Below are 51,499 nucleotides of genomic sequence, written 5' to 3'. Positions count from 1 at the left end.
CTCATAGATGATGGTGGCGACGTTGCCTTCATTGAGAAGGTTGGCCGCGGAATTCGCATCCCCGAGCGTGAAGTCGATCGGCCGCGCGATACCAACGATACCGTTGATGTTCTGATTAGACGGCGACCACCAGAAGCCCCGGTCGTTGTCAATCTTGGCGATGAGGCCGGCCACGGCGGGAGACGCCGGCTCAACCACAACGTTGGCGCCCCGAGCAACCTTGACGGCGGGGTCAACCACATAAACGCGGCGAGAACCGAAGTCTTCGGCGTACTGCAGCGCGGCTTCGTTCGTGGTATTCGGACCATCGGCGATGATGACGGCGCGAAGGCGTTCCGCGATGCCGATGAGTTCGGCCACAACGGCGTTGGAAGTGACGCCAAGGGTAACCGATGCAGCGGCGCCGGCGAGCCCGGCGGAGGCGGCGAAAGAGAACGTTGGGGCCACCGAATAGCGGCCGCCCTTCGTGATGGTGATAGCGGTGAGCGCGCCGCCGGCAACCGTAAAGGTGCCCTCGGCGCCGGAGCCGGTGCCGCCGGTGAATGCGAGCGGGAAAGTTCCGTTTGCGCCGCTGTTGCCGCCCGTGATGGCGCCATGCCCGACCACGCCCTGCGGACGTTCGGAAGTGAAGCCAGGAGCGATGAGGATTCGCGGCTGTTGCCCAACAACGGACTTCGCGCCGGTGAAGACGTGGACGCCGAGGGGCTGGCCGTTTTCGTAGCCACCGAGGATGTTGGCGAGCGTTTCCGCGTCATCCTCGCCTTCCTCGACACGTACCACGATGATGGCGGCGCCGATTTGGTCAAGGATAAGGTCAACGGCGTTGGGCAAAGTGCCCTCGCCCGTCTGTCCTGCCGAGGTATCGAGCGAAGACGCCTTGCCGCGGGAACCGGCGATCAGAACCGGAGTGTTGAGCGGAAAAACGGTGGCATCAGCGTTCGGCGCGGTGCCGATGATGCCGATGACAGAAGAGCGAACGACGCGAACCGGGCGCGGCCCATCGTCAATTTCGATGACTTCCACACCATGAAGGAATTGCGCCGCCGCCATATTCTGACTCTCCAAAACGAAGTAATTGCCATTTTATAAACGCGTGTTTGCAATTCGCAAATCACGGATAAGGGAATCGGCTTCGTCTTGGTTGGGGTCACGCTGGAAGCGTAAGGGGCGGCAATTCTACAATGAATTCTTCGATGGTGGGTTGCTGCCGATCGCCGGCCATCACCTTGGCAAGCTCACCGGCCGCAAAGGTCCAGACCGCGGAGCGCCAGGCGAAGAAGGCGTCGGCCTCCGCTGCGAAAACGGGGTTTGGATCCCCTCGATATGAAATCGCGGTGAAGATGGAATCATATCGCCGCACCCGCGCCACCGCGTCCAGCACGCCTTGAATCGCTGCGGTATAATCGGCCTCGGTGAGTTGCGGCTCATCGGTGGCTTCATCGGTTGGGGAAGACGCCCGGACGAACTGCCATTTCTCATTTCGGAAAACGCGGAGATATCCGGCGCGGTCCGCCGGCGGCGCCTTCTTCGTGGAGAACGCTGGCAACAAGAAAACGCCCGGCTCCCGCGGGCTTTCATCGGCCTCGCCCTCACCCGCGAATACAAGCGTAGTGGGATCATAGTTATAAATTTTCATGTTGATCCCTCAATACTTGATGAGCGCGAGCAAGGCATAGTTTCGCGGCCTCGCCTCGGAGCCGCCAGAGGCGGCGATTGCGTGGGTGTGGTTGGCGCTCGACCCGGTGTAGATCGTCACCCCGCCGCCGTCGCCAGATGCAACGCCTAGAATGAAATCGCCAGGATGAACGGTAAGGCTGCTTTGGTTTGTGGTTCTGCCAGTGACATAAATGGCGGAAGCGCCAGCGGCGCCGGTCGCGCCGTTGTGGTCATGCGCAAGGTTTTGGCCACTTTGAGCGGAGCCCAACGCACGCGCGGGGTCGATCCCGCGCCCATCATCCCACCCACGAAGGAATTCGCCCCGGAGGTCAGGGAGAACGATATAGGAGCCAGATACCGATCGGGTGCCCGTTGGGTTCGCGGGGTTCGTGCACCTGTAGCCATCCAAGGCGGTGGCGTTGGCGGAGTCCCCCACGTAAATCGCGGCGTCAAGCTCGGGATATGAGGCGCGGGAGACCGCGGCGCCGTTCGCTTTCAGCCATCCCGCCGGAGCCGTGGTGCGGCGGCTGAATTTAACATCACCTGGCTGAGTGCCCTTCTCCGCGAAAGTCGCGATAACAGGGGCGACAATCGCGTCAACTTGTTCCTTCGTATAGTAATCCGTGGCATCAAGCGCCTTGTATCCCCATACGAAATATTGATCCCCTTCGATTGGGGCCAAAAGCGTCACAGTCGGCGAAGCCGCGGTGTAGTCATCATCCTCGCGCAACAGCGCCCCGTTGACGAACACCATGGCGGAGGAGAAGCCGCCATCCACGGTAATGACCCCATCAGGGGCCGCGCCAAGCGTGCCGGATTCGAATCGGAGCCCGCCGAGGGTCGAGGAGATAACCGGGGCCCAAGAGGTGCCATCCCATACGCGCGTGACTTCGCTTGCGGTGTCATACCATAGCTTGCCCTTAAGCGTGGCAGGCGGAGCCGCACCGGCGGGGCCGATAACGGTTCTGACTTCATCGCGGAGCGTTAGCGTGTCAGCCTTCGCGGTTTGCGCGTCTGTCTTCGCGACGATCGCGTCACCCCGAGCGGTTTGCGCGTCCATCTTCGCGGTAACGGCTTCATCCCGCGCCGTGGTGGTGAGGCCGAGGATTTGAGCTTGCGCCAGTGCTTGACCGGCCACCGCCGAAATCGTCCAGTCATCATGGGTGTCGCCATCGCCCTCGATATAGACGATGTTGATATCCATAGAGCCGGTGGCCCGCTCCCAATAGGTGACGACGCCGATTGCGTAATCCAGCGGTTCCGAAAGCCGGGTGACCGCCACAAATGGAGTGGGCACGAAGAGGTCGCGGGAATCGCCGGGGTCAACGACGAAATTGTTGATGCCAGGCGCCAAGATCCGATCGGTGGAGGAGGAGACCGAAAGGAAGCCGAGCGAAGCGATGTTTTGGATACGCTCCGCAGCGGGGCCAAGCACCTCATTGATGCGGTCTATGGCTACTCCTAGCCCTTCCTGCACCACGGTATCCCATGAGATTTTGATACCTTCGAGCGAGGTAAAACGGGCCGTCAACTCGTTTAGGAACTTGTTCCAAAACGCGTCGTTGAATTCCGTTGTCCGCCCCACATAGAAGAGTTCGGCAAGCGTCTTTTGCGCCATCGGCGGATTCCCCTTACGACGCTACTTTCGTAGCCTCGATAATGTCCACCTGATTTTCGGTGACCACCTTGCCCTTAAGCTGGACGCCGTGCGCCGGAATCACCGTGGTCCGACCGACCTTGATCGGCCTCGCCAGGATGACGTCGTAAAGCGCTTCATCTTCGAACTGTTTCAACGGTGCCTTCGCCATGTCTTGCCCCTTACGAGAATGCGAGGTCGTAGCGTTCCGCCACGTGATAGGTCACCAACACGTTATCGGTGGTGCCTTCGATCTGAATTTTATATGTGCTGATGGGCGCCGGGACGTTGAACGTGTAGCGGCGAATGACGGCGCCCGGATCCGGGGTGGCCTCGGTGATGATGGAGTCCGCGGTCTCCACTGTGGCGAAGGTGCCGCCGGTGAGAAGCTTGCACACGTTGGTGTGGTGGGCGGCATCCCAATATTCGAGGCGTAGCGTCACCTCAATGGTATCGCACGGCGCCGGCAAAACTCGAGGCGTGGAGATGTGCTTGAAATCGGCACGCGGGCGCGAGGTCAGCGTTTGCGAGCGGATACCTACACCGAAGCCGGGCATAACGTCCGTTGTGCCGAGGAGAACGGCGCGGAACGGAAGAAGCGGAGGCAAGCCGATGAAGAGATCCGGGTTGTCACCCGAAAGCGCTTTCCAGACGCCGCCGACCTGGACTTCGAAGGTGATGGTGGTTCCGTCCGGAACCAAGCTATCAAAGTTGATGTCGACCGCCGCGATACCGCCGCCAAGCTGCAACGCCTGCAACACCACTTCGGAGCGAGGCGAGTCGAACTTGGCGAAATACAGCGAGTAAGCGATATCCTTGGTAAGATCGCCCTGCGCCCACGCTCCATCCGTGGAATAGAAAAGCGTGCCTTGCGTGTTCTTGTTGCCATTGACGGCGGCAAGGAAGTGGTTGCCGGCGGAGGCCGGAACGATGGCGTAACGCTTGCCCTTTTCGAGATAGGTCGGGGGAAGCGGAACCTTGGTGACTTCCGGATAAATCTTGATGTTCGCCGCCGGGAAGGCGACACGGGCAATAGCCTTCGAGAAGTCCGGCTTGCCGCTCACATCGGTTTCGCAAATCATCACGGTGAGGTCGCCGGTCGCCGCCTTGCGCGTGAAGTAGAGGCCAACGGCGGTAACATAGCCGGGCTCCGAATTCAGGAAGGTTTCGCCGAGGAAGGACGCGGAGATCGCTTGCGGCGTCACCACCACATCCCAATAGGTTTCTTGGTAGCTGTCCACGAAGTATTGAGTGAGACGAAGGTTCTTGTGCTTCTTCGTCACCGAGGCGCGATCGGCCGGGTCAACGGACCACGATTCCGAACCGCGATGGAAGATGCCGGTAACGGGATCATAGGAGCCGGATTTCCACCACGAAGAGTTCGTGCAAACCGTCATCGTGGTGCCGTAGCGGACGCGGGTCCGGGAAATCTCTTTCTGGACGGACGTAACCGTCTGATACTGGTATTGCGCAATCGAGATTTCGGAGTCCGCCCCGACGATCTTGTCGCGCTGCACCTCGGTGTAGACCGGAAGAATGACATTGTTTTGCCGCTTCACCAGCGGATCAATCGGGTTCAACAGTTCAACGATTGACTGATTCTGTGACGCCGGCGAGAACTTCACGCCCTCTTCCACCGCGGCGAGATAGTTGACGTTCGCGGTGTCCGACTTCGCCGTGCTGAGATAGCGGTCGGCGTCATAAGAGGTGTAGGTTTCCGGAAGCTCCGCCAATTCCTTGAGGCGGGCGACGTCGCGGGTCACCTCGAAAACGAGATCGGTCGGCGCGAGGCCGTTAAGCGTCTGCTGGATACCGGCCACCGTGGAAGAGATGACATCAATGGATGCGCCGGCGCGAACCCGCCAGCTTTCAAGATCCTTGGTGCGGTTGGAGACGCCGCGAACGGACTCGAGGCGGTTGTCTTCGGCGGCGGTGATGGAGACGATGCCAGCCGTATTCAAGCGGACATAGGCAACGGCGAGCACGTTGGAGTCCAGCGCGGGCGCCACCGGGTCCGCGGACTCGATGCCGTTTACGGCGTTCACGTTGGCGAAGCGGCGGGACTCCGTGGCAACGGCGCGGGCTTCGGTCTGCTCGGTGTCAACGTCCACAAGGAAGGTGCGCGGCTCGGTGTCCGTGTTGATGGTTTGGCCCCAAACCGCAATGGTGACAATCTTTTCAGTCACCGCCGGCAGGCTGGAAAGCAGGTCCACAACGACGCCGCCTTCGTCATCGCGGAAATAGACCTGGCCGCCCTGATACATGCGGCCGGCGCCAACGGTGACTTGAGCGGGACCCGAGGACACCACGGCGAAGCCGGTGAACTTGCGGCCGGATTCGATACCGTCATTGACGACGTGGTCGAGCGAGGCTTGAGCGAACCCACCGATGTTTGTCAGATCTTCTTCGGTAAGCTGCTGGTCCTGCGAAATGATAACAAGGCGCTCGCCCATGTAATTCCTCTTTAGCGCAACCTATTGCGCACCTTTGAGCCAAATTTGATGCCGTCACCGAACTTGAAGCCATCGCCGAAAGTGACGGTGCGCGTGGTTTGTGTATCCACCTTCACCCGGTCACGAAGCGCTTTACTTCTCCGGACCGCAGCATATGCCAGTTTGGTCCGGCTTAGATTCTCGTTTGTTGCAAAAGCCCGGCCGCAATAGGCGAGCCCGGCGAATCCGGCGCGTGGCCGCGTCTTCGATTTCGCATCGACCAGAAGCTCCGCGTGAAACCTCGCGATGCCGAGCCGGGCATGGTTCACGAAGGAATGCGCCTTTGTCCACGGTGCATCCACGGTTGGGTCGTGGAGAAAAACGCGGTCATAGATGTGGTTTGCCGCATCATCCGTTAGGACGTAGTGGCGGCGAAGGAAGTCGCCAACGAAGAGGCCGGGACCGCGAGGAAGCTGGTCCGCGTACCGTTCATATTTGACGTCGATCGGATCCAAGCCGGGGGCCACGGTATCAAGGTGGAGTTCGGAGGCGCTGGAATCATAGGTGCGATTCAGCGTGTACGTGATGATGCTGGCTTGCTTGTTCCGCTTCGTGACGAAGGCCCCGCCGAGGAAGCCGCCAGCGAAAAGCGCACTAGCGGCTTCACCGGGGATGTGGAGCCGGTCAACGTCAACGGATTGACGAGTCTCCACCACAGTCTCCACCGTGGAGCGGCGCAACGAAATTTCCTTGCCGTCCGGGTAGCGAACTACGGCGCGGCGCCCATAGATCGCGGCGGCGGCATCGAAGCGCGCGAAGCCATGCCCCACGAACGCGCCGAGGCCACGCGCGAACGCATCGGGTCCAGCGGTGCCCGTGGTAGCGGCGAAGTAGACTCGAATTTCCGGCATCCTGGCGAGCCAGGCGTTACGCTGCTCTTTGCTGATGCCGGCGGTGGCAAAAACACGTTGGGGGAAAGACACGGAGTCCAGCAAGGTGGCATCCACCACCCCGAGCATCCGGGAAATCCCTTCCTTCGTGCCTTTCAGGCGGTGCAAATCGAACTGTTGCGCAACGACTTCGCGCTTCTTTCCTTCGCTCCAATTGTCATCCCAAATGTCCGCGGCGAACCGATAAGCCAGCCACGGAAGCAAGCGAGCATCAATCTTGCGCGCGTCCACCAGAGACGCCAAGGCATCAATGGGGAGATCCGGGAAGGCGGTGGCCTTCTCGATATCCCTTTCAAGCGGGGTGGAGTTCGAAGGAAGGATGGTTTCAAACGTCGACACGGTCCACCACCACATTCACCGCGGTGCAAACCGGGAGGTCATAATAGGAGGCCACCACATCGGCCATAGGCGCCAGCATGATGACGTTTTGCACGCCGGGAACCTTGAGCGCCGCGATGATGCCGGACACCGTGGCATCATAGGAAACCTTGCGGATGGACTGCAGGTAGGCCGCCAGGGACGCCAGCGCGTTCGCCTTGACTGTGTTCGCATCCGGCCCCGGATAAATCACCAGCTTCGCGCCGATCGAATACAGAAGAACGTTCGGCGGGCGCACCGTCACGGAATCCGTCATCGGCCTAACGGCGTCATCGGTAAGCCGGAGCCGAACCGCCTTCAACGGATCCGAGGAGGAGCCCGCGAGAACGCGCGCTTTCGCGGGGTCCGCGGGTTGGACGAACAACGCCTTTCCGACAAGGATGTCTTCGGCGCTGGCATCGGCGGCGATAACGTCCACATAGGCGAGCACGGTAACCGCGACCTCGCCGGCCGCCGGGGAATGAACGCTGACATTCACCACGGAAGGGTCAGCGGAAAGCGCGTGGAATTCGTAGGACTGCCGGGGGCCGCCAACCGCTGAAATATAAATCGCCATCTGGACGCGGCGGCGGTATCGCTCATCCGTTTCCCCGTCCAACTTGGTGGTGTTGAAGAAGGCGCCGATGACGCCGAGGTCATTGCCTTCCGATCGGGTGATGGTGTTCGCTAAAGCGACGTCATTGATGCGCTGGCGAAGGATCATTTCACGGAATGAAAACGCCTCGATAATCTTGATCGCGGGGTCGCTTTCGAGGAGCGCGGTGTAATCGGTATCCAACGAAACGAGATAATCAATCGCGCTTTTGCGGATCGCTTCGTAATCCAGCGTTTCCACGAAATCGGGAACCGGGATGCCGGTAAGATCAACCAAACGGAAGTATTCGGCGGGCGCTTCGCTCATCTCACAACAATTCCGTCTAGCGTTATCGTTTTCCCGTCCGGCAGGTAATCGCCGGTCAATGCGAATTCTATAACGCCGTCGCCCTGGACCGTCATTGAAGCTTCCCGCAACTTCAAACGGGGCTCCCATTTGTCCAGCGCCTCGGCGAGCGCGACATAGAGGTCAACGGCGAATTCGTCATTGATCGGGTTATCGATGAGGTTCGGAAGCTCGGAGCCGTAGTCGCGGCGCATCACGCGGGTGCCTATGCGCGTATTCAGAATGTCCGTGATGGACTGGCGGAGGTGAGCTTTGCCGTCCAGTTCTTTACCGGTGGTCTTATCGGTGCCGCGCATCTCGCCCCCTTACGCCGGCGGCCCGGTATTATCGGACCCCGCAATAACGTCTGTGTGTTCGTGGGAGTCGCCCACGTTCTTCGCGTTGTGGAATAGTTCGTCGGATTCGATCGTGACCCGGCCCGGTGCTTTCAGCGTGAGCCCGTCCCCGGAAGCCACGATGGAGGCGCCGCCGCCAAGGTTCAATTCGTATGATCCGCCCTCCGCCACCGTCATCCGGTAGCGCTTCGCTTCGTGGTCATACTCGATAACGGTTCCGTCTTCGTAGACCTTGCGATCAATGTTGAATTTGTCAGAAGCTTGCGTGTCTTGCTTCGGGATCGCGGCGAGAACAACGGCTTGCGAGAGGTCCCCGGACGGGCTCGCGAGAACGACTTGTTCGTCAACCTCAAGATAGGAATATTCCTTTGTCTTCCCGGCTCGGCGGACGCCGGCGGGGATCCAATCGGTTTCGAGGTCGCCAACCTTAACCCGGTAGCGGCCTTTTTCGTCACGTTGGGAGACGGTGCCGATAAGGACGCCATTGGAAACGCGTCTTTTCAGGTCGGTGATTTCGGCGTCATAGCGGTTAGACATCGACGCCCCCGATGATGGTGGAATAATCGGGCTCACTGCCTGGACCGATTTCCGGAGCGAAGCCGAGGAGAACCGTAGTAGGCCGCCCGGTTTCATCCGGCTGGACATGGGTCCAATAGACCACTTCCCATTTCATCATCGCGGCGAAGAGCGCGAACGAGTCCCGCTCCGCGATGTAAAGATCAACGTCAGTAAGGATGAGCGATTCCACCGTGTTGCCGAGAGTGGGGTTTTCCCTCATCGCGTCTTCAACCTGCATCGCGAGGTCATCGGCGGCGTCTTTACTGGCGGTGCTGTAGCACTCCACGCTTACTTGCATCACCCGGCGGCGTGGGCCGCCCTGATGCTGCGTTGTCGCGTCTATCGTCTCGCGCGCGAACACCACATTGATTTCGGCGAGGCCGTCAGCGTCCGGAGGCGTGGAATCGGAATCGAGTGCGCGGCCCTTCGCATCGGTGCGGAAGGTGAGCGGATCCGTGGTGACGGGTGTTCTCAGATATTCCGCAATGGCGGCGGTGATGAGTTTGCGCGGGTTCGCCATGGGATCAGCCTTTGCGCAATAGAAGCTTTGTCATTCCCGATGAGGACGGCATCAGCGCGAGCACGGTAAAGCTTCCTTTACCATCCACATCAACGCGGTCTTTCGTGGCAGGCTCGAACCCAAGGTCGGCGATACGGACATCAATGATGATTTGCCGATTGTTGACGGCAAGCGTTCCGCCATTGTCGCGGGTGTCCGTGGCGCTGATATCGTAAATCGCGGTAAGCGGCGCGCCGCTCGGCGTGGTGCTGTGAGTGGTGCCCGTTTCGAGGCGGTGATAGGTGATCCCCTTCGGGAACGTCTCCGCAACAATGGCGGTCATATCGTCCAGAAGGGAATCCCAATCCATAGGCGGACCCGCCGGGCTTACGCCCCGGCGGACTCCTTGGCACGAAGAAGCATTTCCGGCCGCGTGCAGATGAAGAGCGGATAGGAATAGATTTCCGGGCGAACCCAGGCGTTGCGGTCACGGTCGCGGATCAGCATCTGGTAGAGCGGGCGACCGATGGTGTTGACGAAGTCGAACGTTTCCGCCGGCGCATACGCCACCTGAAAGACGCCGGGGGCGTTGACGGGGAAGAACTTGCAGCGCTTGGACTGGACGCCCATGCCATTCTTGCCCGCCGCCTTGATGGTGGCCTCATCAGCCGTGAAATTGAAACCATCGGCTTCTTGGTAACGGATGAAGAGGATGCCGCCGTGATCGAACGTGGCGATGGTGCCGGAACGGAAACCGGAGCCGTTCGCCAAGCCCATGGCACGGTTGAGCATCTGCGCTTGCGCCGTGCTGAGATAGGTTTCGCGAATCGTCTTGTGCATCGTAAGCTTGTTGAAAAAGCTCTTCCCGCAAAGGCCGATGATGTACGTGCTGTTGTTCCACGCGCCCTTGGAATTGCGCTTCATCACTTCGATGACTTCGCGGCATTTCTCTTCGATGTTGGTATCAACTGTATCCAGAGCGAAGTCGATTTCATCCGGAACCGGGATACCCCATTCGGCGAACCAATCCACGATGGTGGAGCCGTCCGCGTCCAACACCTTGCCGGTGATGGCGCCGAGCATCATGTTTTCCCAGGTCAGTTCGACGTCGCCCACCAGTTTGGCAGAATATCGGCCAACGTAGCCAATCATGGTTTCGAGGTCAGACTCCGTATTGAAGGCCCGGATGCCCTGGATCGCCGAAGCCTGCAGGGTGTGGCCCTTTGCGATACGCGGAGCCCGGTAGCCGCGGATGGTGCGACCGTCCGTCTGGCCTTCCGGAAGCGGCGCGCCGCGTTCCGTGGTCTGGATGATGGAAAGCGTATTGCCGCGCCGCTCGATAGTCACCATATCGGTGGCCGTGGGCACGTCTTCGAAGAGGTTGAGCGAGCCGATATAGTTCGGCTTGAACTCGAAATCCTCCAAAGCCGTGGTCATCGTGACCACAGAGAAGGCGTCGTCGTTGAAAATGTCCATATGCATGTTGGTGGTGTCCCCGTTCAACAACGCCGCCGTTTAGGTGCGGACGATGATTCCCTTTGTCTTGAGTGCTGCGATTGCTGCCGCCTTGTTCGGCGCCGAGATACCGGCAGGCCAGATCAGCTTGGCGTCGTGGGCTTCCATTTCACGGACATGAAAGACGGCGCGCTTGTCAGCGGCAGAAGCGTCCACATTCGAAAAGAGGATGCCGGCCGCGGTCTGCGAGCCATCGGCGGCCGCCGTATTGAGCGGAGTATACTTGCCGGAGGCGGTCACCAGACCGACAACCATGCCGGACTTGCCAACCGTGCCCGCGAGCAAAATGCCTTGGTCGCGCGAGCGCATGCCGCCGGTGGCGCCAGCGGAACCGCTCATTTCATAATCGCCCTCGCGGCGGCCGTCGTCAGTAAAAACGGGCATTGTCAGTGACTCCTAGTTGCCGTTAGCGGCGCTTGATTGCCTTACCCCACGCGGACTTTTTCGCGTCCGCGCTCATTGTCTTTTGCCCGCCAGCACCCGCGGCGGCCACGTTCTTCGGCACCGCGATTGCGGAAGTCTCCGGCGCGTCACCATCGGCGGCGGCGGCGAGAACCTTGGCGCGGGCAACGTCAACGCTCATGCCCTTGTTGATGGCTTCAACGGCGTTGAAGGTGACGCCCAAACGGGAAGCCTGCTGAGCCACGGCGTGGAGGCCAGAGCAACGCGCGGTTTCTGCCTTGAGTCGGCGGTCAACGATGGCGGCGACCTTCGCGTCATCGACTTCTTGTTCCGCCGGTTCCGGCTCGGTGACATCGTCGGCGCCCGCATCCACGGCTTCGGTTACGTCGGTCTCCGGAGCTTCCGTAATGCCTTCGCTTCCAGCGTCCGCGCTTGCGACCGTCTTGCCGGTTTTCCGTACCATCAATCCAACCCTCAATTGTGATTTGCTCAACGCGGCTCCGCCAGAAGTTTGCAAATCGTCAACGTGCGCCGCAAAGGCTTCGAGTGCTTCGTCCAGTGTGCCAACTTCGTCAGCTAGACCGGCTTCAACTGCAAGGCTTCCGCGGTATATGTCAGCTTTTGTAGCGCGTAATTCTTCCACCGTCATTCCACGATTCTGCGAAGAAAGTTCAAGGAACATCTCGTAGAGGTGGTCGACATCGGCCTGCATTCGGGCACGGGCGCCATCGTCAAGCGGCTCATGCGGATTCCCGTCCGTCTTGTTCTCGCCGGCATAGATGTATGTCCATTTCACGCCGGCGGCTTTGTCCGCCCCGGACACATCGACGTGCGCCCCGAGGACGCCAATGGAGCCAACTTCCGCCGTCCTGGCGACCCAAATCTGGTCGGCGCTGCACCCAAGGCCGTAGGCGGCGGAACACATGATTTCGTTGGCGTGAGCCCATACCGGCTTTCCCGTCGCCGCCGATGCGGTGCGGATGAAATCGGAGCAATCGAAACACCCGTTAGCTTCTCCGCCGCCGGAGTCGAATTCAAGCATGAGGCCACGGACCGAAGCGTCCATGAGAATTTCGGCGGTGGCATCACGGACAAGCCCATAGCTCATCATGCCGCATTCCGCGTCAAGCCAGGTGCCACGCCGCACCAGCGAGCCCACGATAGGAAGAACGGCGATTCCGTCCCGTTCCATATAGGCGCCTCCGGCGAGACGGCGCGAGGATCCGCTACGCGCTTCACGCGGCGCGCGCTGTATCTCCGCCGCGATATCGGCGCGGGCCATCGATTCCCCGGTGAGGATGCGCGGGCCGATCGCGTCAATGAGTTGACGGCCGATATCGGCGCGCACCAGAAGCGGGCGATTGAAGATCAATGACGCCAGGTGTGGAAGGTCACGCATTTTCCGGAACGTCCGTTTCTTCGTCTTGTTGATCTTGATCTTCTTCGGCGCCCGATGCCGAGCCGCCGAACCCTGCCGCCGGAGCCGTTGCCGGTGTCCGGGTATCGAACTCGAGTCCGAGTCGATCCTCTTCGGCTCGCTCTTCCGCGATTTCTTCGTCAAGCTCTTCGCGGTCATAACCGCGCTCCGCCACCGCTTGCGTCCGGCTCTTAAGTCCTGCCTTGATCGCGTCCTTCTCCGCGGCAACGTCCTTCGCGGGGTCAATCCATTCGTGGCGAGGAGGAAGATGTTCCGCGGCCCAATACCGGGTCGGGTTCTCATCGTAGCCGGGGAGATCGACCAGACCGGCCATATAGGCGCGCTCTACAAACTCTTTCCAGACGACGCGGCACATCTGGAAAATCAGCGTGTTGTTTGTCCATTGACCAACGCGACGGCGGAAGCGGACGATATCCGTTCTCACATTCGAGAAATTGCCCTTGGTCATGTCCCCGGACACGTAGGAATAAGGGACGCCGAGACCAGAAGAGATTTTGAGAATGTTGCGGTACTGGAAAGGATCGTAGGAACCCCCAACATCGGCCGGCGTCGAAAACCTGATATCCTTGTCATCGCCGAGGTCAACAAGCGCGCCGGGCTCCATCGGAGCAATCGGAGCTTCATCGTCGTCGTCATCGTTAAGGTCGTCTAGTGGAACTTCGCCGCGCCCTACGATGAAGCCCGCGAAGAGCGCGGCGGTTCCTTTACGCTCAAGTTCGGCGTCATCATAGGCTTCCATTTTGAAGATCTTGACAAGCACGCGGGCCACCCGAGGGACGCCGCGGATTTGACCGGCCTGGCGGCCTTCAATGACATGGATAACTTCGGAGGCCGGAACCGGGACCCGTTCGCGGGTTCCAGACTTGCCAAGCGGCACATCATCATACGGATGCCACCGCCAGAAGTGATAAGCGACTCGGCGGCCGATGGCGTCAAACTCGATACCGGCGCGGATGATGTTTCCGGTCGGCGTCACCTCATTGAAATTGAGGTCGAGCATTTCGGATGGCAACAACTGCAACTGAAACGGCACCGTCCACATATCGCCGGGGCGACGTGCGCGGATACGGAAAAAGACTTCGCCAGCAAGGAAGACTTCGCGAGCCGCCTTTTCCTGCAAGCCGTAGTAATCCGACATGCCATCGGCGTCCGCCTCTTCGGTCCAATCCCAAAAGAGATCGAGGAGCGCCGCCTTTTGTGCCTTGGGAACCGACTTCTTCGGACGCGGCTTCACACCATCGCCCACCGCGGTGGATGCCCATTCATCAACAGCGTTGCCGGCGTATCCATCGTTTTCATATAGCCAGCGCGCGCGGGCCACGAGCGTGGCCCCGGCCGCCTGGATCGCGGAATTGATGTGGCGCTTGGGAGGATTGAAGTTCCGGAGGCGGCGGCCACGGCCGGCGGCCTCGAAAGAGGGATTGACCGAGCCCGGCACCTTGAACGCGGAATCCACCGACGCGACTTTGGGAAGATGCGGAACGGAACCGGCTTTGACTTTGTAACGCGGCTTTTCCATTAGTAGCCTCGCCTCGCATCAACATACATGACGCGCTTCCGGCGCTTCCCGGTCTCCGCTTCGCCAAGCTCATCATTGATGCCGTCCAGCGCGGTTTGCATCTCCTCCATCGATCGATAGGAGACGCGCTTGCCGTCATGCTGGACGTCGCGGGCACCGGAGCGCATGGCCTTCAATAGCCGTGCCTTCGTAGCCTTAAGCGCGGCGATTTCTTCCGGTGTCAGTGCGGCCATTTCTCAACCCATGAACGGGCTAGCGATGACGCGCCCGCGCTTCCGTTTCCTTCTCGTTATCGCACTCCGCTCTTCGGTGGTCATTCCACGATTCTGCGAAGCGTCTACCTCGGCGGCCCCTTTGGTCTCCTCCGGTGCCACTGCCACCGGCTCCACCGCCTCCGGTTCCTCCGGCATGGAATCTCGCCTCTTCTCCGCGAGTTCTTCCGCCATCGCTTTGGCGCGCTTGTTGAGATTGATGCCGCCGACGACCAAACCCTGCAACGCGGCGTAGGCGTAGACGCGGCAGTCAAACGCCTCGTTTCGATCGTGGTCATTCTTGTGCCACTCGATAACCTTGAAGCCCTTGACGTAGCGGGTAACTTTCCGCTCCACCGTCAATTGCTCAAAATATTCTTTGTCCCGGTCCATGTTGAAATGGCAGGCGCCGGCGCCGGAGACTTGCGGCCCCATCTTGGTGAGTCGGGCGGTCACCACTTCCTTCGCGGCATCAACGCCTATGGCGTAGAGGTTGATCTTACCCTTGTTGTTTCGGTTCGGGCGCTTCGGCCATACCGGGCGCTTGCCGGCGTAACCTTTGATACCCCAGATGCGCCGGCCTTCTCGGGGACGAATGAAGCGGTAGGCGTCTTGTGTGTTCGCGCCACCGGTGTCTATGCAGGTCGCCGAGATCCGGAGGCCGTCCGGCTTCGCGGGATGCGCGAACCGCCCGCTTAGGAAATCATCAAGCTGATCCCACACCTCAAGCTCGGAGGGGTCGCCCGCGAAGGTGTGGTAGGCGATAGACCAAGACTCCTCATCGCGGCCCCATCCCACGACCTCAAGTTCCAATCGGTCCGGCTGGACGTCGACGCCGCATGTCAGCAACGCCACCTTTTCCGGAAGCGGGTCGGCCTCGAAGGTTTCGCGCTTCGCCAGGAGCGAATCCGGGTCCAGTTTCTCACCGCCGAGCGCTTCCCACTCCTCGCCGAGGACGTTGTTAATAAAAGGCTGCAGCTTCGCGGGATCGTCCTTCACCTCTAAGAACCGCTCCGCGCAACTCGCCCACGAATACCAAGGCGAATAGAGCGCGGAGAGGTGATAGCTTCGCGTCTTCGGATTGACCGGAACCGCCGTGGGTATCCAGCAAGCCCCGTTCTCTTCGGAGAGGAGGTGCGCTTTGCGGTGTTCGGGGTGCCGGTGCTCGCAAAGCTCGCCAGTTTCCGCATCGAACGCCGAGCACACAAAGACGGCGGTCTCCGGCTTCCCCGATTCCCACTTGATCCGGTCCCATGTGATAGGCTGCAACGTGCCGCACTTATCGCACTTCACGTTATAATATCGCTGGTCACCCTCGCGGAACGCGGGGCCAATGCGGGAGGATTCCTTTAGCAGGGGGGTGGAGAGCTTGAAGATTTTCCGGCGCGCCGAATGCGCGTTGGTGCGGTCCATCGCCAGGGTGACGGGGTCGCCGTCATCATCAGCAACGGCCGGGTAACCGTCCACTTCGTCAAGCACCAGATAGCGAACCGGGATGCCTCGAAGGGATGCGCCAGAGTTCGCACCAGACATCACCAACACGCCGTTGGTGAAATCCTTCTGTTCGATCGTGTTGCCGGAGTCCCTGCTCTTGCCGGTGGTCCCCACTTTGTCCCGAAGCGACGGCGAAGCCTCAATCATCGGATCAATACGGATCTTGGAAAACTTCTTCATCATCGTGATGGTGGGCATCACGTACATCATCGGCCCCGGCGCGTGGTCGATGACATATCCAACGAAGTTGAACCCGCCTTCGGACATGCCGATTTGCACGCCCTTCATCACCGCCACGGTTTGAACGGGCGAGTAGACGGATAAGCAATCCATAATCTCGCGGAGGTACGGGGTGCGCGAGGTCCGCCATTGCCCAGGTTCCGGGCTCGATTTAGAGGAAAGCTTACGGTGCCGGTCCGCCCATTCGCTCACCGTGTACGGTGGCGCGGGCCGAAGGGACTCCATTGCATCTTTGAAAAGCTCATCAACCCAATCGATAGCGGGCACACCGATATGCGCATTCATCCGTCTGCCCCAAATGTTGGCAACGGTTGATCCGACGCCTCATTGAGGGCGCGCCTAATATGGGCCTCAAGGATACCGATGAACGTGCCGGGGTCCGCTCCGATTTCGGCCGCGATTTCGGCGCCGTGTCTCGCTGAGAAGTTCAAGAACATATCGCGCGTGGTGTGAGTAACGGCGCGCAACGCGCTCTTCGCCTCCTCGACCGGAACGTACTCCCGGCGCATCTCCGCCAACTTGATTAGGGCGATCTGCAAATCGACTTCGGCGCGGTCCTGCTTAATCTTGTATTCGCCGCGCTTCTCCTCGGCGTCATCGCCATGCTGCGCCGCGTTCTTCCGCGGCGGCTTCGGCCGATCGCCAGGCTTCGCTTGGATGCGGTTCGGGTTCGTGTTCGCGAACCAATCGACCCGTGCGACCTCTTCGTCAAAGCTTCCGTCTTCGTGAATAGCTTCGGGCGAGAACTTCCCCGCCTTTACCCGCTTCATCACCGCTTCATAGGTGACGCCAACCGAATCCGCGAAATCGGTTGTCGATATCCCGATTAGTTTGCGTTTCGTCATCCTTTGATCTTTTCTCTATACATGATGCATAGTTTCCATTATACCGATGTTTGTAAATCGCAAACGCAACAAACCGCAACGGAGGCGGTGAGGACATGAAATCACATACAGTTAAGAGCAACGCGAAGCGTTTCGCCCGCAGTGTGGTCGCGAAGTTTCCGGAGCTTTGCGAGGTGGCGGAGCCTGTCGAGGTAGTTGACGGAGAGGGAGGCCGGGAGTGGTATGCAGCGGTTTCGCTGCTCGCCGGTGACGACGCACATGCCGAAGACATTGCCGCCGCATTCGCTGGAAATGTCTATATCTACGGCTGGACCGATGAGGAGGAGGTCGCCGCCAGTGTTGCCGTCGCCGCATCGGAAGGTGATGCCGGGGTTTATTCCATCCCCGCCGAAGACATGAGCGAGTTGGCGGACGACTCCGGATTGAAGGCCGCCTTTGATGCGGTGGAGCCGGTGACAACTGGAGACCTCGAAGCGGTGCCGCTTATTGTCCCGCCAGCCGTCAAGGCGGATTTGGAAAAGGCGGGGATTGGCCTTGAAGGTATCGAGGTGGTCGGCAAGGTTCCAGACGCCACCGCCCGCACCATGGAAGCCGCCGCTTTGCTTCCGCCGCCGGTCCAGTCCAGCCGAGAAGAAATCGAGGCGAGGCGCGCGGAGCGCCGCCAGCGTATCGACGCGGAGAAGGCGGCGGGGACCTTCGGCGCGAAACCGGAAAAGATCAGCAAGAAAAAAATTATACTTGATCTTATGAAGCGCGAAGACGGCGCCACCCAAAAGGAACTTGAGGACGCCACCGGCTGGCAACGCCACACCTTGCGCGGCTACATCGCGGGCACCCTCCGCAAGAAGCTCGGAGCCGTTGGCTTCTCTATCGAGTGCTCGCGCGGATCCGGCGAGGTCCCGACCCGGTACTTCATCGAGCCCGTCAAGGCCGCCGGGAAAGGCGGTGCGGCGTGAAGAGGCCCGGATACCGTGAAGCCATTCGGTGGATGGTTTTGAATGACGACACTTCATGGGTTGATGATGAACGCCCCATCATCACCGTAACCGCCGGCATGGTGGCCGATCTGTTTGACGTGGAGCAAGCCCGCGTCATCAAGGATTTGCGCCGCGAGCTGGTCCGTGCGAAAGGCGGTGACGCATGACTGGCCGCCTGCTTTCCGTCTACGTTGACGCCTCCGCGGCGAAGCGGCTCGCCGCTATCGCCGAGGAGTTGGGCCGCGACATCGAAGAGCTTGCGGCGTGTTCCGTCGAGGAAGCCGCGTTGATATACTTCAAGCACCGCAAGGATGATCCCGCGAAAGGTGGTGACGCATGACCGATATTCCGGAAGACATCATGAAGGCGGCAACGGATGCCGCCGAGGCGGTCTATAACGCCATATCGGAATCCGAAAACGATCCGCTTGATGTCACAATTCAGAAAGCCACCGGCATCATCGCAGCGGCCTTGAACGCGGAGCGCGAGGCCGCCGCCCGATACCTCGAAAGCATCGGCGACCACGGTGACCAGGCGAAGGCCGACTCTATCCGCAATGGGGAGCACCGGGCATGAAGGGCGAGATACCGCTTAAGTGCTGCCCGCGCCCCGAATGCTTCATATGCCTGCCATCGGCGGCGAAACAGTGCTACGCGTGCGGCCACGACTTCCGGGACCCCCGGACCGCATGGGATCGCCATGACGCCAAAAGCCGAAGCATCACATATCAAGGCGTGATGTACGTGGCGTACCGGCCGGACCGGTCCAGTTTGTGGAAGATCCGGGATGGCTCCACGCTTGTGGACATCGCCGATAAGCTCACAACTCGAGACGTCACCGCCTACTTCAAAAAGAAGGGTGACCGGGAGGCCGCCGCCGCGCTCGCGGAATGGGGACGTTGGCAAAAGAATTCAGCACCTTAGATGATCCCGAGCCCGGCCGTTGCGCCGGGTTTTCTTTGCCCAGATACTTCACCATATGGCTAAGCATTATGCGTGGTTCATAACCATACTGAAAGAGTCTGTCGCTAGCGAAAGCCTGCGCGGCCACGCTCCCCGCACCATGCCACCCCGTAGGAAGGACCCATGAAAGTCTGAAAGCTCAATGATATCAATGAGTTAGGCGATTTCGCATCGAAAAGGATCAATGTGACCTGAGATGCAAGAGGGGTCAACCCTTAGCCTCGGGACGCACCACCACGGGAGCGGGAGTAACGATCAAGTTGACGCATCAGGTTGGCTTGAAGGCGTTCGGCGCCATAGGCTTCATTCGCAGCGGACACCGCATCCTTTGCCATAGCATCGGAGATCGCGGCCCCCCTGCTCTTCTCGATTGGGAAGCGTGCTTTGCCCACACGATGGAAGACGTGCGAACCCATGCCTAGCTCCCTAGTATGATCCCCATCTGGACCACCATGGATGAATGAGCCGGGATGATGCACCTTAGCCCCCCATATCCTCGCTGAGACGCCATCGCCCTCTTCCTTGGCACCGAACGCCTTGAGAGGGATAACGGAACCGGAGCCCCTTACAATAGCGGTAAGCGTTGAAGGCGTAGACATCGGGCGAACCCATATCCCGAGCTTCGAGCGCTTCGGTGGGATCGATAGGGATTTAGCAACAAGTTGCTCCGCCTTACGTTCGACCTGGCGAGCGGAGTCATTGACTGCAACGCTCATCGCCTGATGCAAACGAGGCCCTGATAGCTTTCGCATCAGAGCCTTGACCTCGGCGGTATTCCAGTTTGCCTTAACGATTATTTCGCCGGCCATGCCTAAGCCGTGGCACGCTTCGCGATGATGGCATCAGCAATCTTTTGCTTCGTCCAGTTCGGTTCGAAATCGGCGGTCTCGGCTTCGGCCTTCGCGATTAGATCGGGCTTGTTAAGCTCCATCAACTCTTCCACGGTTTCCACCTTGCCGGCCTCGATACCGTCTGCATCTGCGATCGTTGGAACCGCTGCGCCTTCGGGCACATAGACCACTGCGGCGGATGCCCGGTTGAGACGACGATAGGTGTCCGCGTCAAGCGTGATGGGCTTATCGCTCGCTTCGAATGCCTCGGCTTCGCCTTTTGCATTGGCCACCGTCATGTTGCGGGTAATAATCGCTTCCATAGTCCACCTCGAAACGGGTCGATTTCAATTTCCGGAATTATGTGGTTCAGTTTGAAAAACAGCAACCCTGTATTTTTTTGAGACCTGTATTTTTTGCCTTTCGGAAAAATACAACAAAAAATACACAGTAACCCATTGATTATATTATATATATATATTTCTATTTTTTAAATCAATAATAATACATATGCCTGTGTGTGCATGCATGCGCATGCGCTGCGCTATGTGTGTATGCATGCATATCGATATGTATTTTGACGAAAATAAAATAGAAACATAGATGTTCAGCGATTTCAGCGTCTTAACCTGTATTTTTCGTTGTATTTTTTGATGTATGCGCGGGGTGTATGCTGAGATCGGCGCTCCCCACCGGCTCGGGACGCGCGCCGCCTCAGTTTGCGAATTGACAACGCGCTATGCATCATGCATATGTTTGTAAATTGCAAACGCATCGGAGAAATCATCATGCGCCTCATCGAGAAAACAGCGACCTACGAAATTTGGGCGGTTCGCGAATCCTACGGTGATGACTTCTATGTTTACTCGGCACGCGGAGGTGATCCCCGCGTCTGCCCGTCTATCGGCATGGCCCGCGAAGTCGCCGCCGGTATCTGATGCGGTACGGATCGGTTTGCAGCGGCATCGAGGCCGCCACGATGGCATGGCACCCGCTCGGCTGGACACCCGCTTTCTTTGCGGAAATCGAGAAGTTCCCGAGCGCCGTTTTAGCCCATCATTACGGATCAAACATGCCGGGCGAACCGGATGCGAGTAACGGCGTCCCCAACCACGGGGACATGACACAATTCGAGGAATGGCCACACCATGCAATTGACCTTCTTGTCGGCGGAACCCCCTGCCAAGATTTCTCCGTCGCGGGGCTTCGGGCCGGACTGGACGGCGCGCGTGGTTCACTCATGCTTACCTATGGCGCAATTGCTCGGCGATATCGCCCCCGCTGGCTGGCGTGGGAGAACGTCCCCGGTGTCCTTTCGGACGATGGCGGACGCGGATTTGCAAGCCTTTTGGGACTCCTCTCCGGACAACGAGTCGAAGTCCCCGCAACAGGCTGGAGAAATGCGGGAGTTGTCGAAGGCTACAAAGGCGCTTACGGCCTCGCATGGCGCGTGCTTGACGCTCAATTTGTCAGAGTGGACGGCTTTGGACGCGCGGTCCCTCAAAGACGAAGGCGTGTCTTCGTTATCGGATATCTTGGAGACTGGCGACGTGCCGCCGCGGTACTTTTTGAGCCAGAAAGCTTGCGCGGGGATCCTCCGCCGCGCCGAGAATCGAAAAAAGACGTTGCCCCCACAATTAGCGCTCGCACTAAAGGCGGCGGCGGGCTCGGAACTGACTTCGACCTTGACGGAGGATTGATCCCTTCAAGCTATGCCATTCAAGCCGGGGCAATGCGCGAAAACCCGGAAAGCGGCCCCGATGGCGTCGGGGTGCAATCAGATATCGCTTACACGCTTGAGGCAAGATCAGAAGTTCAAGCCATGGCCTTCGATTTGCGCGGACGCGAGGGCGGAGCGATGCCGGAAGGCCCTCACCTCACCGCCAATATTCACGCGGCCTCCGGTGGCTCCTCGCGCTCCTATATCGCCCAGGCGTTCGGAGGGAATAAACTTAGTGGACCTATTGACGTCGCCACCGCGGTCAATGCTCACGGTGGACCAGTTGGCAGACTGGATTTCGAAACCGAGACCTTCATAACGGAACCCGTGGCATTCAATGGCCGAATGGATCCTGTAAGTGGTCCAGTTCCGGGGGCGCTTGACACCGATCCCTTGACGCAATGCGTCCAATATGGATGGGCGGTAAGAAGGCCAACCCCGCGCGAATGTGAGCGGTTACAGGGATTCCCGGATGGCTTCACCGATGTGCTTTATCGTGGCAAGCCGGCGGCCGATGGCCCCCGTTACAAAGCCCTCGGCAACTCCATGGCCGTCAATGTCATGAGGTGGTTGGGAACGCGTATCCAAGCTGTTGACGTTTTGCAAACTAATGAGGTGGGGCGATGACAGAAGAACAATCCCGAGCGCTGCAACGCGCCACGATCGAACTAGCGAAGGCTCGACGGAAGATTCGCAAGCTCTTCGCCTCGGTGTTCCCGCCAGGGTCCACGGTCATCTTCAAGCGCGGTCACCTCACCTATCACGCCGTTGTCACCGGTTACTCGGAAGACGGCGAATTCATCTTAGCGAAGGCGGGTTGGTCCGTTGACACCCGCTACCAGATCAAACCCACCGATATATTGGAAGGAGCATGAGGTGACCGAACCTAAATGGACGCCAGATCGTCAGCGCGAAGCTACTGAAAACTGGAAAAAAGATCACCCTGAAAGCGTCAAGCAACATCACCGCACCTATTACGAAAAGAATAGGGAGAAGAGGATTGCTCAAACGCGCGCTTTCCAAGCCGCGAACCCCGAGAAGGTGAAGGAATACAATAAGCGCGCAAATGCGAAGCGCCGGAAAGGCGGTGAAGACTGATGGAATTCATGATCCACGTCTTCTTCCTAATCGGCGCGCTGACCTCGCTTGGTTGCGGCTGGAATGTGATGACTTGCAAATCAAACGTCATGTTTGAGGCGGTATGGATTGCAGGCGGCGCGATCGGCGCCGGCATGATGTACGCCGCTATTTCGATGGGTGCGGCATGAAAGCGAACATCCGCACCATCTTGGATATCGTCTTCGGCGCCGGCGTTCTATGGCTGATGAATGTCGCTTTCGGCCATGCTGAATTGCCGAGCACATCGAGCCTCGCCCTTTACCTTTCCACCCTCGCCCTTCTCCGGCTCAATGAGAAAGGCGGCGATGCATGATGGACGCGAAGCAACTCCACATCCTGCAGCACTCTCTTGGCTTAGACGAATATGGACGCGGCAACCCTTACCGCAACCACTTCGTAACAGGCGAGGGGAGCAAGGATCACGCGGATTGTGTTGCGCTGGTGGACCTCGGCTTCATGACGCGCCGCTCCGGTTCGGCCCTTAGCGGTGGTGACGATGTTTTCACTGTCACCGAAGCCGGCCGCGCCGCCGTTGTCGCGAGGAGCCCGGCCCCACCGAAGGTTTCGCCAGGGAAGCAACGCTATCTGGATTGGCTCGCCTACGATTCCGGCATTTCCTTCATCGAATATCTGAAAATGAGGTCACACCTCCGCCGGCAAGGGGGCTTCTGATGCTTCCACCCTTCTGGATTCCTTGGCTCCTCATCTCCGCGGCATGCTTCGCGATCGGGATCCGAGAGCTTGATAGGCCGGGCATCGTTCCCGGCCGCCGATCAACATGGACCCCGCTTTATTCGTTCTGCACCGAATACTTCGCCCGCCTCGGCGTGGTCGGCATCTTCTGCGGATGGGCTCAATTCTTCGCGTGGGTGTTCTCATGAAACCCGCCGGAACAATCACACATGGATCAAGATCAATGAAAGAACACATTTTGAAGTGCTGGCCGGAACCATTCCAAGCGATCCGCCGAGGGGTGAAGCCATTCGAGTTCCGGCGGAATGACCGGGATTTCAGGGTCGGGGACATCCTCAAATTGCGCGAGTTCGACCCCGAGACCAACCGCTACACCGGGGCGATGCTTTGGCAGGAAGTCACCTATGTTCTCGCCGAGGGCTTCGGTGTCCCGCCTGGCTTCGCGGTGCTCGGCATCGCGCCCCGGTCCGACCTCCTCACCACAATCAAAGAGTTCGCCCGCTGGCATCACCTCAACGAGTCCACGATCGCGGAGAGGGAGACGCCGAGCGATAGCGAGATAGACGCCGAGGTCGAGGCGTGGACCACGATCAAAAGGGCGATTACAACGATGGATCAACTGCGATGAACGATGCAACACACAACGCCAAGGGTGTCCCCTTCGATGGGCGCGCCGCGTTGCGCTCCGGTTGGAATCTCAAGGCGAACCCATTCAAGGCCACGGACTGGCGGTCAATGAAATGGATTTCGGAGTGGTGGGCGGAAAACGCGGACTGCTTCAAGAGCCATATCGAGGCTGAAGCCTTTACGCCGATCGGCCCCGATGGTCCCCCGCTCACCTTCGCCTATCGGAACTGGCGCGGCGAAATCGCCACCCGCGAGGTCCAGCCCATCCGCCTCACCTATGGCGCCACCGAATGGCACCCCGAACCGCAATGGCTCCTCATCGCGTGGGATATCGAGAAGGGCGCGGAGCGCTCTTTTGCTGTTGCCGATATCAACCCCGCTCCGGCGCAAGTCTCCTGTGAGCGATGCCAGGGCAATGGCGAAATCGTTACCGACTGGGATCGCTATAAGCATCCGCATAAAGGTGACGTTGGCGATGAGGCCGTTACCGAATGCCCGGACTGCGGAGGCGAAGGCGTCATTGAGGGGGAGGCATAGCCTATCCGCCCTTCGCCGCAACCGGCTAAACCCTCATAATGCGACCCCCACCCCAACAAGAGATGACACCATGATTATCCGTACCGAAACCCGCGCCGCCGAAATCAAGATGGCGGAGGCGAACTTGCAAGGCTTGCTTGACGCGCAATACATCTCTTCGATGTCCGATGATTTCTATTACTCCAATGGGAGCAAGTCCGCGGACGACCTCGAAATCCGCGCGGCCCGCCTCAAGCTCGAAGCGTTGAAAAAAGATCAGGTTTAGTGTGTTTGCAATTTGACAACGCGCTATGCATGATGCATAGTCACTCCATCAACAAACGGAGTGACTGACATGAACAAAGAAGCCGCCGCCAACGCTTTCAAGCTCGCTGATGAGGCTTGGAGCGCCGAACTTCTCAAGGTGTTCGGAAAGAAGTCTGGTCCCGCGATGCGCTACGTTCCCGCCGGCCGCGGAATGCACGGATCCAACCTTCGCAAGATTTACGAAGCCCGCGAAACCGCCCGCACCACTTGGTGCTCGGCTTGCGGTATCGCCGCCTGATGAGGTTCGGCGGCGGCCTTCGGGCCGCCTTCAAACTTCATCGTGCCAGGAGCGTAATGCCATGAACAAGGCCCGCCGCAAGACAATTGCCGCCATTCTTTCCGATATCGAAACGCTCACCAGCTTGATGGATGAAATCAAGTCCGCCATCGAGACGGTGAAGGATGAAGAGCGCGATTACTACGACAACATGCCGGAGTCCTTCCAGAGCGGGGACAAAGGCGAAGCCGCTGATGCCGCCGCCACCGCCCTGGAAGAAGCGTTCTCCGCTTTCGAGGAGATCGAAAGCCAGTTGCAGGAAGCCGTTTCCAACCTTGAAACCGCGTCTGAATAAGCACGCCATAGGAGTTTGCAAAATGCAAATTAATCCGCGCGTCATCACCATCACGCCGATGAGCAAGGCCGCCGAGGATCATATCCGGGAGGCCGCGAGGTTCTGCCGGGTCATGCTGGTGGTTTCCACCATCGCCGCCCTCGCCGTCTTCGCCGTCACCGTCCACCGCGTCAATGAATTCCGCGCCTACGAAGCCGCGGAAGCCAGAATCTAGACTTGCCTTCTGATACCCGAAAACCACACTTGCAACCCGCCCTATTTACGCCATCTTGTGGATGGGTCGGCGTTGCGATAGACGATTTTAGTTGCACCGCACAACGAGGCTAACCGATGAAACACCTTGGCGAAGAAGTTATTGAAAGACAAAGGACGCTGTTGCTTGACGCGGTGAAACAGTTCGTTTCGCGCGGTCAACCCTACGTCATGATGGACTATCCGAACTACCAGAACGTCGGGGACTCCGCGATCTGGCTTGGCATGGCGAAGTTGCTTCGCGAGGTCACCGGCCGGCTTCCCTCCTTCACCGGCTACACCGATTATGACATCAAGTTGCTCGGCAAGAAGGCCCCGGAAGGTCCAATCTTCATTTGCGGCGGCGGCAACTTCGGCGATGTCTGGCGCGGCCGGGACGACATCCGCTACAAGCTGATGCAAGCGTATCCGGGCCGGCAAATCGTCCAGATGCCGCAATCCATCCAATTCCGCGACCCTGAAAATCTCGAGTTCTGCAAGCGCCAAATCGCGGCCCACGGCAAATTCCATCTGATGACCCGAGACCATAGGAGCTTCGAGCTTGCGAAAAGCTTTGATTGCCCGGTTCAATTGCTGCCCGATACCGCTTTCGGCATCGGCAAGATGAAGCCGGTTGCCGCGGATCAATTTCACACCCTTTACATGCTTCGTGACGATCGCGAAAAGGGACTGGATATCTCCGAGGTCATCAAGAAGGTTGAAGGCCCGGTTTGGGATTGGATGGGCGCCCCGAAAGACCTAGCCCTCCGTCAACCACAGTCCGGGTTCAAGGCGCTGGCTCGCGGTAGCTGGCGCAAGTATCAGGTGCGCGCGCAACACCATGAAGATGTCACCGCGAGACGCGTCAACTACGGGATCAAGCTGCTTTCCGCCGGCAATCGGATCGTGACGGACCGTCTCCACATCCATATCTTTTCGGTGCTGATGAACGTCCCCCATGTCGCCCTCGATAACAACTATGGAAAGGTGCATGGTTATATCGATGCCTGGACCTCGGCGACCCCGCTTGTCCAGAAGGCAACCACTCCGGAAGAGGTCCTACAGGCGATGTCCCGGCTACCCTATGAGGCTTCCGGGGCATGGTATCAGCAAAGCAAGCCGTTGGCCGCGTAGACCGCGCCACACCCCCTTAGAAGCAGAAAGGCCGCCTCGGAGGCGGCCTTTTCATTCGCGGGTGTCAGGTTGTTTGCGCGAGGATGGGCGCGGGTTCATTGGTCAACGCGAAGGCGTTCGCCAAGAGGGCGGTTCGGGCCGCCGGATAGTTCGCGGTGTCTTGGAAAATGCGATTGTTATTGATCGCTTCCGCCGCGATTTGGCCGAGGCTTTGGCCGGTCTGCATCGCTGTGAATTCCATTCGGCCCGCGCCGAAGCCGATATGACTCGCCGAGATCCCGAAAGACACGAAGATGTTGGTGCATTCCGTTGGCTTCGGCGTGCAGACTTCGAGCGGCAACGGGAACATGCCATCGGTCCCGCCCAACTCTCCATCGGGCTCCCCGAATCCACCTTCGCCGGCCACCAGCCATGTCCCCGCCGTCTTTTCAACCGCGATGTACTCGACGCCGTGGGAGTCCATGAAATAGGAGATCATGGATACGGTGTTTGTGGAAATCGATGGGACCCCACCGTCGTTGCGCTTCAACTCATCGCCCAAGAGTTTGGCGACCCCGTCAAGGCGCGAAGCCTCGCGAACGTAGAGTTGCGGGTTCATGTTGACGATATCGTTTTCGTGCGGGCTGAAATAGTGATCCGCGCAGAAACCCCAGGCCAGGCAGTTTGTTTTCAGCGCCGCCGGGATCCGGGGGTCGGTGCCGTGCTGCATCAGATACAGCATGCCCATAATCCAATTCCAGTGAGCCTTCCATATAGCTTCGCGAGCCGAGTACGGGGAGGTCGGGTAGGCCCAACTCTTGCCGATGAAGTCGGTTGACGGCGCCGCGGGTCCCGCCCGGTTGTTGACGTCGAACTTGCTTTCTCCGGCGCCGGTATAGAAGGCATCGGCCTTGAAGTAGTCGAAGAAGCTGGTTTTGGTAGGATTCGCCGCCATGAACCGAAGAAGAATTTCGTAGTCCGCGACATCGTATCCCGGCGGCGGAGTCGTAGGTAGCGGCCTCCGCCACCTCGCCGAGTTCGTCATGGTCATGCGGAAATTGTACGCCTGAGTTTTATTGTCTGCGGTTCCCGCCGCCGCAAGCGTGTTGAGCGCCGGCGTAAACGTCGATCGAACAGCGGTGAGCAGGTTGATAAGCCCCGATGCGGGAACGCCTGGCGTCTTCCACGGGTCAACCCCCGGATATTCGTTGAAGGTGGCGCGGACGCCGTTAAAGGATTCCGCGCTGGCACCCGTTGCGGCTTCGCGGCCGATGCGGGTGGAGCACCCCGCCGCCCTGGCGAAGTCGATTTCATAGGAGTTGTCAACGCCGCCCTTGATGTTGAAGGTTCGGCCGTCCACCGTGGTGAAAGAGGTGACTTCGGTTCCCGTCTTCTGGACCGATAGAACGCCATTCGTCTGATAGATAGGGATCTGGAACCCGCCGTTTTTCTCGGGGGTCAGAAGCTCGCGTAGCGCCCACTGCATCCACCGCGGTTCAAAATAGTATTGTTCCGTCGCTTGGTTGCCGATGGTTTTGATGCGCCTGATGAGGTAACGGACAAGCCCGCCGAATGCGGCGGTGCTGAGGACATCGCCGAACCCGAGGCCGCCTGAGGACATCCCGCCGAAATTGAAGCGATCACGCCAGCCGCCAACAAGGGCAACGGAAAGACCATTTCGCGCGGCCTGCAGGCAAGAAAGCACGGATTGCGGCGTGAAGCCGTAGGCGATGAAGTCAACATTGATAACTTCGGTGCCGACCCCGACCTCTTCGATGTAGGCGTGACCATAGGCGCATGCCTCAAGGTATTCGCCAACGGCGGCGGTAAGCTCAGTCTCTTGCGCCGGGGTCAGCCCGCGACCGATGTAGCAGAACGCTTGGCGGCGTGGCGAGAACGCACTTACCGCGCCGTTGGCGTTATGAGCGAGGAGATAGATAGGGAGAGCGGGCAACGCCACCGAAGCAAGCGACACCGTGTTTTTGGTGACACCGTTGTGCGAACCGGTGACACTGACCCCATCGAAGCGGCTGGCGCCGGAGAGGCCACCGCCGAAGGTGTCACCATCGGCCGAAATCGCCGTTGTGACCCCGGAGGCGAGGCGAATAGACATGTTGTCATTGGTGGCGCGGCGGGCGCAAATCGAGATGCCTTGCGAAGACGCGTTGACAACGCCCATATCGCTGTTGCTGCTACCCGTGGGTTCCGAGGTGCAATAGATGTAAGCGCCGAGGTCGTTGGGATCCAGTTCGTTGGCGAGCAAGCCGGTGTTCAAGGCTTGCCCGTTCGCCGTTGCGGTCCATCCGAAGGACGCGTTAAAAGTCGGGGTTCCGATCTTGGTGGCGGTCCGCGAAGGATCATTCCACCAGCGGAGCGAGGAATTTTCATCTGCGCCGAGGGCCATAATCATCTTGGCCTTTGACCAGACGCTTGAACCATCGATTTGCTTTTTCAGCCGCTTGATGAAGCGGTTCCGCGTCCGCTTGTCCCCTACGCTCGGAGGGGTGGCGAATGCGGCGACAAGGTTTTCGGTCTCCACCTCAAAGGTGTAAGGCGCGAGACCGGGGAGAACGCCACCGCTACGCCGAAGAGACGAAGCGAGACCGAGAGAGAAGGCGGAGCCGGGGCCGATGTGCATACCCATGATTATTCTTCCATATCGCCATAAATGATCCAGACCGCGGAGGCGCCGCCTGGATTCGAGAACACTACGGCGGTGACCGCCGACCATTTCTTCCGGGAATGCGTGAACGCATCCGCTTGATTCATTGTGCCGCCGGCCTCAACCGAGAACGTGATTTGACCCTCGCCACCCTGGACATAGGTGGCGGCGAATCCGACCGGGAAATCGTTAGGAAGCACCAAGCCGACACCATCGGGGTCCGTGAGGACACGGACTTTCTGATTATCGGTTGCCACCGGATCGTAGGTATCGGTGACAACCTCGACAACGTCGAGTTTCGCGGCGGCGGTTTGCTGCTTCACCTTCACCGCCGTCATAGGCTTCGCGTCGTCGGCGCCGGCCTCGGCTTCCGCTTGGGAAGCGATATTGATGGAAGCGGTCACCGCTGCCTTCAGCGCGGCGACGTTGCCGGCGCCAGGTGTTTGAAGCGTGCCCACCAAGGCGGTGACGAAATCGGTATCAGCCATCAGTAACCCCCATCAGGATAGGTAACGAGCACGCCGTTGTAGGAGACACGGGAGCCCAAATAAGCAACAAAGGAAGAGCCGTCCGGCGGCTCCAAAACGAATTCACCGAGGTCGCCGCCAATCACCCATTGCGCGGAGGCGCCATCAGGATTGGCGAACACTTTCGCCACAACCTCGGAGAAGCGGCGGCGGGATCTGTTGAGTCCATCCGGGGAGGAGAGCGAGGCGCCGTCGCCAGGAGTGAAAATCAGGTTGCCGTCGCCGCCTTGCATCAAGGCCACGTTGTAACCTTCCTCAAGGTCCGCCCGAAGCTCGACCGTGACTTCACCGCCGGAGGTGAGGACTCGAAGCGTCCCGAGATGTTCGGGCGCCGGAATAAACAACGCGCCGGTGGCGGCCCCAACCGGAACCCGTCTATCTTGCTCCGATGGCGGCCCAGGCGGCCCCTCGATACCGGGGAAACCACGCGGACCTTGAAGGTTGACGGCGGCGCCAATGGTGCCATCCGGGTTCATCAACCGGAGTTCGGTGCCATCCCATTCGTGGCCCGGTATATTGGCGGCGATTATCGCGGAGATTTCGTTGCGCCGCTCGATGACTTCGCCGAGAAGGCGCAAGGCTTCGGTGGCGGCGCCGATCGCGGAATCCTTGCTTCGCCCCGCGGCGCCAGCGGAATCAGCGGCGGCGGCTTCGGCGGCTTGGAAGTCACGAAGAACCGCCCTCGCCTTTTCCAGCAAGTCCGTAACAACGCGAGCCGCAACAAGATCTTCGGTAGTTGCCATTTAAACCGCCGTCACCGTGACCTGAATTGAAGAGGTTCCGCCGGACCGGATATAGATGTCTCTCCCGGAAACCCCGGACATCGAAAACGGCCGGTCCGCGGTGCAGCGGTGAAACGCGCTATTCGCATCCGGGTCAGCGGACCCGATATGGACGTGCACGGGGTCGGTTCTGTCATGGGAGATGAAGACGTTTTGCAGGTCGTCGGAAACCTTCGTCCAACTCCCCACTTCCGCCGTCTTATATTCGGTGTCCGCCATTCCCGCGCGTCCCTGCCACTCTATCGATGGCCGACAAATACCGTCGTACAGTGGGGTTTGCCCACGAAGGAAACCGCAAAGAAAAAGCCCGGCGGAACCGGGCTCATCTTTTGAGATCAACGATTTTATCGTTTGCAGTTGATCCACGGCACCGCGAAGGTTCGGTGGGCGGTGACCTGGCGGAGACGGCCGGCGGCATCGGGAACACGGGTCGAGCAGGTACGCGCGTTATAAACCACGACGGTGGGACGCAATCGCTCGCGTTCCGATTTCTCGGCGTGGAGAGAAACGACGGCCGGGGTCGCGATATCGCGTGAGATTCGTTCCGTGGTGGCGGTGATGCCGGGATCGGGCGGCGCCATGTAGGCCGCGGCGCCCAGCGGCGCCATCGTGACACATGCGAGCGAAAGCAGTGCGAATGCGGAAAGGAAGAGGCGTTTCAAAAGAAGTCTCCCGAGTTGATGGTTGCCGGGTGGCGAACCACCCGGCCGGTATCGCCGAACTTTAGCTTTAGGCGGAACTTATCTTCGGCATCCCCGCCACATCATCAATGAAGAAAGGTTGAGCCCATCAACGCAACTTGATCTTTAAGCTTCCTCGACTTTGTAGCCGCGTAAGGACTCCACCGGCACTTGAACATAGGGCGTATTGACGCCGGAAGCGAAGTAGCGGTTGCCCTTCGGCGCCACCGCGTCCGGGATGGTCTCAAGGATCTTCCGCCACTTCGTCCCCGCCCATTCCGTCCCTTTAAGGATGCGGCGGAAGTTTTCGTGGGAGGTGGTGATATCGCATTTCATGTCAGCGATATCGCCATGAACCCGGATGCCGAGGCGGTTCAACGCGATATTCGCGGATATCTTCCGCTTGTTCGCCGCATACTCAAACCCGTGGCTTGTTTCCTGCGTAATCTGATCTTCTTCGTAGGCCGCGATTTCGAGAAGTTCGCCGATCGGGCGTTCCCAGTTGCCGCCCTCGGGGGTGTTGTGCTTCACCATGAAGCCAAGCACGTGCTGCAAGAAGCGCTCGGTATCTTTGGCGGAGTCCCGCGCGGTGTGGTCACCCCAATCGTTCTTACGGATCCATTCAAGCGCGGCTTCCACTGTCACCGGCTTCGTGGTGTTCAAGAGGTAAGCGCCCGCCAGCATCGGCCCGAGCTGGTCACCCAATCGTTGCGCGCCGAGGTGCATGGTTGCCGCGGCGGTGAAGACATCGACGTAATCGCGAAGCGTGGACAAGTTGAGGATGGTGCGGGCGAGGAGGCGGGTCGCGAACTTCGGAGTCATCAGGCCCATTATTTCGGACACCAGCTTTTCATAATGCTTCTTCGCCTTCTCCTCTTCCTCCGGTGCCCCGATCGGCGGCGGCGCCAGGGTCAGTTGCGTGAAACGGCTTTCATCGGCGTAGCCTTCGATTTGCGTATTGATCGAGGCGAAAACGAACATGGACCTAGCGCGATAGCCCTTTGTCTTTTGGTTCGATGTGCCCTTGACGATGAGGCCGTCGCTTTCCGATGAGGCGACACGGGCGAGGTCCAGAATGGAACGGATGCGGCTTTGGGACGCCATGTCCTTCGGTTCTGACTCGTCAAATATCACGGGCATCGCGTCCATGCCGAGCATCCCACGGATACCGGCCTCGGTGGTGTTGCCCACCACGCTGTGAGACACGGAACCGAGCGAAGCCTTTATGATCTTATCCATGACGGTGGACTTACCGGAGCCCGCGGGACCGTTAATCCAGATATGCGGACGCCACTTCAAGAAGCCGCACACCGGGGCGATGACGCAGAATCCGGCGAGGAGGTAGCCGGACATGCTGGACTGCCAACGAAGCGACTTCGTCAAGTTGAGGAAGGCGCGGCTTTCCTCGGTGGTCGCGGCGTCACCAATAGCTACTTGGATGAAATCGCCCTCATCATAGACGAACTTGCTCTTGTGGTCCTGAATAGCAACGGCGGCGCCGTCAACGATGAGGGAATCCCCGGAATGGAAAATCGGGGTATGCCCTTCGAACCATGCGCCCCGGCCGCGCACAAGATTATGCGGGACGAACTTCCGCCGCCTCAAGCACGCTTGCATGCATGCGTTCGCCGCCTCATGCCAGTTGACGCCACCCTCTTTCGATTTGCCGGGGAACTGCAATTCCCACCAGCCCAACGGGGCTAAACGAAGCATAGCTTTGCCCCCGAGTTCCTTGGCGGCGAGATCGATAACTTGGGCCACGTTGCCGGGCTGGAAATAGCAGGTGGTGCCATCGATACCGAGGCAACGGAAATGAGGGGAGCCGAAGCCGTCAAGCGGATGTTCCCGCGTCCCGTCTTCCCGTGTCTCCTCACGCCGCGGCGGCGCCTCTTCATAATCCGGGGCGTCATGCTCGCCGGGGCCATCTGGATAGCTGTCCATCGGCGGCGCCTCATCGCCGGCACGGCGGGCACGCTCCGCGGCGAGGTCAACCACCTCCGCCGGTTTCGGGTTCAAGATGTCATCGATAGCGGAGCGGACCGCCTCGATACCGCACAATTGGGCGAGGTCGTCAAAATCGGTCCGGGTCAAATCGCCGTCATCGAAGTGGGGAACCGCGACTCGAGCCTTCACCGCTGCAGCCGCTTCGGTGGCCTTGGTGAGCCCCGGATTTTCGACGTCTCCGGTTTTCGTGAAGCGGTCATTATCGGCACAAATGATGATCCGGCTTTTCGGGTATTTGTTCCGTATCGCCTTCGCCACTGACATCAGGTTGCCGGCGTCAAAGGCGGCGATGCAAAGGAAGCCGGTTGCTTCATGGAGGCGGGCCGCGGTGGCGTAGCCCTCGCCGATGAGGATGACGCCACCCTCTTCCGGGGCCTTACCGATCGAATGATAATTCCCTTCCTTCGCGGTCCCCTTGAGGAATCGTTTCGTGCCATCGGGCTGGATAATCTGCGCGCCGATAAGCTCGCCGCCGGGCGTAAACATCGGCACCACCAGATTGCCGGCCCGCGCCGTCTTCGGCTCCTCCTCGGGGTCAATGGTGTAGCGGACATTCTCTTTCAGGACGCGCAAGCCGGGGAACACCGGCAACCCCTTCTTCGCCAAGTATGGGTGGTCCGCCGGAGCCTTGCCGGTTGCCTTCATGATGAGGCCAGCGGCTTCGGCGGCGGCTTTGTTCATCGCGGCTTGTTGCTCCGCGCGCTCCTGGCTCGCCCGCTTCATCCGGTCCCGTAGCGCCCGGCGCTCTTCATCCGTCATCAACGAAGGCTTCTTTGCGCACCAAGTATCTTCGATACCGGCGGCGAGGTCACCGAATGCGCCGGCGGGGACACCGTCCAAATGGAGCGTGTACCAAACGTGCATATTCTTTTTGGTCTTCTTCCCGAGCGCGTTGGCACGGTGCAATTTGCCATCCGCCACCGGATGCGGCCCCTTCGGCGAACCGGTGTCCAGTTGGATGCCGGCGGCCTTCATCGCACCAAGGAAATCCGCGATTACGTCTTGTTCGGTGTGCCCTTGCGGATTCATGCGTCTGTCAATCCTTAAACAGTCTGGCGGAAACCGCCTCTTCTTCACTTCTGACGATTTCCGCGATCCCGCCGAGTTCGCGAATCCGTTTGGCAAAATTCTTTTGAGGCTCGGTCGGGCGTCCGGTTCCGGACTTCACTTCCCAAGACGCGAACACTAACACCGTACAGCCGACCATGTCCGGCGTTATCACGATGGATTCACCGCCGATGATGTCACCGGAGCCAACGCACAAGCCCGCGTTGATAGGATAGGGGTCCAGCACCACCCGGCACTTGGTCGGGGCGGTGAACCTGTCCCCGGCCTTGAGTTCAAAGCTCTTCCCCGCCCAACCTTGAGCGGTGATGTTCCGGAACACCAAGCGGCCCGCTTTCGAAAGCGCGATCATGATACGGTTTTGGAGGGCGGTCGAAGCCTTCATAGCATCGCCCCCTGAAACTCGGCGGCGTCTTCCTTCGGCTTCCACTTCGCCCAATCCGCTTCGATCTGTCCGAAGTTCACGGGATGCGCGGCTCGGAGGTCCAGCGGGGAGCCGCCAGCAACGAAGCGGCCCCGGACATAGACGCCGTTGTCCGTGGCGTGAGCTATCCAGCCCATGTCGTGCCAGCGCTTCCGGTCAATGCTGACGTGGGCGAAGTCCTTCGGGGTGAGGTAGCCGCGGCGCTCAAGGATGATGCAGATTTTGATTGCCTTGATCTTCCATTCCGAAAGCTGCGATGGACCCGAGGCGCCGGCGGAGACATCGGGGACATAATCGGGAACGCTGCACCGCTTCACCGGGCAAAAATCCTTCCAAGTGTCCCGCCAGTCGTAGCCGCCATAGAGCGGAAGGTCCGGCTTGAATGGCGGATGGTCCCGCTTAACTTCGGACTCCGCATACTTGCGCAACGCCTCTTCCGTGAGGAAGTACCCGGAGCCGTAGCGCTCCATGATGCGGACGACCTCGGCTTCGCAGTCCCCGAGGTTCCGGCATTCGATGACAGCAACGCCGAGGTATCGGGCGATGCATTTCATTTCAGCGCCGGCGGTCCCGTATGGCACCAAGGCGGCGCGGAAGTCTGGACCGCTACCGGGCTCGCCGGAGCCGGCATAGATGCCTTCAACCGCCTGCATCAGAACCTTGGCGTTCAAGGTCATCTTCGCTTCCACGCCGATTTGCGCGCCATCGGCACCGCGTACCAAGAGGATGTCGAAACCGGCGGTCTCCGCGTAAGCGGTCCAGCCCTCGGGAAGCGCAGCGATGAAGGCGGCGCACAACGCGGCTTCGTTCTCGAAGTCCGCTTTGATCTTTCCGGCCTTCATGCGGCACCGCCTTCGAGTGGAAGCGCGGCGGTGGTGTCCCGCGGATCCTGCTGGCGTTCGCAAACCGTGGCGTAGTGGCGGAGCACTTCCCCGGCGGCCTCGGGGCCATACCACTTCACCAAGTTGACGGCGATGATATCGAGGGCACCGAAGGCGGCGGCATCCGCCGGCAAGCCTTGCTTCGCGTGCTCAGCGAGCATCCGAGTAAAGCCGGCCTTCGCGCCATCGCGTACCGATTGATACTTGATCGCGTCCAATTGGCTCATGTCGCCGGTTTTGATGTGGTCTGAATAGCCTTTAGTCATCGCGCATACCTTTGTTGCGTTTTCTGATTTCGTGCGTTGTGGACATGGCGAGCCCATCCGTGCGGGTTCTTCATCCCGCGCGCCTTGCCGATCGCTATGAGGTCTTCGAGCGTTTGAGCCTTGGCTTGCTCGCGCTTCCGCTCGACTTGCGCCGTCTTCCGTTCGACCTCTTGCAACTCGCCTTCGAGTTCCTTGACGGTCCGACCCATGCTCGGGAATTCGAAGCCGCAACCCTCGCAAATCGGGGCCGGCCTATGGACGCGGAAGCATTGCGGGCACTGCCGGGTTGTCACCGCGGCCTCTTCGTCTTCGCCGCCGGCCCCGCGCTTCTTCCGCTCCCGGCCTTCGAGAGACCACGGGCGTTCATCATCGGGGAGCCCGTGACCCCGGCCGCCCTTCTCCCGGTCTATGGTGTTCGCGGAGTGGTCCAGAATGAGCGCGTAAGGCTTCGGCCCCGCCGCGATAGCAGCTATTCGCCCCTCGCGGGTTTCGAGGTCATAGCCTGGCGCGTAGACCGGGCGGAGAACGCGGCCCACCTGTTGCAGGAAGAGCGAAAGCGAGTGGGTGGGGCGAAGCAAAATCGCCACTTCGATCGCGGGGAGGTCGAAGCCTTCGGACACCAAGTCCACGGAAGAGAGGACTTCGATTTTCCCGGACTCGAATGCCGCGATAAGTTCGTCACGGTTCGGGGAGTCGCCATCGATATGAGCGGCCCGGTAGCCGGCGCGCTGGAATTGCTCCACCACCGCGAGCGAGTGCTTGATGGAGACACAGAACACCATGGCCTTCCGGCCGTGGGCGAGTTCGCGATAGGTTTTGACAACATCGCCAACGATGGAGGCGCCGGCCATCCGCTCGCCGAGGGCGCCGCGGGCGAAATCGGCACCATTCTTTTTGAGGCCGGAGAGGTCCGGCATGGATGGCGCGAAGAGGCGGTAGGGTGACAGAAAGCCTTGGTCGATAAGCCACGCCGGCGATGGCCCCAACACCATCTTCTGAAACCACCGGCCAAGCCCGGCGCCGTCCAGCCGTTCCGGGGTCGCGGATAGCCCAACAATCTTCGCGCTCGGCTCGCCCTTCGGCCCCTTGTTCGCGTAGGAGTCAATGACCTCCGCCCAAGTGGCGGCCCCGGCGTGGTGGGCTTCGTCCGGGATGTAGAGATGAGGGCGCGGATACCAGTCCAGCCGCCGGCGCAACGTCTCGATAGAGGCGATTTGCACCAACTGATGCCGGTCGCCGGTGAAGCCGTTGGCAATGATGCCGTAGGGAATCCCAACCTTGTCAAACGTCTTCGCGGTTTGCTTGATAAGCTCGCGGCGGTGGACGCCGAAGGTGATGCGGTTCCCACGCTTCGCCGCGGAGCCTGCCATAAAGGCCGCCAACGCCGTCTTACCGCCGCCGGTCGGGCATTGCAGCAAAACCGAATTGACCTCGCGGAGGGCGTCACGGGTTTGCGTGATTAGCTCGCCCTGATAATCGCGGAGCTTGAACGGATCAGCCATGGGCGGCCACCGTTTGCAAAACGTCAACGTCGAAGTCAAAGTTAACTTCGCAAGATTCCGAGCATCCGCCGGACAAGTCCAAAGCGAGCGGGGAATACAGGTCTATCTGATACTCGCGGGCGTCATCGGTGGCGCGCTTGAACTTTGTGGTTTCCGCCAGGTGGCGGAGATCTGCCACCGAACGATTCTCACGGAAGAAAACACGGGAGCCTTCACCGGAACCGGTGTTGGCGTGTTCGGCTTCCATGCGCTCCGGGAATTCGAAAACCTCGGGGCTTTCCACCATCAGAGTCAGATGTTTGCGGAGCGACTTTTTCCAGCACCATTTGCAATTGCCCTGATAGCCCTTGAGCCGGAGCCGGAAAGGCATCGCGTGCCACGTCTCGTTGACGCCCGTTTTCCGATGCGGCCAACGCGAAACGAACGGATAAAAAAGGCGCTGCTCTTTTGCCTTTTCTGACATCCGATCAATTTCATCGATCCGGATTCCAATGGCGCAGTCATAAGTTCCCGGCGCCCATCCGAGATAGTCCCGCGCAAAGGCCAATATCGGCCGCGCCTTTAGCTCGCGGGTGCAATGTGGAAACGCCTTGTTCGGGATGCCGTACTTGGCAATCATGGCTTCGAAGATTTCGCCGTGACGGTGTGCGCTGGCAAAATCGACCTTTGTGAATCCAGTGCCGACGCCGAGCTTCGGATCAACATCGGCTTCTATCCAGTGGACGCCAAGATCGAAGGCGCGGTCGCACTCATCGACGAAAACAAGCGTGGCTTCGTTTTCTTCGGATGTATTCGAAAACACCGTTTCGATACGATCGTATTCATTGCCAAGCCGCTCTTTGCAAAGCTTGGCCATGAGACCGGAGGTCTCACCGCCGGAAAAGCTGATGAGGAGTCGGCGCTCTTCCATCAGGCCGCCTTTGCCAACACGGTGGTGGCGGCGCGCTCGGAGCGGGTGCCTAAGCCGGTGGAAAGCTTGCGGTGGAAGGTGCAGTAGTGGTGCCCTTCCTCGCTGGCGGCGCCGCAATAGAGCGAGGTGTTCACGTCAAAATCTTCGTGGTGACCCCATAGCGGGAACACGCATCCGCAATTCGTGAGCCTGCCGACCAACACGCCGTCGTGCCCCGGCGCCTTCTCCGGCCACTTCTTCGCGATGCTGATCTTTGACTTCGCCCGGTTCTCGATATTTTTGGCGCGGAGATCCGAGGATCGATAGAAGTTCGCGGGCCGCTTCGGGAACATGCCGCGGTGCTTTGACGCGTGATAAGACATGTTCGTTTTGGTGACGCCGATGGCTTCCGCGATGTCTTTGGTTTTCAAGCCCTTCACCCAAAGTTTCGAGGCTTCCAACAATTGTTCTTTTGTCATCTCAAACCTTCCTTAGTTTGCAAAACGTCAACGCTATAGAGCCGAAAAAAGCGGCAAGCCTTGCGGGGCTTCGAGCTTGGTTCGCGCCCGCTTCTTCTCATCGGGACCCGCCAGGATAAGGCGCATTCGTTTCGCGATATCCGCCTGGTATTCGGCTTCCCGCTCGATAAGGATGGCATCGCATCCTTCCCAATACGCGCCGGCCCCAGTTGAGCCGGTCCCCGCGAACGGGTCCAGCACAACGCCGCCCTTGCGGCAGACAAGGCGGACAAGCCAGCGCATCAGGTCCACCGGCTTCACCGTGGGGTGGTTGGAACCGAGACGGTCGTCGCCGTCAGCCTTGGCGGAGTAGAAGAAGCGAGCGGCGGAACCACTATCTGCGTAAGGCCCAACGGTGTCGTTGTGGGCGAAAGATCCGAAGATATTATCCGTCTTCGGCTTGCTCTTCCCGTGCGAAGCCTTCAACTCTCCGGACTGTGTTTCCGGAAACGCTTCCATGACCTCGGCGCTTCCATCGGTGATGATGTTAGCGGGGAACCGGCCTTCCGATGGGCGTGGCGCCCCGTCTTTGCCGAGGCCCGAGTTTGACTCGTTCCATGTCTTTCCGCCGCCGGCGTTGCCACCCCATCCGGTAACCTTCTCGGCTTCGATTTTGCAAGCCCGGAGGTTGAGTGCGCCGGTTCCCCAATACATGACGTTTTCCGCAACCGTGGCCGGGCGAAACCGTGTCGGTGCGTCCGCGTCTCGCGGCTCATCGATCGGGACCGCGCACGGCTTCCGGGCCACACAAATGGGCTCCCACGCGGGTTTAAGCGCGGTGCCCCATCCATCCCACTCCACCGCTTCCGGCGAGCCTGGCGCGGTGATATCGCGAGTGTAAGCGGTGTTCTCCTCGCCCTTCCATCCCGAGGAAAGCGAGCCGTTCCGCATATCGTTGGCAACCGTCTCGGTGCCGATGACTTCGCGGTCGACTCCGAGGTGCTTGTCGATCGCCTTCGAAACGTTGTGGCTTTTCGGGAAGCCGGTGCCATAGGTCCACGCCGCTTGATCCCGGATTTCAAAGCCTGCATCTTCGATCGCCACCGCCATGCGGTGATAGGTCCGGGTGCCTGAGAAGGCGACGACGTGGCCGCCGGGCTTCAAGACGCGGAGAACATCGGCCCAAAACTCTTCGGAAAACGCGGTCTCACCGGTATCCCATTGTTTCCCCATGAAGCCGGCGGAGGCGCGGGCATAGGCGCCGGCGGAACCTTCCTTCGGGGTCGCCGGGGCCGCGTTCTCCGCACCGAAGCGCTTGACGATGGACACCAAAGCGTAAGGCGGGTCGGTGACAACGGCGTCAATGCTGTTGTCCGGGATGGACTTCAAGCGCTCCCGGCAGTCGCCCGGTTTCAGCGTGATCCTGCCATCGAAAAAGGTGGTGTCTTCCATACTAGAACAAGTCCCCTTGTAGCGTTACGGGTGCCGGCGTGGATGCCGACGCGGCTTGAGACTTCGGCGAGATTGCCGCCGATGTTTGCAATTTGTCAACACGGTGTTCGTGACAAAACCATTTTCCCGGCTGTCCTTTCCGGAGATTTACGCCGACGCCGTGGTAGGCGAACGGGGAGCCGCAGACTTGACACGGATGGATGAAGGCGGAGCCACCACCCTTGATAGGTTCCATCCGCGGTTCCCAAGAAGGATTAACCGTTTCCATTGCTCCGCCTCGCCAACAACAGGTTGCGAATTTCAGGCAAAACGTCGCGGGACCCGGCGATTTCGAGGATCCCAGGAATATATTTTTCCGGAATCGTCCCGCACATCCCGCGCGCTCGTCTTTTAGGATTAGCCCATCCTGATACAGTTGACCGTTCAACGTTTAACAGGCGTGCCAATTCGGAACGGTTCCCGGATGCAAGTAAATCGGTGATGGTGTCCAGCGGCGTTTTAGGCGTCACAACGGTACGCCTTTCGGGTTAGGTCGTTCATCTTGCTCGACAATCTCTGGTATAGCGCGCGCAATACAACCGACACGACGTATTGACAACCATTGATAAGAGTTGACATATAGCAAACATATCTGTTGCCAATTTCCGAATCAGTTGTGGAAACGTCATCATGTCCGTTGTAAATAAAAAATGGTTTGTCGACCTCATCCGGGACCGGAGAACATCTCAGGCCGCGCTTGCCCGTCTGCTCAATACAGACAAAAGCACCCTTTCGCTTCTTTTGGACGGCAAACGCCGGATGACGGTGGAGAGGGCGGCCGATATCGCCCGCGCCCTCAATGTCCCGGTTACCGATGTCATGCGGAACGCCGGCGCCGAGAACATCAAGCCGAACGGCCATGTCGCTGGCGCCGCTTCGCTTCCCTTGGTGGGATGGGCGGACGGTGACGGCCGGGTCACTCTTGATTGGAGCCGCCCCGAACAACGCCAACGCGTCGATGTCAACGGTGCCTTTCCGCCAACCGCTCGCGCGATCCAATGGCGAAGCGCGCAAACCAAGGCGGAGGTGTTCGATGGTTGGGTCGCCGTGGTGTTGCCCCCGAGCGACCCGGATCCCGAAGCCATGATTGACCGGTTTTGCCTTGTCGGACTGAAAGGGACTGACGACGCCTATGTGCGCAAGGTGCGGCGCGGATACACGCCGGGGCGTTACACGCTTATCAATCATTTCGGCGAGCCCACACACGACGCCGAACTGGCTTGGTACTCGCCAATTCTCACCATGATGCCGGTCTAAGCGGGGTCCGCCCCCGCTTTTCCTGATCCCGATATTTTCAGCTTCAATTTGTATCATTTGCTTTCAGGTCGTGTTGACTTGCGTCGTCTGTGTTGACATATTGCAAACAATTGCTGATTTGCAAACAGGAAATTTCGAAATGGGACAACAATTTTCGGAAGCGCTCCAAAACGAGACACGCACGCTTCGGGTCTCTGTGTCGCTCGGCTTCGCTTCCGCCTCCGCCGAAGTTTCCGTTGCCGGCGAAGCTGGTGCCGTCACCATCCATAACGCTTGGGTCGAAAACGTTGGCGCCGCTATCACATTGAAGGCTTCCGATCTTGACCGGCTCGGCCTCATGCGTGCCGCCGGTCCCGTCACGCTGCGCGCCGCTTTCGAGAGCCGCGCCCGCGAAGAAGCTTTTGCGTAACCCTTCCCAACTGAGGACATCGATTTGAAGCGCGAGCAATACACCGAAGACGCCACATGGTTTTGGCCACGCACCGAAGCCGGATGGCACAAGCTCCGGAAACCGGACATCACCGCAACCGCCGCCGCCACCCTCTTCGGCGTCTCCCCATATATGACGCCCTTCGATATGTTCCACCGGATGCGCGGCACCGTGGAGGTCGTGTTTGAAGAAAACGAGAGAATGACGTGGGGTAAGCGTTTGCAAAATGCAATCGCCGAAGGCGTTTGCTGCGACAACGGTTGGGAAATCGTAGATCGTCACCCCTTCCTCTACGCCCGTTCCAACCGGTTCCCCGGTTGCGGCGCCTCCCCTGATTACGTCATCCGGGACCCCGCCCGCCCCGAGCTTGGGCTTGGTGGCCTCGAAATCAAAAACGTTGATTTCTTTGTCGCCAAGGATGACTGGACCGATGAGGAAGCCCCGCCCCACATCGAGTTTCAAGCCCAACATCAGATGATGGTGACCGGCCTCCGCTGGAACGTCATCGCCGGGCTTGTTGGCGGCAACACGGTCAAGAAGTTCGTCCGCGAGTATGACGCCGAGGTCATCGCCGAGTTGGCGATCCGTTGCTCAGACATGCACCAGCGCGTTCGCGAGAACATGCCGCCTGCAGCGGACTACCTCGCGGATTACGAGACGATCCGCACGCTTTACCGCAACGCGACCCCGGCGAAGTCCTACGACCTCGATATCCCGGACCCCGATTCCGATCTGGATCCGGAGAAGCTGAAAGAGCTTATCGAAGCGAAGTATGACGCCGATATCGCGGCCAAGCTCGCCAAGGAAGACGCGCAACGCGCCTCCGCCGAACTCCTCGACTTCATCAAGGATACCGAAACCGTATTCGGTGCCGGCTGGAAAGTCACCGCCACCACAACCCACCGGGATGGCTACACCTCCGTCGTCAAGCCCACCTCTTTCCGCAACCTCAAAGTAAGTAAGCCCAAAGCCAAAGGATCAAAGTAAATGACTACCGCACTCACCACTCACGAGCCGGCCCGCGCGATGTCCGTTTTTGCGGATATGCAGTCCTTCGAGGATGCCCAACGCATCGCCGGCGCCCTGGTCTCTTCCGACCTTGTTCCCGCGAACTATCGCGGCAAGGATAATTTGGGTAACGCCCTCATCGCGATGGACATGGCGAACCGTGTCGGCGTCTCCGCCATCGTGGTCATGCAAAACCTTCACGTCATCGAAGGCCGGCCCTCTTGGGCGTCACCCTTCATCATCGGCGCCCTGAATTCGTGCGGCCTCTTCTCGCCGATCCGGTTCAAGCTGGAAAAGCTCGGCGAGCGCGAAGTGAAGTTTGACACGTGGGAAGGCCCGAAGGGGAACCGCCAGAAGGTCCAGAAGAAGGCAACGATTAAGGAAATGACCTGTGTCGCTTCCGCGATCGAAAAGGAAACCGGTGAAATCCTCGAAGGCCCCGAGGTCTCCATTTCAATGGCAGTGGCCGAAGGCTGGTATTTCCGGAACGGCTCGAAGTGGGGCACGATGCCCGACCTGATGATCCGGTATCGAGCCGCCGCTTTCTTCGGCCGTCTCTACGCCCCGCATATCCTCAATGGCATGCCGACCGTCGATGAAGTCCACGATGTCCCGGAAATGCGCGAGGTGAACCCGGCCCCGGAACCCGCCCCGGCCGCACCGGCGGAACCTGAGAAGCCGGCGGGTCGCGCCCGTGGTGTCCACGCCGCGATGGCGAGAGGCAAGGCGAAGCCGAAAGATGAGCCGCCCGTTATCGAAGGCGAGATCGAGCCGAACGGCGGGGACGAAGGCGAAAGCCATGCCAATATCGTTGACGATTTGCAAACGCATGGCGACGTCTTCGGCGGTCCCGATGACGGCGATGATGACGATTACAACCCGGCTTAAGGCGAGACGATGACCGAAGCGAACACCATGAATTACACCGCGCCCGAAGTTGCGGGCCGGTTGCGGGTCTCCGAAGTCACCCTTGCCCGGTGGCGCTCCACCAACAAGGGGCCGGTCTACATCAAGTCCGGCGGTCGCGTCCTTTACCGGGAAACCGATTTGAAGGCTTACGAAGCTGGCAACCTGATGAAGGGCACCCGCCAGCCCGCGAAACAGTGAGGCGCCACGCGCCTCTTCCTCCTCCCCCTTCAATTCGGATCATTCAACATGATTGGCGCGTGCTCAAAAATTCCGAACATATTTACCGCGACGGCGAGGATCCTTGAACGCCGCGACCGCGAGGTCGTGATTTCTTTCGGCTTCCCATCCCGGCCCGTTGTGGTTCCGATTGCTAACGTGGACTTCGAGCCGATCGGATTCATGGACCATCCGCGTGGCGAAGCCGGCGCCTACAGGCTCACCATGGACCGGGCGGTCGCCAAAGATATCGGGCTCACCGTATGACCGTGCGCGATATCGAGCACTTCACTCTATGGCTGACAGACCACGGCGCCGAGGTATTGGAGCCGACGTCGGAATGGGAAGCGCTGCGGGTCCGGACGAACACCGGAACCCACATCGTCCACACCAACAAGCAAGGCGACCAAAAGTGGCCGCCCGCCCTCCTCGATATCGTTGGGATCTACAATCGCAACGAAAGCGTAGCGCTCGCCGCCACCAGGCGGAAGCGAAAGAACTCGAAGCTCCGCCAGCAATACGGCGCATTGGTCCAGCGTGATGGGGCGGAATGCTTCTTTTGCGGCGAGGTTGTCGCGCCACCGGGGACACCGGTCCCGCCCGAATACGAAGTGACCGCGGAACACCTTGTCTGCGTCACCCACGGCGGCCCCGATCACTTGGCCAATAAGTTCTTGGCCCATCATCTCTGCAATCAAAAAGCGGGCCACCTCTCCGCCCCTGAGAAGATCAGGTTGCGGGACCGGATGCGAGAGGAGCGCGCCGCATGAATATAGCTGTCCTTCCCTCACCGGACCCGCTGGCGATTTCTTCGGAATATGATCTTTCCGACTTCATCGCCGCAATGGAAGCGCTTTATGCGGAACGCCACCGGCGCGGCATGCTGGTGTGGCAACTCGAATATAAATCCGGCGTTTCCTTCAACGCCGGCCACGCATGGCGCACCGGCCTGCGCTTCCCGCAAATGACGAACTTCGTGGCTGTAGCTCAAACGCTCGACTTCGAAGTCGTGATGAGAAGCAAAGTAGCGCCCGCGGTTGAGTACGATCTAAGGCGGATGTCCGCCGCGATGGTTGCACTTAATGAAGCCAGGACGCAGCGGAAGATTTCCACGAAGGATCTCCGGAAGGTGAGCGGCGTCTCTCTGTCCAGTTTCTATAGCTGGCTGAGACAAAGCCGCGACCCCACGCTTGGCCGCCTGAATAGGCTCGCTCAATCCCTCGATTTTGAAATCATCATGCGCCCCAAGAAGGAATTAGCGGCATGACTGCGCCAGCGAAGAACAAGCCACACAAGTCAGCAATCGGCCTTTTCGGCATCCATACTATCTTCGGCGTCGAGGGCGACCATGACACCCCGTATATGACACGGGCTTGGTTCGGCCGGCTCCGCCTCCACATCTTCCATCGTGGTGACGCGGATCCCGATTGCCACGACCACCCGTGGGATTTCTGGACCTTCCCGCTCACGTCCTATGTCGAGGAAGTGGCGAAGCCGGTGACGAAAGGCGTTGCGCCGCTTGAATTGCTTCTATTGCCGCCCGAGAACTACACCCTTTCCCGTCAAGTGGTCCCCGCGTTCCGGCTCACCTATCGCCCCGCCACGCACTGCCACCGGGTGATTGGGAGATACAGCGGCGTATGGTTCTCGAAGGGCGGGCGCATCTATAGCAAATCACCGATCGAGCCGAGCGGGTCGCCAATAACGGACTCCCGCAAAGTCGTCACCCTCGTTTGGCGTGGCGGCATCGGCCGGAAGTGGGGCTTTCTCCGGAACCGCGACGGGAAATGGTGCTGGACGCCATGGAAGGAATACGTTTTCGGCGGCGGCAAAGATGCGCCGTGCAGTGAAGGCGGCGACACGTGAGCGCCGCCGGATCAATCCCGCTTCTCAGGAAGTGGCCGTTGAAAGGTGATGTGCTGCACGCCGTCCCGCTCGGTGACCTCGACAACCGAACCGGTCAACGCCCGGAGAACGTCAACGGCGCTCAAAAGCTCATCGCACACCGAATTCGGAGCGAAGGAAGTTTGAAGCCTGTGGATAATTTCCACGTTCATCGACCGCCCGTTTTCCTCGGAAGCCTTGCGAATGAGGTCGCGCATCCCGGCGGGGAGCCGGATGTTGAAGCGATCTGCAATCTGGCTCGGATATTTCCGGTCTTTACTCATTAGAAATCGTGATTGCAACTCAAGCGAAAAAAAATCAATGGTTCCGACTTGCCACCATATTGATCCCGCACAAAGGGGATTCCGCCCTCAAAAAAATCGCGCTGATCCCGCTGACCCCTCTTTAATCACCGCTTGATCCTAGCATAGGATCATATTCCTACAACTTCGAAAGGCAGTATCATGAGTTTGTTTCGTTCCCACGTCACCGCTGGATGGAAGCCTACCGGTGACACCGGTCACCGCGTCAGCTTCTTCGGAAAGATCATATTGACAATCGAAGAGGCGCGCCCCCGCCCCGATTGCATCGAAACCCGCTGGAGAGACGCGAGGGCGGCGGATTTCGTCAGCCCTTCCGGCGAAATCCTGGACACGTGGAGGAATTGACAATGGGAACGCATATCCGAGAAGCGCGCGAAATGTTGGACACGATGACGCCGCCGCCGGCACCGAAGCCGGGGAAGATCAACGGTTGCGTGGATGCGCGTGCATTCACCTCGCGCCTTAAGCTGCTCAACAAATTCGGCGAACGGGATTGGGGAAGTATTCCTATCCTCGGTTATGTCACCATAACCTTCGATGGGCTCGGCTCCCGGATGACAATCGGCCGATATGGAATCGACCTGAACTTGGAAGCCACGCTTGCCGCCGAGGGGACCGGATCAACTTCGCTGCCCGCCAAAACCCTTCTCGCCTTCGTCTCCAATGCTGACGGGGACACCATCAGCTTCGAGAAGCGAAGCGGTGATGACGCCGTTACGGTGAAGTGCGGACGCTACAACGCCTCCCTCTATCCGTTGGACCCCACGGACGCGCCCCGCCTGCCGGTTCCTATGGTTTTCGCCCGCGGCTTCCCGATGCCGGAAGGCGTGCTTTCCCGCCTCCTCGGCATGACGGTTCCGTTTATGAGCACTGAGGAAACACGGTACTATCTGAACGGCGTCTGCTTCGAGTTGGAAGAGAACCTTGTTCGCGCCATCGCCACCGATGGGCACCGCCTCGGCACCAGCGAGGCGAAGCTACCGGCGCCATCGCTTGAGGCGTGGGATATGCGGCCCATCGTGCCCATCAGCGCGGTTTCCGCCCTCGCCGGCATCATCGGGAAGGCGCAATGCATCGCGCGCTTCCACGGCGAATTTGTGCCGGGGAAAGAGTTTGTTGACGAGAGGCTGCAGCAGAAGAAGACGGCCGATGAATGGAAGCGCCAGGTCGCCCAATTCTCTTCGGATGACTGGACGATTACCACCAGGCTCATCGACGGCAACTTTCCGGACTGGCGCCGGGTCGTCCCGAAGTCGCAACCCACCAACGCCTTCGCGTCCATCAACGTCGCCGATATCCGGCGCTTCTCCGCCATGCTCGGCGGCGGCAAGGAATTCCGCGCCGTCAAACTTGCTCCGAAGGACGAAGCAACCGTGCAACTCTCAACAAGTGGCGGCTCCGAAGGGAAGATGACCGGCGAGGCGCGCGCCGAGATAGGCGGCACCTTCGAGCCGATCGGCGTCAACGCCAAGTATCTCGCCGCCATCGCCAAGGCGCTCGGTTCCGATTGGATCGATGTCGAGATAGAGGGGCCAAGCTCGCCGTTCACGATGCGCGCGAAGGATTCACCGGCTGGCGATTTCGCCATCTTAATGCCGATGCGGGTTTGAGGTGAGGCCATGAACAACGAAGGCTTACGCCGCCGACTCGAGGAGTGCCAGGTGGGCATGGCCACCCGAGGCCAACTTTGCAACGGCGAGCATCTGCCGCCGTACCTTTGGGAGGAGCTTCGCCAGCGGCTCCAATCCATCTACAGAAAGGCCACCGGCGAGACCATGGCCACCATCACCGTGGAGCACACCCCGTGACGCTTGATCTTTTCAGCAAGGAACCAACTTCGTCCGCCGACATCTCCGCTTGTGGAGCCTACCGCTACCGCCTGGAAAGGCGGTGGGATGCGGAGGAGCCGAGGGTCGCTTTCATCATGCTCAACCCGTCCACGGCGGGCGCCTCCGAAGACGACCCCACCATCCGCCGGTGCATTCGGTTCGCCAAGGATTGGGGCTTCGGCGGGCTCATCGTGGGCAACCTCTTCGCATTGCGGTCCACGAACCCGCAAGCGCTTTACTCCCACCCGGACCCGATCGGCGCGGACAATGACAAGCACCTCGGCGCCATCGCCCGAAGCGCTGAAACGATCATCTGCGCGTGGGGAACCCATGGCGCCCTTCATGACCGTGGCCGCGAGGTCGCCGAGATGCTGAACGACTTCAATCTGGCGGCGCTCAAGGTGACCGCGGACGGGCATCCCGGCCATCCGCTTTACATCGCAGCGGCCACGCAACCAAAGGCGTATTTCGCGCCATGACTGAGAAAGTGCGGCTGCAGGACCCTATTTCAGCAGTGCTTGGGCACCGCAAGCGCGAAAAGTATGAAGCGCGGTTTTGGGCGAAGGTTGATCAGTCCGGTGGCCCCGACGCATGTTGGCCGTGGACCGGGTCGACGTTTAAGGACGGTAGCGGAAGGTGCAAGCTTCCTTCGGGTCACTTTATTGGAGCGCACCGCATGGCGGCGGCGTTCTGCGACAACGCCTCCCCTGGCAAGTCATACGTTGTTCAAGGCTGCAAAAATAAGCTGTGCTGCAATCCGGAGCACGGCTTCTATTCCGATCGGTTCCAAGCCGCCCAAGACAAAATGATGGAGGGCACAAGCCCGGTGCTCTATATCGCGCAAAAGGGCGCGCACAATCCAAAGGCTAAGCTTTCGGATCTAGGTGTTTTACAGATAGCGACGTGCTTCGCACATGGTGAAACGAACATGGAGATCGCCAGCCAGTTCGACATACACCATTCAATGGTGAGTGCGATAAGGCGGGGTAAAAACTGGACGCATATCTTGGAGCGCGCCGGGGTGGATGATGCGTTTCTTTCGGCGCCTCGGCGTCCGAAAGAGCGCCCGGCTTATAGGCCAGCGGTTGAAGCGGTGTTCTAGTTCCGAGGTCCGTAACGAAGGTCATCCAATGAGATTTCGAGGCCCTCGGCTATCTTGGTTGCGTTTTCTAAGGATAGCGGCCTTCGCCCATGAGCGATTAGCGAAAGACTCGACGGCTCCAATCCTACTTTCTTTGATAGTTCACGAAGGCTGATATCCTTCTGCCGGCACCACGCTAGAACGGTGCTTCCATCGTCGGGGAACTCGTTACCATTGGACTCTTCATTCATTCTTCCGCTCCGCGCTAACTTGGTGGGCTGATTATCGTCTACGGTGCAGCAATATCAACCACAAGAAAATTCCCACGGCCCGCCATCGAGCGGGCCGAACTGTTTTCAGGCTCCCGCTACCACGTTTTCCGCTGCTACCAGTGTGCTACCACGGCAGCAAAACAGGCTTGTTTCCGAAGGGTCAAAAATTCGCTAATTATGTAAGGAAATCAAAGTGGTGCCCAGGACCGGAATCGAACCAGTGACACGCGGATTTTCAATCCGCTGCTCTACCAACTGAGCTACCTGGGCTAACCTGCTTCCGATGGTCCCTTTCGGAAAAGGAACCGCGGGGCCTTGGTTCACCCCGGAAGCGAGCGGGGTTATAGCATCTTGTTCGGCCATGGCAAGCGTCAAATGACTCTTTTTTGACGGTCTTGCCGGCTTTACGGATTCATGAGGAAAAATAAGAGCTTCGCGGGTGGATTTCTCTAGTTTTCCTCATCCGGATAATCGGCCTTCGTCTCGTCGTCGGCAACCGGAATGGCATAGGCGCCGGTCAGCCAGCGGGAGAGATCGGCCTCGCGGCAGCGGTTGGAGCAGAAGGGGTAATGTTCGCGGTTCGAAGGTTTGCCGCATTCGGGGCAAGGGCGCGTCTTGCGCAGCGGTTCGACCTTGGCGGCGGCTTTCTTGTCTTCAGGCATAATCGGTCCGTCCTATAGGATCGGCCCTCGGGCTCAGCCCTCGGGCCACCGGCTATGCACATCGAAGCCTTCGCCGGTCAAAAGCAGAATGGTTTCATAAAGCGGCAGGCCGACGACATTGGTGTAGGAGCCGACCATCTTCTGGACGAAGGTGCCGGCGAGGCCCTGGATGCCGTAGGCGCCTGCCTTGCCGCGCCACTGGCCGGAGGCCAGGTAGTTCTCGATCTCGAAGCCGGAGAGACGCTTGAAGCGCACCTTGGTCTCGACGATCTTCTGACGGACCTTGCGATCCGGGGTCACCAGGCAAACGCCGGTGTAGACCATATGGTTGCGTCCCGACAAGAGATGCAGCGAGTTCAACGCCTCGTCGGCGAACTCAGCCTTGCCGAGAATGCGCCGGCCGACGGCGACCACCGTATCGGCAGACAGGATATAGCTGCCCTTCCAGGTGATATCGCCCTTGATGGCGGCAAGGGCGGCTTCCGCCTTCTCAGCCGAAAGCCTGCGGGCGAGCGAACGCGGATGCTCCGACTTCTTCGGCGCCTCGTCAATATCCATCGGCATCAGGCGCGAAGGCTCGATGCCGGCCTGGTTGAGCAGGTCAACGCGACGGGGCGAGCCCGAGGCCAGAATGAGCTTGTATTTCAGCGCCATGGAACCTCGACCATCGTCAGACGGGAGCAAAAACCCTTGCGGGGACCTTCGGGCAAACTTACTTGAAACGGTAGGTGATACGGCCCTTGGTCAGATCGTAAGGCGTCATTTCCACAAGCACCTTGTCGCCGGCGAGAACGCGGATCCGGTTCTTGCGCATGCGGCCCGCTGTGTGGGCGATGATCTCGTGTTCGTTTTCGAGCTTCACGCGGAACGTCGCATTCGGCAGAAGTTCGGTCACGATGCCCGGGAATTCGAGGACTTCTTCTTTAGGCATATAAGTGTTTTCTTCCTGTGGGTTGAATAGGCAGCGCAGCGCGCGCCTTTAAAATTTGGGCGGAAACTACACAATCAACGCAGGTTTGTGAACCTCGTTGATCAGGCTTTCCTTTATTTGTTTTCATGCCGATTGCGCGGCAATGCCATTTCGTTTGAGTAGCCGGCTTTCGATGAGGCCGGCCAGGTGATCGCGGACCTCGCGGTAGCTCTCCAGAATCTGCTCGCGCGTTCCGATTGCAACCGTCGGATCCATCGTCGGCCAGTAGACGACATCGACCGCACTCGACCG

Annotated in this window: 70 protein-coding genes, 1 tRNA gene and 1 pseudogene (2 of these 72 cut by a window edge); 32 read left to right on the top strand and 40 right to left on the bottom strand. The window is 59.5% G+C overall.

The features are described from left to right. The 18 genes and pseudogenes from OLZ32_RS28085 to OLZ32_RS28000 all read right to left on the bottom strand — a co-directional run. Positions 1 to 1,050, bottom strand: the 5' portion of a protein-coding gene (locus OLZ32_RS28085) for a phage tail sheath subtilisin-like domain-containing protein (protein ID WP_264423993.1). The gene continues 369 nt to the left of window position 1, outside the view; only the first 1,050 of its 1,419 coding nucleotides appear in the window; the start codon lies at positions 1,048 to 1,050; its stop codon lies beyond the left edge, outside the window. 97 nt (positions 1,051 to 1,147) lie between these two features. Next, a pseudogene (locus OLZ32_RS28080) lies at positions 1,148 to 1,408 on the bottom strand (hypothetical protein); the annotation flags it as partial. A 237-nt stretch (positions 1,409 to 1,645) separates the two neighbouring features. Further along, the gene (locus tag OLZ32_RS28075) at positions 1,646 to 3,274 is read right to left on the bottom strand and encodes a tail fiber protein (protein ID WP_264423991.1); all 1,629 of its coding nucleotides are present in this window, start codon (positions 3,272 to 3,274) and stop codon (positions 1,646 to 1,648) included. 13 nt (positions 3,275 to 3,287) lie between these two features. Further along, complete coding sequence (locus OLZ32_RS28070) at positions 3,288 to 3,464, bottom strand: hypothetical protein (RefSeq protein ID WP_264423988.1); 177 nt, start codon at positions 3,462 to 3,464, stop codon at positions 3,288 to 3,290. Positions 3,465 to 3,474: 10 nt separating this feature from the next. Further along, complete coding sequence (locus OLZ32_RS28065; RefSeq protein WP_264423986.1) at positions 3,475 to 5,745, bottom strand: hypothetical protein; 2,271 nt, start codon at positions 5,743 to 5,745, stop codon at positions 3,475 to 3,477. An 11-nt stretch (positions 5,746 to 5,756) separates the two neighbouring features. Further along, positions 5,757 to 7,013: a phage tail protein I gene (locus OLZ32_RS28060; RefSeq protein WP_264423984.1), complete on the bottom strand. Its 1,257-nt coding sequence runs from the start codon at positions 7,011 to 7,013 to the stop codon at positions 5,757 to 5,759. Then, on the bottom strand, positions 7,000 to 7,953 hold the full coding sequence (locus tag OLZ32_RS28055; protein WP_264423983.1) for a baseplate assembly protein: 954 nt from the start codon (positions 7,951 to 7,953) through the stop codon (positions 7,000 to 7,002). The genes OLZ32_RS28060 and OLZ32_RS28055 overlap by 14 nt, the downstream gene beginning before the upstream one ends. Beyond that, positions 7,950 to 8,288, bottom strand: coding sequence for a GPW/gp25 family protein (locus OLZ32_RS28050; protein ID WP_264423980.1), 339 nt, complete (start codon positions 8,286 to 8,288; stop codon positions 7,950 to 7,952). The genes OLZ32_RS28055 and OLZ32_RS28050 overlap by 4 nt, the downstream gene beginning before the upstream one ends. A gap of 9 nt (positions 8,289 to 8,297) precedes the next feature. After that, a complete protein-coding gene (locus tag OLZ32_RS28045; RefSeq protein WP_264423978.1) occupies positions 8,298 to 8,864 on the bottom strand; it encodes a phage baseplate assembly protein V in 567 nt (188 codons plus the stop codon). Beyond that, positions 8,857 to 9,405 (bottom strand): hypothetical protein, encoded by a 549-nt coding sequence (locus tag OLZ32_RS28040; protein WP_264423976.1) that lies wholly within the window; start codon positions 9,403 to 9,405, stop codon positions 8,857 to 8,859. The genes OLZ32_RS28045 and OLZ32_RS28040 overlap by 8 nt, the downstream gene beginning before the upstream one ends. Positions 9,406 to 9,409: 4 nt before the next feature. Next, positions 9,410 to 9,754, bottom strand: coding sequence for a head-tail joining protein (locus OLZ32_RS28035; protein ID WP_264423973.1), 345 nt, complete (start codon positions 9,752 to 9,754; stop codon positions 9,410 to 9,412). 17 nt (positions 9,755 to 9,771) lie between these two features. Next, positions 9,772 to 10,866, bottom strand: a complete 1,095-nt coding sequence (locus tag OLZ32_RS28030) for a major capsid protein (RefSeq protein WP_264423971.1) — start codon at positions 10,864 to 10,866, stop codon at positions 9,772 to 9,774. A 33-nt stretch (positions 10,867 to 10,899) separates the two neighbouring features. Then, positions 10,900 to 11,283, bottom strand: coding sequence for a head decoration protein (locus tag OLZ32_RS28025; protein ID WP_264423969.1), 384 nt, complete (start codon positions 11,281 to 11,283; stop codon positions 10,900 to 10,902). Positions 11,284 to 11,305: 22 nt separating this feature from the next. Further along, positions 11,306 to 12,700 (bottom strand): S49 family peptidase, encoded by a 1,395-nt coding sequence (locus OLZ32_RS28020; protein ID WP_264423968.1) that lies wholly within the window; start codon positions 12,698 to 12,700, stop codon positions 11,306 to 11,308. Next, complete coding sequence (locus tag OLZ32_RS28015) at positions 12,693 to 14,258, bottom strand: phage portal protein (RefSeq protein ID WP_264423966.1); 1,566 nt, start codon at positions 14,256 to 14,258, stop codon at positions 12,693 to 12,695. Before OLZ32_RS28015 ends, OLZ32_RS28020 begins: the two co-directional genes overlap by 8 nt. After that, positions 14,258 to 14,491, bottom strand: a complete 234-nt coding sequence (locus tag OLZ32_RS28010; RefSeq protein WP_264423964.1) for a phage head-tail joining protein — start codon at positions 14,489 to 14,491, stop codon at positions 14,258 to 14,260. The genes OLZ32_RS28015 and OLZ32_RS28010 overlap by 1 nt, the downstream gene beginning before the upstream one ends. A gap of 3 nt (positions 14,492 to 14,494) precedes the next feature. After that, complete coding sequence (locus tag OLZ32_RS28005) at positions 14,495 to 16,528, bottom strand: phage terminase large subunit family protein (RefSeq protein ID WP_264423962.1); 2,034 nt, start codon at positions 16,526 to 16,528, stop codon at positions 14,495 to 14,497. Further along, positions 16,525 to 17,088: a hypothetical protein gene (locus tag OLZ32_RS28000; protein WP_264423960.1), complete on the bottom strand. Its 564-nt coding sequence runs from the start codon at positions 17,086 to 17,088 to the stop codon at positions 16,525 to 16,527. The genes OLZ32_RS28005 and OLZ32_RS28000 overlap by 4 nt, the downstream gene beginning before the upstream one ends. 95 nt (positions 17,089 to 17,183) lie before the next feature. On the opposite strand from OLZ32_RS28000, the gene OLZ32_RS27995 reads away from it, so the two are divergent. Genes OLZ32_RS27995 through OLZ32_RS27975 form a run of 5 tightly spaced genes read left to right on the top strand, consistent with a single transcriptional unit; the run spans position 17,184 to position 18,988 of the window. Next, positions 17,184 to 18,044, top strand: a complete 861-nt coding sequence (locus OLZ32_RS27995) for a DUF3489 domain-containing protein (protein WP_264423958.1) — start codon at positions 17,184 to 17,186, stop codon at positions 18,042 to 18,044. 32 nt (positions 18,045 to 18,076) lie between these two features. Next, complete coding sequence (locus tag OLZ32_RS27990) at positions 18,077 to 18,232, top strand: hypothetical protein (RefSeq protein ID WP_264423956.1); 156 nt, start codon at positions 18,077 to 18,079, stop codon at positions 18,230 to 18,232. Further along, entirely contained in the window at positions 18,229 to 18,405 is a 177-nt protein-coding gene (locus OLZ32_RS27985; RefSeq protein ID WP_264423954.1) for a hypothetical protein, read from the top strand. The genes OLZ32_RS27990 and OLZ32_RS27985 overlap by 4 nt, the downstream gene beginning before the upstream one ends. Then, the gene (locus OLZ32_RS27980) at positions 18,402 to 18,641 is read left to right on the top strand and encodes a hypothetical protein (protein WP_264423952.1); all 240 of its coding nucleotides are present in this window, start codon (positions 18,402 to 18,404) and stop codon (positions 18,639 to 18,641) included. The genes OLZ32_RS27985 and OLZ32_RS27980 overlap by 4 nt, the downstream gene beginning before the upstream one ends. Beyond that, entirely contained in the window at positions 18,638 to 18,988 is a 351-nt protein-coding gene (locus tag OLZ32_RS27975; RefSeq protein ID WP_264423950.1) for a hypothetical protein, read from the top strand. Before OLZ32_RS27980 ends, OLZ32_RS27975 begins: the two co-directional genes overlap by 4 nt. 850 nt (positions 18,989 to 19,838) lie before the next feature. Here the strand turns inward: OLZ32_RS27975 and OLZ32_RS27970 are convergent. After that, positions 19,839 to 20,180: a hypothetical protein gene (locus OLZ32_RS27970; protein ID WP_264423949.1), complete on the bottom strand. Its 342-nt coding sequence runs from the start codon at positions 20,178 to 20,180 to the stop codon at positions 19,839 to 19,841. A 465-nt stretch (positions 20,181 to 20,645) separates the two neighbouring features. Between OLZ32_RS27970 and OLZ32_RS27965 the strand changes: the two genes are divergently transcribed. From OLZ32_RS27965 to OLZ32_RS27900, 14 genes are all read left to right on the top strand, one after another. Continuing rightward, positions 20,646 to 20,795, top strand: a complete 150-nt coding sequence (locus OLZ32_RS27965) for a hypothetical protein (RefSeq protein WP_264423947.1) — start codon at positions 20,646 to 20,648, stop codon at positions 20,793 to 20,795. After that, entirely contained in the window at positions 20,795 to 22,204 is a 1,410-nt protein-coding gene (locus OLZ32_RS27960) for a DNA cytosine methyltransferase (RefSeq protein WP_264423945.1), read from the top strand. Before OLZ32_RS27965 ends, OLZ32_RS27960 begins: the two co-directional genes overlap by 1 nt. Continuing rightward, positions 22,201 to 22,452, top strand: coding sequence for a hypothetical protein (locus OLZ32_RS27955; protein ID WP_264423943.1), 252 nt, complete (start codon positions 22,201 to 22,203; stop codon positions 22,450 to 22,452). Before OLZ32_RS27960 ends, OLZ32_RS27955 begins: the two co-directional genes overlap by 4 nt. A 1-nt stretch (position 22,453) precedes the next feature. Continuing rightward, positions 22,454 to 22,675 (top strand): hypothetical protein, encoded by a 222-nt coding sequence (locus OLZ32_RS27950; protein ID WP_264423941.1) that lies wholly within the window; start codon positions 22,454 to 22,456, stop codon positions 22,673 to 22,675. Then, positions 22,675 to 22,845 (top strand): hypothetical protein, encoded by a 171-nt coding sequence (locus tag OLZ32_RS27945; protein WP_264423939.1) that lies wholly within the window; start codon positions 22,675 to 22,677, stop codon positions 22,843 to 22,845. Before OLZ32_RS27950 ends, OLZ32_RS27945 begins: the two co-directional genes overlap by 1 nt. After that, positions 22,842 to 23,009, top strand: coding sequence for a hypothetical protein (locus OLZ32_RS27940; protein WP_264423937.1), 168 nt, complete (start codon positions 22,842 to 22,844; stop codon positions 23,007 to 23,009). Before OLZ32_RS27945 ends, OLZ32_RS27940 begins: the two co-directional genes overlap by 4 nt. Continuing rightward, a complete protein-coding gene (locus OLZ32_RS27935) occupies positions 23,006 to 23,368 on the top strand; it encodes a hypothetical protein (protein ID WP_264423935.1) in 363 nt (120 codons plus the stop codon). The genes OLZ32_RS27940 and OLZ32_RS27935 overlap by 4 nt, the downstream gene beginning before the upstream one ends. Positions 23,369 to 23,612: 244 nt before the next feature. Next, a complete protein-coding gene (locus OLZ32_RS27930) occupies positions 23,613 to 24,017 on the top strand; it encodes a DUF3850 domain-containing protein (protein ID WP_264423933.1) in 405 nt (134 codons plus the stop codon). Beyond that, a complete protein-coding gene (locus OLZ32_RS27925) occupies positions 24,014 to 24,553 on the top strand; it encodes a WYL domain-containing protein (RefSeq protein ID WP_264423931.1) in 540 nt (179 codons plus the stop codon). Before OLZ32_RS27930 ends, OLZ32_RS27925 begins: the two co-directional genes overlap by 4 nt. Positions 24,554 to 24,623: 70 nt before the next feature. After that, positions 24,624 to 24,818 (top strand): hypothetical protein, encoded by a 195-nt coding sequence (locus OLZ32_RS27920; protein ID WP_264423929.1) that lies wholly within the window; start codon positions 24,624 to 24,626, stop codon positions 24,816 to 24,818. 69 nt (positions 24,819 to 24,887) lie between these two features. Continuing rightward, positions 24,888 to 25,097, top strand: coding sequence for a hypothetical protein (locus OLZ32_RS27915; protein ID WP_264423927.1), 210 nt, complete (start codon positions 24,888 to 24,890; stop codon positions 25,095 to 25,097). Between the two features lie 61 nt (positions 25,098 to 25,158). Continuing rightward, positions 25,159 to 25,431, top strand: coding sequence for a hypothetical protein (locus OLZ32_RS27910; RefSeq protein WP_264423925.1), 273 nt, complete (start codon positions 25,159 to 25,161; stop codon positions 25,429 to 25,431). A gap of 22 nt (positions 25,432 to 25,453) precedes the next feature. Then, positions 25,454 to 25,645, top strand: a complete 192-nt coding sequence (locus tag OLZ32_RS27905) for a hypothetical protein (RefSeq protein ID WP_264423923.1) — start codon at positions 25,454 to 25,456, stop codon at positions 25,643 to 25,645. A 116-nt stretch (positions 25,646 to 25,761) separates the two neighbouring features. Beyond that, entirely contained in the window at positions 25,762 to 26,796 is a 1,035-nt protein-coding gene (locus tag OLZ32_RS27900) for a polysaccharide pyruvyl transferase family protein (protein WP_319641141.1), read from the top strand. Between the two features lie 64 nt (positions 26,797 to 26,860). Here the strand turns inward: OLZ32_RS27900 and OLZ32_RS27895 are convergent, their stop codons facing one another. The 14 genes from OLZ32_RS27895 to OLZ32_RS39470 all read right to left on the bottom strand — a co-directional run bounded on the left by OLZ32_RS27895 (position 26,861) and on the right by OLZ32_RS39470 (position 40,876). Then, positions 26,861 to 29,419 carry an FAD-dependent oxidoreductase gene (locus OLZ32_RS27895; RefSeq protein ID WP_264423921.1) on the bottom strand — a complete coding sequence of 853 codons (2,559 nt, stop codon included), beginning with the start codon at positions 29,417 to 29,419 and terminating at the stop codon, positions 26,861 to 26,863. A 2-nt stretch (positions 29,420 to 29,421) separates the two neighbouring features. Beyond that, positions 29,422 to 29,925 carry a hypothetical protein gene (locus OLZ32_RS27890; protein ID WP_264423919.1) on the bottom strand — a complete coding sequence of 168 codons (504 nt, stop codon included), beginning with the start codon at positions 29,923 to 29,925 and terminating at the stop codon, positions 29,422 to 29,424. Then, entirely contained in the window at positions 29,925 to 30,662 is a 738-nt protein-coding gene (locus OLZ32_RS27885) for a hypothetical protein (RefSeq protein ID WP_264423917.1), read from the bottom strand. The genes OLZ32_RS27890 and OLZ32_RS27885 overlap by 1 nt, the downstream gene beginning before the upstream one ends. A 45-nt stretch (positions 30,663 to 30,707) precedes the next feature. After that, a complete protein-coding gene (locus OLZ32_RS27880) occupies positions 30,708 to 30,965 on the bottom strand; it encodes a hypothetical protein (protein WP_264423915.1) in 258 nt (85 codons plus the stop codon). Between the two features lie 125 nt (positions 30,966 to 31,090). Further along, complete coding sequence (locus OLZ32_RS27875; protein WP_264423913.1) at positions 31,091 to 31,408, bottom strand: hypothetical protein; 318 nt, start codon at positions 31,406 to 31,408, stop codon at positions 31,091 to 31,093. Positions 31,409 to 31,552: 144 nt separating this feature from the next. Then, a complete protein-coding gene (locus OLZ32_RS27870) occupies positions 31,553 to 34,459 on the bottom strand; it encodes a toprim domain-containing protein (RefSeq protein WP_264423911.1) in 2,907 nt (968 codons plus the stop codon). A 7-nt stretch (positions 34,460 to 34,466) separates the two neighbouring features. Further along, positions 34,467 to 34,880, bottom strand: coding sequence for a hypothetical protein (locus OLZ32_RS27865; protein ID WP_264423909.1), 414 nt, complete (start codon positions 34,878 to 34,880; stop codon positions 34,467 to 34,469). Further along, positions 34,877 to 35,761 carry a hypothetical protein gene (locus OLZ32_RS27860; protein WP_264423907.1) on the bottom strand — a complete coding sequence of 295 codons (885 nt, stop codon included), beginning with the start codon at positions 35,759 to 35,761 and terminating at the stop codon, positions 34,877 to 34,879. Before OLZ32_RS27860 ends, OLZ32_RS27865 begins: the two co-directional genes overlap by 4 nt. Continuing rightward, positions 35,758 to 36,066: a hypothetical protein gene (locus tag OLZ32_RS27855; RefSeq protein ID WP_264423904.1), complete on the bottom strand. Its 309-nt coding sequence runs from the start codon at positions 36,064 to 36,066 to the stop codon at positions 35,758 to 35,760. Before OLZ32_RS27855 ends, OLZ32_RS27860 begins: the two co-directional genes overlap by 4 nt. Beyond that, on the bottom strand, positions 36,063 to 37,568 hold the full coding sequence (locus OLZ32_RS27850) for a DEAD/DEAH box helicase (protein WP_264423902.1): 1,506 nt from the start codon (positions 37,566 to 37,568) through the stop codon (positions 36,063 to 36,065). Before OLZ32_RS27850 ends, OLZ32_RS27855 begins: the two co-directional genes overlap by 4 nt. Further along, positions 37,561 to 38,478 (bottom strand): adenine nucleotide alpha hydrolase family protein, encoded by a 918-nt coding sequence (locus OLZ32_RS27845; RefSeq protein ID WP_264423900.1) that lies wholly within the window; start codon positions 38,476 to 38,478, stop codon positions 37,561 to 37,563. The genes OLZ32_RS27850 and OLZ32_RS27845 overlap by 8 nt, the downstream gene beginning before the upstream one ends. Next, on the bottom strand, positions 38,478 to 38,936 hold the full coding sequence (locus tag OLZ32_RS27840) for a hypothetical protein (protein WP_264423898.1): 459 nt from the start codon (positions 38,934 to 38,936) through the stop codon (positions 38,478 to 38,480). Before OLZ32_RS27840 ends, OLZ32_RS27845 begins: the two co-directional genes overlap by 1 nt. Before the next feature lie 33 nt (positions 38,937 to 38,969). Then, positions 38,970 to 40,367 (bottom strand): DNA-methyltransferase, encoded by a 1,398-nt coding sequence (locus tag OLZ32_RS27835; RefSeq protein WP_264423895.1) that lies wholly within the window; start codon positions 40,365 to 40,367, stop codon positions 38,970 to 38,972. A gap of 254 nt (positions 40,368 to 40,621) precedes the next feature. Next, complete coding sequence (locus tag OLZ32_RS39470; protein WP_406649020.1) at positions 40,622 to 40,876, bottom strand: hypothetical protein; 255 nt, start codon at positions 40,874 to 40,876, stop codon at positions 40,622 to 40,624. 160 nt (positions 40,877 to 41,036) lie between these two features. On the opposite strand from OLZ32_RS39470, the gene OLZ32_RS27830 reads away from it, so the two are divergent. The 9 genes from OLZ32_RS27830 (at position 41,037) to OLZ32_RS27790 (ending at position 46,092) form a co-directional block, all read left to right on the top strand. Further along, the gene (locus OLZ32_RS27830) at positions 41,037 to 41,663 is read left to right on the top strand and encodes a helix-turn-helix transcriptional regulator (RefSeq protein ID WP_264423893.1); all 627 of its coding nucleotides are present in this window, start codon (positions 41,037 to 41,039) and stop codon (positions 41,661 to 41,663) included. A gap of 139 nt (positions 41,664 to 41,802) precedes the next feature. Next, positions 41,803 to 42,072, top strand: coding sequence for a hypothetical protein (locus OLZ32_RS27825; protein WP_264423891.1), 270 nt, complete (start codon positions 41,803 to 41,805; stop codon positions 42,070 to 42,072). Between the two features lie 24 nt (positions 42,073 to 42,096). Further along, on the top strand, positions 42,097 to 43,080 hold the full coding sequence (locus tag OLZ32_RS27820; RefSeq protein ID WP_264423888.1) for a YqaJ viral recombinase family nuclease: 984 nt from the start codon (positions 42,097 to 42,099) through the stop codon (positions 43,078 to 43,080). Continuing rightward, positions 43,081 to 43,989 (top strand): hypothetical protein, encoded by a 909-nt coding sequence (locus OLZ32_RS27815; RefSeq protein WP_264423886.1) that lies wholly within the window; start codon positions 43,081 to 43,083, stop codon positions 43,987 to 43,989. A 9-nt stretch (positions 43,990 to 43,998) separates the two neighbouring features. After that, a complete protein-coding gene (locus tag OLZ32_RS27810) occupies positions 43,999 to 44,208 on the top strand; it encodes a helix-turn-helix transcriptional regulator (protein ID WP_264423884.1) in 210 nt (69 codons plus the stop codon). Positions 44,209 to 44,256: 48 nt separating this feature from the next. Continuing rightward, entirely contained in the window at positions 44,257 to 44,493 is a 237-nt protein-coding gene (locus OLZ32_RS27805; protein WP_264423882.1) for a hypothetical protein, read from the top strand. Then, on the top strand, positions 44,490 to 44,996 hold the full coding sequence (locus OLZ32_RS27800; RefSeq protein WP_264423880.1) for an HNH endonuclease: 507 nt from the start codon (positions 44,490 to 44,492) through the stop codon (positions 44,994 to 44,996). Before OLZ32_RS27805 ends, OLZ32_RS27800 begins: the two co-directional genes overlap by 4 nt. Continuing rightward, positions 44,993 to 45,493, top strand: coding sequence for a helix-turn-helix domain-containing protein (locus tag OLZ32_RS27795; RefSeq protein WP_264423878.1), 501 nt, complete (start codon positions 44,993 to 44,995; stop codon positions 45,491 to 45,493). Before OLZ32_RS27800 ends, OLZ32_RS27795 begins: the two co-directional genes overlap by 4 nt. Next, entirely contained in the window at positions 45,490 to 46,092 is a 603-nt protein-coding gene (locus OLZ32_RS27790; RefSeq protein ID WP_264423876.1) for a hypothetical protein, read from the top strand. The genes OLZ32_RS27795 and OLZ32_RS27790 overlap by 4 nt, the downstream gene beginning before the upstream one ends. Before the next feature lie 11 nt (positions 46,093 to 46,103). Here the strand turns inward: OLZ32_RS27790 and OLZ32_RS39465 are convergent, their stop codons facing one another. Then, complete coding sequence (locus OLZ32_RS39465; protein ID WP_406649038.1) at positions 46,104 to 46,328, bottom strand: Arc family DNA-binding protein; 225 nt, start codon at positions 46,326 to 46,328, stop codon at positions 46,104 to 46,106. A 452-nt stretch (positions 46,329 to 46,780) separates the two neighbouring features. On the opposite strand from OLZ32_RS39465, the gene OLZ32_RS27780 reads away from it, so the two are divergent. Genes OLZ32_RS27780 through OLZ32_RS27765 form a run of 4 tightly spaced genes read left to right on the top strand, consistent with a single transcriptional unit; the run spans position 46,781 to position 49,364 of the window. Beyond that, complete coding sequence (locus OLZ32_RS27780) at positions 46,781 to 48,043, top strand: DNA polymerase III subunit beta (RefSeq protein ID WP_264423872.1); 1,263 nt, start codon at positions 46,781 to 46,783, stop codon at positions 48,041 to 48,043. Between the two features lie 9 nt (positions 48,044 to 48,052). Then, positions 48,053 to 48,241, top strand: coding sequence for a hypothetical protein (locus tag OLZ32_RS27775; RefSeq protein ID WP_264423870.1), 189 nt, complete (start codon positions 48,053 to 48,055; stop codon positions 48,239 to 48,241). Beyond that, complete coding sequence (locus OLZ32_RS27770) at positions 48,238 to 48,741, top strand: DUF1643 domain-containing protein (RefSeq protein WP_264423868.1); 504 nt, start codon at positions 48,238 to 48,240, stop codon at positions 48,739 to 48,741. The genes OLZ32_RS27775 and OLZ32_RS27770 overlap by 4 nt, the downstream gene beginning before the upstream one ends. After that, a complete protein-coding gene (locus tag OLZ32_RS27765; protein WP_264423866.1) occupies positions 48,738 to 49,364 on the top strand; it encodes a helix-turn-helix domain-containing protein in 627 nt (208 codons plus the stop codon). The genes OLZ32_RS27770 and OLZ32_RS27765 overlap by 4 nt, the downstream gene beginning before the upstream one ends. On the opposite strand, the gene OLZ32_RS39460 is transcribed toward OLZ32_RS27765, so the two are convergent. The 6 genes from OLZ32_RS39460 to OLZ32_RS27740 all read right to left on the bottom strand — a co-directional run. Then, positions 49,361 to 49,594, bottom strand: coding sequence for a helix-turn-helix domain-containing protein (locus OLZ32_RS39460; RefSeq protein WP_406649015.1), 234 nt, complete (start codon positions 49,592 to 49,594; stop codon positions 49,361 to 49,363). The two genes, OLZ32_RS27765 and OLZ32_RS39460, sit on opposite strands and share 4 nt — an antisense overlap. Positions 49,595 to 49,809: 215 nt before the next feature. After that, a tRNA-Phe gene (locus OLZ32_RS27760) sits at positions 49,810 to 49,885 on the bottom strand. Between the two features lie 179 nt (positions 49,886 to 50,064). Next, positions 50,065 to 50,277, bottom strand: coding sequence for a DNA gyrase inhibitor YacG (gene yacG / locus OLZ32_RS27755; protein ID WP_017990235.1), 213 nt, complete (start codon positions 50,275 to 50,277; stop codon positions 50,065 to 50,067). A 33-nt stretch (positions 50,278 to 50,310) separates the two neighbouring features. Then, positions 50,311 to 50,931 carry a Maf-like protein gene (locus OLZ32_RS27750; RefSeq protein WP_003545339.1) on the bottom strand — a complete coding sequence of 207 codons (621 nt, stop codon included), beginning with the start codon at positions 50,929 to 50,931 and terminating at the stop codon, positions 50,311 to 50,313. 58 nt (positions 50,932 to 50,989) lie between these two features. After that, positions 50,990 to 51,208: a translation initiation factor IF-1 gene (gene infA / locus OLZ32_RS27745; protein WP_003545338.1), complete on the bottom strand. Its 219-nt coding sequence runs from the start codon at positions 51,206 to 51,208 to the stop codon at positions 50,990 to 50,992. Positions 51,209 to 51,331: 123 nt separating this feature from the next. Then, positions 51,332 to 51,499 carry the end of an arsenate-mycothiol transferase ArsC gene (locus tag OLZ32_RS27740; protein ID WP_264423864.1) on the bottom strand. Its footprint extends 318 nt past the window's final position, so 168 of the gene's 486 nt are visible here — the last part of the coding sequence; its start codon lies off the right edge, out of view; it ends in the stop codon at positions 51,332 to 51,334.

This window comes from Rhizobium acaciae (assembly GCF_025941625.1).
In the GTDB taxonomy this organism is placed as follows: domain Bacteria; phylum Pseudomonadota; class Alphaproteobacteria; order Rhizobiales; family Rhizobiaceae; genus Rhizobium; species Rhizobium acaciae.
The sequence above is the reverse complement of the archived record's forward strand: the minus strand, read 5'-3'. Positions and strand labels throughout refer to the sequence as shown.

Excerpts from the sequence above, each read along its gene's own strand:
- OLZ32_RS27905 (WP_264423923.1), top strand. The coding sequence starts at position 25,454 with ATGCAAATTAATCCGCGCGTCATCACCATCACGCCGATGAGCAAGGCC.
- OLZ32_RS28045 (WP_264423978.1), bottom strand. The coding sequence starts at position 8,864 with ATGTCTAACCGCTATGACGCCGAAATCACCGACCTGAAAAGACGCGTT.
- OLZ32_RS27795 (WP_264423878.1), top strand. The coding sequence starts at position 44,993 with ATGAATATAGCTGTCCTTCCCTCACCGGACCCGCTGGCGATTTCTTCG.
- OLZ32_RS27910 (WP_264423925.1), top strand. The coding sequence starts at position 25,159 with ATGAACAAGGCCCGCCGCAAGACAATTGCCGCCATTCTTTCCGATATC.
- OLZ32_RS27940 (WP_264423937.1), top strand. The coding sequence starts at position 22,842 with ATGAAAGCGAACATCCGCACCATCTTGGATATCGTCTTCGGCGCCGGC.
- yacG (WP_017990235.1), bottom strand. The coding sequence starts at position 50,277 with ATGCCTGAAGACAAGAAAGCCGCCGCCAAGGTCGAACCGCTGCGCAAG.
- OLZ32_RS27960 (WP_264423945.1), top strand. The coding sequence starts at position 20,795 with ATGCGGTACGGATCGGTTTGCAGCGGCATCGAGGCCGCCACGATGGCA.
- OLZ32_RS28030 (WP_264423971.1), bottom strand. The coding sequence starts at position 10,866 with ATGCATATGGACATTTTCAACGACGACGCCTTCTCTGTGGTCACGATG.
- OLZ32_RS27845 (WP_264423900.1), bottom strand. The coding sequence starts at position 38,478 with ATGGAAGAGCGCCGACTCCTCATCAGCTTTTCCGGCGGTGAGACCTCC.
- OLZ32_RS27805 (WP_264423882.1), top strand. The coding sequence starts at position 44,257 with ATGATTGGCGCGTGCTCAAAAATTCCGAACATATTTACCGCGACGGCG.
- OLZ32_RS28020 (WP_264423968.1), bottom strand. The coding sequence starts at position 12,700 with ATGCGTGACCTTCCACACCTGGCGTCATTGATCTTCAATCGCCCGCTT.
- OLZ32_RS27895 (WP_264423921.1), bottom strand. The coding sequence starts at position 29,419 with ATGGGTATGCACATCGGCCCCGGCTCCGCCTTCTCTCTCGGTCTCGCT.
- OLZ32_RS28070 (WP_264423988.1), bottom strand. The coding sequence starts at position 3,464 with ATGGCGAAGGCACCGTTGAAACAGTTCGAAGATGAAGCGCTTTACGAC.
- OLZ32_RS27900 (WP_319641141.1), top strand. The coding sequence starts at position 25,762 with ATGAAACACCTTGGCGAAGAAGTTATTGAAAGACAAAGGACGCTGTTG.
- infA (WP_003545338.1), bottom strand. The coding sequence starts at position 51,208 with ATGCCTAAAGAAGAAGTCCTCGAATTCCCGGGCATCGTGACCGAACTT.
- OLZ32_RS28015 (WP_264423966.1), bottom strand. The coding sequence starts at position 14,258 with ATGGAAAAGCCGCGTTACAAAGTCAAAGCCGGTTCCGTTCCGCATCTT.
- OLZ32_RS27990 (WP_264423956.1), top strand. The coding sequence starts at position 18,077 with ATGGTTTTGAATGACGACACTTCATGGGTTGATGATGAACGCCCCATC.
- OLZ32_RS27880 (WP_264423915.1), bottom strand. The coding sequence starts at position 30,965 with ATGGCGGACACCGAATATAAGACGGCGGAAGTGGGGAGTTGGACGAAG.
- OLZ32_RS28005 (WP_264423962.1), bottom strand. The coding sequence starts at position 16,528 with ATGAATGCGCATATCGGTGTGCCCGCTATCGATTGGGTTGATGAGCTT.
- OLZ32_RS28050 (WP_264423980.1), bottom strand. The coding sequence starts at position 8,288 with ATGCGCGGCACCGATAAGACCACCGGTAAAGAACTGGACGGCAAAGCT.
- OLZ32_RS28040 (WP_264423976.1), bottom strand. The coding sequence starts at position 9,405 with ATGGCGAACCCGCGCAAACTCATCACCGCCGCCATTGCGGAATATCTG.
- OLZ32_RS27955 (WP_264423943.1), top strand. The coding sequence starts at position 22,201 with ATGACAGAAGAACAATCCCGAGCGCTGCAACGCGCCACGATCGAACTA.
- OLZ32_RS27890 (WP_264423919.1), bottom strand. The coding sequence starts at position 29,925 with ATGGCTGATACCGATTTCGTCACCGCCTTGGTGGGCACGCTTCAAACA.
- OLZ32_RS27855 (WP_264423904.1), bottom strand. The coding sequence starts at position 36,066 with ATGACTAAAGGCTATTCAGACCACATCAAAACCGGCGACATGAGCCAA.
- OLZ32_RS39465 (WP_406649038.1), bottom strand. The coding sequence starts at position 46,328 with ATGCGCGACCTCATTCGCAAGGCTTCCGAGGAAAACGGGCGGTCGATG.
- OLZ32_RS27810 (WP_264423884.1), top strand. The coding sequence starts at position 43,999 with ATGACCGAAGCGAACACCATGAATTACACCGCGCCCGAAGTTGCGGGC.
- OLZ32_RS27915 (WP_264423927.1), top strand. The coding sequence starts at position 24,888 with ATGAACAAAGAAGCCGCCGCCAACGCTTTCAAGCTCGCTGATGAGGCT.
- OLZ32_RS27985 (WP_264423954.1), top strand. The coding sequence starts at position 18,229 with ATGACTGGCCGCCTGCTTTCCGTCTACGTTGACGCCTCCGCGGCGAAG.
- OLZ32_RS27780 (WP_264423872.1), top strand. The coding sequence starts at position 46,781 with ATGGGAACGCATATCCGAGAAGCGCGCGAAATGTTGGACACGATGACG.
- OLZ32_RS27825 (WP_264423891.1), top strand. The coding sequence starts at position 41,803 with ATGGGACAACAATTTTCGGAAGCGCTCCAAAACGAGACACGCACGCTT.
- OLZ32_RS27935 (WP_264423935.1), top strand. The coding sequence starts at position 23,006 with ATGATGGACGCGAAGCAACTCCACATCCTGCAGCACTCTCTTGGCTTA.
- OLZ32_RS27920 (WP_264423929.1), top strand. The coding sequence starts at position 24,624 with ATGATTATCCGTACCGAAACCCGCGCCGCCGAAATCAAGATGGCGGAG.
- OLZ32_RS27925 (WP_264423931.1), top strand. The coding sequence starts at position 24,014 with ATGAACGATGCAACACACAACGCCAAGGGTGTCCCCTTCGATGGGCGC.
- OLZ32_RS27750 (WP_003545339.1), bottom strand. The coding sequence starts at position 50,931 with ATGGCGCTGAAATACAAGCTCATTCTGGCCTCGGGCTCGCCCCGTCGC.
- OLZ32_RS28075 (WP_264423991.1), bottom strand. The coding sequence starts at position 3,274 with ATGGCGCAAAAGACGCTTGCCGAACTCTTCTATGTGGGGCGGACAACG.
- OLZ32_RS28025 (WP_264423969.1), bottom strand. The coding sequence starts at position 11,283 with ATGCCCGTTTTTACTGACGACGGCCGCCGCGAGGGCGATTATGAAATG.
- OLZ32_RS28035 (WP_264423973.1), bottom strand. The coding sequence starts at position 9,754 with ATGGATTGGGATTCCCTTCTGGACGATATGACCGCCATTGTTGCGGAG.
- OLZ32_RS27800 (WP_264423880.1), top strand. The coding sequence starts at position 44,490 with ATGACCGTGCGCGATATCGAGCACTTCACTCTATGGCTGACAGACCAC.
- OLZ32_RS28055 (WP_264423983.1), bottom strand. The coding sequence starts at position 7,953 with ATGAGCGAAGCGCCCGCCGAATACTTCCGTTTGGTTGATCTTACCGGC.
- OLZ32_RS27830 (WP_264423893.1), top strand. The coding sequence starts at position 41,037 with ATGTCCGTTGTAAATAAAAAATGGTTTGTCGACCTCATCCGGGACCGG.
- OLZ32_RS27965 (WP_264423947.1), top strand. The coding sequence starts at position 20,646 with ATGCGCCTCATCGAGAAAACAGCGACCTACGAAATTTGGGCGGTTCGC.
- OLZ32_RS27980 (WP_264423952.1), top strand. The coding sequence starts at position 18,402 with ATGACCGATATTCCGGAAGACATCATGAAGGCGGCAACGGATGCCGCC.
- OLZ32_RS27850 (WP_264423902.1), bottom strand. The coding sequence starts at position 37,568 with ATGGCTGATCCGTTCAAGCTCCGCGATTATCAGGGCGAGCTAATCACG.
- OLZ32_RS28065 (WP_264423986.1), bottom strand. The coding sequence starts at position 5,745 with ATGGGCGAGCGCCTTGTTATCATTTCGCAGGACCAGCAGCTTACCGAA.
- OLZ32_RS27945 (WP_264423939.1), top strand. The coding sequence starts at position 22,675 with ATGGAATTCATGATCCACGTCTTCTTCCTAATCGGCGCGCTGACCTCG.
- OLZ32_RS27815 (WP_264423886.1), top strand. The coding sequence starts at position 43,081 with ATGACTACCGCACTCACCACTCACGAGCCGGCCCGCGCGATGTCCGTT.
- OLZ32_RS27765 (WP_264423866.1), top strand. The coding sequence starts at position 48,738 with ATGACTGAGAAAGTGCGGCTGCAGGACCCTATTTCAGCAGTGCTTGGG.
- OLZ32_RS27975 (WP_264423950.1), top strand. The coding sequence starts at position 18,638 with ATGAAGGGCGAGATACCGCTTAAGTGCTGCCCGCGCCCCGAATGCTTC.
- OLZ32_RS27870 (WP_264423911.1), bottom strand. The coding sequence starts at position 34,459 with ATGAATCCGCAAGGGCACACCGAACAAGACGTAATCGCGGATTTCCTT.
- OLZ32_RS27840 (WP_264423898.1), bottom strand. The coding sequence starts at position 38,936 with ATGACAAAAGAACAATTGTTGGAAGCCTCGAAACTTTGGGTGAAGGGC.
- OLZ32_RS39460 (WP_406649015.1), bottom strand. The coding sequence starts at position 49,594 with ATGAATGAAGAGTCCAATGGTAACGAGTTCCCCGACGATGGAAGCACC.
- OLZ32_RS27790 (WP_264423876.1), top strand. The coding sequence starts at position 45,490 with ATGACTGCGCCAGCGAAGAACAAGCCACACAAGTCAGCAATCGGCCTT.
- OLZ32_RS27930 (WP_264423933.1), top strand. The coding sequence starts at position 23,613 with ATGAAAGAACACATTTTGAAGTGCTGGCCGGAACCATTCCAAGCGATC.
- OLZ32_RS27865 (WP_264423909.1), bottom strand. The coding sequence starts at position 34,880 with ATGAAGGCTTCGACCGCCCTCCAAAACCGTATCATGATCGCGCTTTCG.
- OLZ32_RS27860 (WP_264423907.1), bottom strand. The coding sequence starts at position 35,761 with ATGAAGGCCGGAAAGATCAAAGCGGACTTCGAGAACGAAGCCGCGTTG.
- OLZ32_RS27835 (WP_264423895.1), bottom strand. The coding sequence starts at position 40,367 with ATGGAAGACACCACCTTTTTCGATGGCAGGATCACGCTGAAACCGGGC.
- OLZ32_RS27775 (WP_264423870.1), top strand. The coding sequence starts at position 48,053 with ATGAACAACGAAGGCTTACGCCGCCGACTCGAGGAGTGCCAGGTGGGC.
- OLZ32_RS27970 (WP_264423949.1), bottom strand. The coding sequence starts at position 20,180 with ATGGAAGCGATTATTACCCGCAACATGACGGTGGCCAATGCAAAAGGC.
- OLZ32_RS28000 (WP_264423960.1), bottom strand. The coding sequence starts at position 17,088 with ATGACGAAACGCAAACTAATCGGGATATCGACAACCGATTTCGCGGAT.
- OLZ32_RS27995 (WP_264423958.1), top strand. The coding sequence starts at position 17,184 with ATGAAATCACATACAGTTAAGAGCAACGCGAAGCGTTTCGCCCGCAGT.
- OLZ32_RS28010 (WP_264423964.1), bottom strand. The coding sequence starts at position 14,491 with ATGGCCGCACTGACACCGGAAGAAATCGCCGCGCTTAAGGCTACGAAG.